Source organism: Bacillus sp. FSL R5-0434 (assembly GCF_038004745.1).
GTDB classification, from domain to species: Bacteria; Bacillota; Bacilli; order Bacillales; family Bacillaceae; genus Bacillus; species Bacillus halotolerans.
On sequence record NZ_JBBORV010000001.1, the window covers coordinates 2,536,480 to 2,593,501 of the forward strand.

Genomic DNA, 57,022 nt, shown 5'->3' on the forward strand with positions numbered 1-57,022 from the left:
GGGGTATATAAACATACAAAAAAATAATATCTAAGGTTTTATGGCCATGTGTTCATACCACCTTTAATATTTGTGATATTTTTAAATCCTTGTTTTTTCAATACCTTGCTCGCCTTTAGACTTCTCATTCCACTTTGACAAATAACAAAAACTTCTTGGTCTTTCGAAAGTTGACTTGTTTGATGAGCCAATTTTGACAAGGGAATATTTTTGAACTCTTTAATATGCCTTGTACGAAATTCATGAGGTGTTCGTACATCGATAAACTGTTTTCCTTTATTTTTCAGCTCTGACTTTAAATCAGTAGTTGTTATCTGTTTAACACCTTCCACTGGTAAAAATCGTCGAAATACAATCCAAAGTAAAAATAAAATTAGTAAGGTATTGATGATTATCCCACTATCCATTGTGTTTCACCTCCTTTATTTAATTTGCAATTGGTAACATTAAATAAATAAGTTGACACTGCCTTCTTCAGCATCTGCTAAATAAGCGGCTACACCAGCATAGTCGATTTCATCTAATAGTTCTTTTTCCTGTAAACCAAGAAGATCCATTGTCATCGTACAAGCTACAAGCTTTACACCCTGTTCTTGAGCCATCTCAATCAACTGAGGCAACGTAAGTGCATTATGCTTTTTCATCACATTTTTAATCATTTTAGGGCCCATACCTGCAAAGTTCATTCTAGATAAACCCATCTTATCAGCACCACGAGGCATCATCTTTCCAAACATTTTTTCAAGAAACCCTTTTTTTACTGGAATCAGTTCTTCTTTACGTAAAGCGTTTAAACCCCAAAAAGTATGGAAGATCGTCACTTCGTGATCGTAGGCAGCAGCACCATTTGCAATAATATAAGCTGCCATTGCTTTATCATAATCTCCACTAAATAAAACAATTGTTGTGCGTTTTGTTTGTTCTGTCATGTTTCTCCTCCTAAACTAAATTACCCCCATGGGTATTTCGAATTCTAAAAATTTTTGAATGAAAGATATACAATTACGCAATCCGTTAAAACTATATACCCGTAGGGGTATATTATTACACAAATAAAAATTCGTCAACCTTAAAGATTATAGGTTGATGAATTTTTTATCGACTCTTTACTAATAAGTCTACTGCCTCTTTTACTAAGTTTGCTGTGTCTTCTCCCTGTTCTATGCTTTCGCGAACACAATGTTCAAGATTTGTACTAACTATAACACCTAATGCTCGGTCGATAGCATTGCGTGATGCTGCCAATTGAGTCACAACTTCTCTACAGTCTTTTCCTTGCTCCATCATAGTCAATACACCTTTAATTTGTCCTTCTATCCGACGTAAGCGGTTTTTAATCTTTTGATCATACTCCATTCGCTGAAATCCTTTCTATAATTTATTTTTACATTTACATGTTGCCAATTCATAACTATTTACATGGATACCTTTGCTCTTCAGAAAACGCACTCCTAAATTTAATTCCACCCTATCATAAGCTATTATGTGTATTTTATCACGTGGAATCTCTAAATAAAAACGTTTTAGATACGCATATGGGATGTTTAAAACAATACCATCTGAAAAATTGGGTACATCGTTATAATGGCGAATATCTAATATTGTTATGTCCATGGTCTCTAATTTATCCTTATGAATACAAAAAATTCCGGTTATAGGATAATAACGTCTATACGTTGCATGGATAATAACAAAAATAAGCAGAAATGCAACAACTAAATAATTGATACTAACCACACCACCTTATTAACCCCTTCTTATTCAGAACGCAATAATATACCCCTATAGGTATATAGTCAAGTGTGAAAGCTAATTTCTTTGAGCTATTAATTAATTTTAACCTCTAACGACTGAAAAACACTCACATTTCGCTAATGCCAATTCGACTAAAAGTAACTCGAATAAAGAAACAATCCGATTTTCATTTAAATCGACTTGTTTAATCAATTACTTTTAAAATTAGCACAAGACAGTTCATCTGCTCAGCAACTATTTCTAATACGCTACACAGCATGCAATCCTCCGCTGCTTGGATATTAAATTGAGTTTCATTTGCATAAGAACAATTTGTAGGTACTGGTTCCCTATGTTTCATGCCGGATGTGACTCGAATTACTCAGAATTCTGCAAAATATCTATGCTAATCTTCCGCAGCGGCTGCATCTGCTTTGGTTGCATGAACTGTACCAAATGGATGGTTTGGAGGAGCATAAATTGAGTATAGTTTTAACGGCGTATTACCTGTATTAATCACATTGTGCCAACTGCCAGCAGGTATAACAATGGCAGAATCATCATAGACATTTCTTTGGAAATTTAAATTATCTTTGCTCTTTCCCATTTTAACGATCCCTCGCCCCTGCTCAATCCGTAAGAACTGATCGACGTTTGAATGCATTTCCAAACCAATATCTTCTCCAATACCGATACTCATCAAAGTTACTTGAAAATGTTTTCCTGTCCATAAGGCAGTACGGAACGTATTGTTTTGTTTTGTGGCTCTATTGATATTTACAACAAATGGTTTTGGTCCATCATTTCATTTGGAATAGTCCAATAAACAGATCTTCCATCGTTATACATCGGTACAGTGACATAATAATAACATTGAGGCGAAAAAGGTATATAGTACATTTTTTGATCCCCACAATTATAAATTTTTGTGATAGTTTCCTATGCATTTATTAAGGGAGTGTTACTAAATCAAGAAAATTCATATTTAACACAAAATGGACGTTCTTAATTAATGTAAAATATATTATTTAAAAAGACCTGCTTTGTATGTCCCTTTACAATTCTCATAAAACCATATTCATAAACCCTGATTTATTTGCACTAGATGCTTCTATAATATCTACTTCTAAGTAACGTTTTGTTCGATCACCGTTTACACGGATGAATAATTTATCACCGACTCTATAATTGTAAAACTAGATGATAGCAGAAAACCGTTTACAGGTAAGGAAATAAATCTTCCTTGGTTAAATAAAGAAAAGTATAGTGCTGTTGAAATAGACGGCAAAGTAAAAGTTAAAAGACAACCTAGAGATGTAAGCCGTAGAGTATACACAATGAAAGACATTGATATTAACAGAGTAGACCCAGATACAGGGAAAACGAATCTTCAGATAATGAAAAAAGGAGATGCTCCTTACGCTAATGATGGAACCAAAGTTAATTTGCATCACCTTATCCAAGAAGAGGGTGGTACAATGCTTGAAATACCCGAAAGCTGGCACAACAAATATAGTAAAGTGCTGCATGGCTTGAAGGGAAGTGGACAGAGCTTTAGAAATGATCCAATACTTGAAAAACAGTACAATAATTTTAGAAAGAGATATTGGAAATGGAGAGCTAAACAATTCGAGAATCAAGAGTAAGAGGTGACTTTAATGAACTATTCACAAGTTGAGCAATTTATTAGAGAGAATGCAGAAGATGACGATTTTACGGGTGGAATTAGCATTGATAAAATTAATGCTATAGAGGAAAAACTAAACGTTAAATTACCCAACAGTTATAAATGGTTTCTTAAGAAATATGGTTCTGGTGGAGTTTATGGAGTGAATATACTAGGTCATGGTAAAGCTACGGCGAGAGTGGTTACAGTGACTGAAGAATACAAGAAATACTATGATTTAATTGATGGAATTGTGGTTATCGAATATATAGATGAATTTTCTTATTGTCTTGATACAAACAGAATGGATGATGATGGAGAATGTCCGGTTATCCTTTGGGACAATCAAGAGGGTTACGGTCGAACTGTGGCCCGTAACTTTTTAGAGTTTTTAATGGAGGATCTTGAGGAATCTAAAGAAAACTGGGAAGAAGATGAAGACTGGGACGATTAAGTCAGAAGGATTGCAATATAGAACCCTCATTATATGAGAGGCTCTTTTGCACTTCAATAAATGCTTCTAGTTTCGCTTTCGTATCAATTTCAGAACAATCTTGAGTGCCACATGATAGCTTCTGGATGATCCATAACCACCTACTAAGAATTGAAATTTTTGATTCCAGTCAAAGAGAAATTCTTTAAAATGGGGATTTACTTGTTTAATCACTGTTATCACCTTTGTTCACAATGGTGATCTCAAAAGGATTATCTTCTTCTGTAAGTTCTTCAATCTCTAATTTTTTCTTATTGATATTTAAACGCATATGCTCCAATTTAAGGCGTCGTTCGTCTTCGAATGAGCTAACTCATCAAACTGTTTTATTAGGTTCCTGAGCTCTGCCATTGCCCTAGATTGAGCATTCAAGAACGTAGCATGACGATCCCAAGAAAATTGGAATTCGTATTCTTCCTCTTCGACTTCGTTTGTCTCAGATATGACAGACTTTTTCTTTTTCAGTTCCTTAATCATTTCTTCCTTATCAGAAACAACATGATTTTTTGCGCCCTTAATATTGAGCATATTGGATCTGTATCTGATCCCATATCATATCGACAGGTGAGCGCTCCTGAATCTCATCCATGATGGATAGCGTTTCTTCTGGCAAGAACTTTGAGAAGAATCCATGAGTCACAGCATTTTGTTTGATTTCTCAGTGGAGCGGCACCACCTTTATTTCCTAACGCATTTTTATTACCAAACGGTGCTCTTCCTCCCTTGTTTCCTTTTGCATTTTTGTTCCCTTTAGGTGCGCCTCGACGCAAAAGAGCGCTCCCTTTCGGTTTAGGAGCGCTCCCTTTTATTTTTTCTTCCCATTTATCGTTTGCTTTCCATTTGCGAATAGTGCTGCTTGTAATGCCTAATTCCTCAGCAATGTCTTTTAACTTCTTGCTCCCGCCGCTCTCTTCCCACAAACGAAAAGCTTCATCTCTGCGTGGATCACGTGGTCTTGGCATTACATCTCACCCACCTCCGGATCTCATGTTTGAGTTTGTGTTTGTTTTAATAGCTTTTGCTGATGTGTCCGCTATTGCACCTTTAGACAAAATATTCATTTCTTCTTTTTTAGACTTAAATCTATGTCGAAAGTTATTGTTTATCATACCTTATACTATCTCCCCTAAAGGAGGTGGAAATATGGGATTCTTCGGTGGATACTCTAACGGAAATACTGGTTATTCAAATGGATATGGTAACTCCTTCGCTTTGATCGTGGTGCTATTCATTTTGTTAATCATTGTTGGTGCTGCATTCCTTTATTAGTCTTGAGGCACTTCAATCCAAAGCGGCCTTTTTGAATTCACCTCCCTGTACGGCAAAACGCCATAAGAAGTTTTTATGGCGTTTTGCCATTTGATTGCCGAATCATGCTGACAAGGTTTCTATATGGTGAATATTCTCTCTAAACCGCCACCGCACTCAAGCCGTTAACCGCCAATTGTCTATCCTGAGATTTACCGGAAGCAGTTTACAGAGAATATAAAAAGCACCCCGTAGGATGCTAAATCTTATTTTTTAACATTTTGTCTAAAAAACTTCCTTGAAAATAATTTAAGTTTGCAGAGTAGTATCTGAAACTTGATACCGCAATAAACAATATTACAAGTTGTATAATTAACATAGCAATTACCATCGGCGGGTAAGAAAAACAGCCATACTTATACAGTGTTGCTATCACTGTAAACAAAACGGCTAAAAAATGACTTACGAATACAGTACCCAAGGCATGAATTGTTGATAGCAGGTACCTATACCTTTCAACGATATAGTTTCTTTTATCTTCTTTAATCTTTAATAAATTTTCATGCCATAAAACCTCAAAATAAAAATAATCGTTCTTATTGTTATCTTTCCAATTGTCAGGTTTGGGAAAATTCTCAACCTGCTTAATTGCATTATCAAAAATCCGATTTTTATTAAATATCCAATTCGCTACAAAGTATAAATGATGAATTATATAACCCACTACCACGCCAAATATACTCAGAGAAATGAAAACCCCTATTAATTTTCCAAGCTCAGAAAACTTTAAATGAGCTGATATATAGTCAGCTTCAGTAAGTGCAAAATAGGCTCCTATCCAGAAAATTAACATCCATCCTGGTATGCCCCACCTTATTAAATACTTTGTTTCAAAACTCATATAATCTCCTCCCACCTTATTATCGGTGAAAGAAAAGGACAAAGGAATAATTTGCAGAATTTGTCGAAATTTTTGCTACGAATCTTAATTTCCTTGATCACAGAACTGCTTTCTCTTTTGAACATTTTGTTCATAGTTTTATTAGTGATAAAAAGCGACCCCTACATTTGGGTCGCTCTTCTCGTTTTATTACCTATTACCGACATACGGAATACAAAATGGCGTGCCATTATCATGCCATAATTGCGCATAATTATTTTAATTAGAGAGTTTTATAAAATCGTTTATTAATTGATCAGTTGTTAATATTGTGGCAAACTCATCGTGCAATGTAGCTATAGATACATTATGAATAGTATTCGCATCATAATATGTACCATTTTGGTCTTTAATACCGAAGGCTGCTGTTGCATCTGAAATTAGGTATGTATCAAATCCTAAATTACCACTCATCCTTGTGGTTGTTGATACACAATGAGGCGTAGTTAAACCAGTTATTACTACAGTTGTTATTTCATTTAATTTTAAGAACTCTTCTAAATTAGTACCAATAAAGATACTATTTACTTTCTTGGTTATTATTACTTCTTCATCCATAGGTTTAACTATTTCCTTTATAGCAAACCCTTCATTCTTTGGATGAAATAAAGAATGAGGTTTATCAGAAGTGTGTTGTATGTATATTACTGTCCATCCTTTTTCTCTCCACAATTTTAGTATTTCACTAATGTTTTCTTCCGCCTTTAAGTTATTTCGTTCACCCCATTTTTTATCATCGAAGGCTTTTTGTACATCCACAATTATTAAAGCTTTTTTCTTTTCTTCCATAAGTTAACCTCCTAAAGAATCACTTATTTTTATTACTACATTTTAAATACAAATTTTACTTTTGTACAATGGCTTAACGATGAATTCCAAATAAGCGCCCCCCTAAAACATTTGAATATATTTTCTACAGCGAATAATAAAAGCACTCTAATAAGGAGTGCTGAAATTAAAGACTATTGATTTAGAAGCCATTTGATACGCTCAACTGAAAATATATAGTGGAGTATTATAAGACATAAAAAGATGATACTAACAGTTTTTAAATTACTAAAATAAAGCGCTGCAACAGCCATTATAAAGATCATAAATTCAATAACTAATCTTGTTACCCCGTTTACAGCTATTACAGTTTGTCCATTTCGACTAGGATCATTAGACACTGCAAACACTGACCAGATAATCATAACTACAATCGGTAAAACCAAAGTTACAACATACTTAAGATAACCATTAAAGTTAAAATGGGTCCATGCAAACACACCTATGGAGATTAGTGCAACGATTTCAAGAGCGAATCTTAAAAGTAAGTTAGTTTGATTCAAATTATACAGCTCCTATTCCTTTACAACGCTAAACCGGCTCAAGAATTAAGAGTATTAATCATAGTCAAAATAGCAGAACCAACACTATAAAGTGATTTAATAGTATCGGTATCTCCTTTGAATTTACTTATCTTATCCATGATCTTTCTATATTTGCTTACAGCTTCTTCCTGATTGGCACTTTTCAATACCTCTAACATTTCTACAATTAGAGTGAAAATTTCATCTTGTTTCTCATTGCTAGTTCTCATAAGCAACGATATTTCATGCAGTATAGCTGTATTCCTTTCGATACCAGATAGTAGTTGAAGAGTTTGTTCACGGTACTCTTTCTCATCTTTCTCTCTTTATTTAATGGCTTGCTCTTTTTGTTGCCGCTCTGAAGCTATCTGCTCATTAATTTTCTTAATATGACTCAAGTCAGTTGGAGGATAATTCAATTTAGGTAATTCTAAATTGATCTTAGGTATCTTTAAGTCTCCTACCAAGTTTTTGCTCCATCCATTTTCATTTCCCATTTAATCACCTCTTTTTAATTATCGGTTAAAGCAAGTAACTAAGGAACTATTTGCAAAATTTGTCGACAAAAAAACACCCTACAGGATGCTTTATTATTTTCTGCTCTTTATGTAATCTTCTTTACTGACACCTAAAAGCTCCGCAGAATGCTCATCTGCAGATTGTTCTAAATGATGCATTTGGTATTTAACGAATTCTTCTTCAGTAAATACCTTTTTATCGATGAGAATATCAATTAGAGCTTCTATTGTGCATTGACGGTTTACCGATCTACCTGCCAATTGTTCTAACAAATGTTGCTGATTAACATTAATTATTCTAGTCATGTTTTCACCTCCTACCTTAATATCGGCCATAGATTATGACAAAGAACATTTTACAAAATTTGTCGAACGATTGAACATAAAAAAGACACCTAATAAGGTGCCCCATGAAAAAATTATTGATTTATACTATCTCCAATCATACTTTCCAATTCTTTTTCAATCTCTTCTTGAGTCATGTCTTCAACTGGTTTATATTCTCCGTTGGCATTATAATCAGCTGGGTTATCAGAAACCCCATTCTCTGGTACATACTCTGCATCATCATTGTAATCATTTGGATTTGAAGAAGGTGTTTTTGGATCACTCTCTAATTCTTCTTCAGTATAAATTGAGCTATCAGATTCACCACTATCTGTATCTAATTCATCAGATGTATCGTCCGTTAAATCATCTGTTGATGAATCGACAGAGTTTACCGATGTATCGTCAGTCGAATCTTCTGAAGAACATGCACCAATTACCGCCACAATGCCAACTAATATAAATAACAAACAAATCTTTTTCATTTGTCTCCTCCCCCACCTTTATTATCGGTGAACAAAGGGACGCTTTGCAGAATTTGTCGAATGATTTATTATCCTTTTACTATATGGTTTAGGTGGCACAATAATAATTCTGCTGCGCCGACCTGCCTCCCATTTTAAACCACAGATTTTTTCAGATTCAACAAACGCTCAAAGTGGCAATCTTGGCATAATTGGCTGATCAATTCGTCTTTCATTTTGCGTACAGTTTCCCTTGAAATGCCAAGGTGAAGACCTATTGCGCGGTTGCTCATACCCTCCATCATGCAATCATAAATGACTTTATGTTGCTCTCATTTGATCTTTTCTGCCCCCAACTCAACTGCATATACTCGTTTCTCATAGTACTTAAGACGTTTGAAAAGACGTTCCTCTCGCATATCCATTTGCCTCAATTCAGCCTGACTCTTCCCAGGACTCCCTTTTGGCATAGCAGCTTCTAATCCATATTGAGCAACACCCCAATTTTTCATTGGAATTACCGAACCATAGAGTACCTTCTGCAAACGATGAACCTCTTTCACCATCCAGTGATAGCTATTGATTAGATTTTCAATTTCTTTTCGATTCATGAAACGTCCTCCTTTTTAAACAAATAAAACGGACACCAAACCAACAGCGTAAATAATACTGTAAGTTCAGTGTCCGCAGGCTTTCCTTCTTGGACAATATTACCTCTCAACGCTCATGCTGTGCCCTCATTTCGGGGTGCAGGCATTCGGGAGGATTCTATATTTTAATCTAAGTTCACAAAATATTAACAAAAAATACCTTGGATATTTTTGTATCTCATGTAATAATACACTTGTATTAAAAACAAAGGGAGTGTTTAAAATGAAATTGAAAAAAGTTTTAACTGGTACTGCATTGTCACTTACTTTGCTTGTTTCTGCCGCTCCTGCCTTTGCCGCAAGTCCTACTGATACTCATTCTGAAGAAAGTCAATCAAAAGAAGTTTCTGCATTAGGTACCCTAGTTGTTCGTGGACTTCCTTCTGATCCAGACCCAGGACAAACAATCACTATAAACGGAACAACATATTATTTAGACAGTGTTACTTTTTATCCTGATGGATCTTATATCGCCTACTATTCAAGTTAACTATGAGGAGGTTTATAGCCTCCTCTTTCTTATAGTTCTACTGCTTGTTTGTCAGTTATTATTTCATCTGGCATGACTTGACGTACATTTGAAGTTCAACTTGTTAATGGTATCCATTATGAAACTTCCTTTCAATTGCTTACCTGACTTTGTAACCTATCTCATGATCAACCCTTGCAAAGCTGCCCTTTACAATTTGGATCACCGTTTTACCGTGCTCCGGAGCATCTAAGACATGGGCAGTACCTTGATTCCCATCTAAAACAATGATCTGAACTTTCCCTGGGTCAATCTTCTGTTGAATAGTAAAGTCTTTTTTGATGTTTATTTCTCTTGGATTGCACACTCAAAGCGCCCCCTGTGTTATGATAGAAGTACCAGTTCATATCAAGAACACTGAGGCTAAGCGCTTCAGTGTTTTTTATTTTTAGGCAGAAACCTCTCTTATCATGACTTCCACCCTCGGCTCTCCACTATAAAACTTGCTAACTTTCAGGTCCACTACTTGGCTATCATCTTTATATATCAAATGGTTCAGAGCGTCTTTTACACCCTTTACATAGTTATCAACGTCGGGCTTTGTCGTCGGCCTCAGAAGACCTTTTTCGGCTTTTTCTTTCTTCTTTCATGAGTTTGAAACTGATTTGGGCATAGGTCTATACACTTTGACATCCATTGAGACAGGACCAGTAATAATTGTTTCTGGTCGATGCTGAGACGCAACCAATGCTACATACTGCTTAAAGTACTTTGATTTCGCTGGATCTCGCATATGCACCTTCCCATTTCGTATTGATCCAAGCGGCCGCCCCTGTGCGACTGGCTCATCATAAACAGTGAACTTAATGTAATCCAACTGCTCTTTCCATAGCTGAATTTCTTTTTCTATTCTCGGTGCGGAGAGTAAAATTGCCAGCAGAGACACGACTGCTTTAAGCACTCAGCATCCGCTCCATTTGCTTTATTTGTTCCTCAAGTAAACGGATAGTTGGCGTAAGATCTTTACCTTCTGTAGGACTTAGAGGGTCCGAATATATAAAGTCCATCAGCTGCTTTTACATTCGTTTTCTCTTTCATTCCCAATCACCTAACCTATGATTTAATTGCATTCGATCACCTTTAATAATCACTATGTAATCACGACACATCTGGTGAATTCGTGAACCAAGAGCCTCGTCTATATCTAAAATCTCATCGACTGTTAACTCCGAAGAAATCAGCAAAGGCTTATGATTCAAGTATCAATAATTAATGACCGACTGGATTTGTTCAACCTGCCAATCGGTTGCCCTTGGATGACCGTTTATTGGTTTGAATAAGTCATCAATGAATAGTAATTCGACCTTTCTCATGACATCGAGTTTCGCTTCTAAGTTATCAAAGTTAGCTTTCAAATCACCCATGCCCTCTACGTAAGGGAAATACATGCAGTGTACTGATTTTTTCTTGATCAGATTATTCATAATCGCCGTGAGCAAATGAGTTTTGCCGCTGCCAGGCTGTCCAAGTAATGCAATACTGTTTTGCCTTTCTCCTTTGATCTTTTGGAAATCTTTATAGTATTCCACTGCACACTCATAAGCGTCCTTGATCATGTCTGGCTTACGGCCCGTGATGAAGTTACCAAATAGAAGCTTTTCAAACTCTTCTGTAATGCCACTAGCTGCCATGAGTCTGGCAATTTCCTTTCGTCTTACACATTCACACTGTTTTGAATAAGTATCTTTCCATTCACTAGCTTTGTCCGGCGTGCAAACCTTCCCCAAAAGAAAATCATCTTCCGATACCATATCTTCTGGAACCATAAGATCTAACTGATCATCTAAATGCCAAGGAGTATCTTTATGGACCCGATAAACGACAATTCCACGATCCTTACAATAAGGACAATCAAAATCAGCCTTTTCTTCGGATGCGGCCTGTCTGTTCCCAAAAAGCGGGCTGACTTTTCCCGAAGTTCCTGCATAATCGTTTGAAATGCGGTGTCTATACTGACTGCTTTGTTTATAGCCATATTGTTTCTCCTTTCTCTTTTGAGTGAATGGATTTGATAAGATGGCTTGAACATATGACAAACTTGCTGATTTCCCCTTTAGCTGAAACGCTGTCTTGATAGCCTCCATCACTTTCTCTTCACCATAATCGTCGACCATGTAGCCGATTCGCTGTGCCTCAATCGGCCCGACTGACCGAGCAACTTTGTTTTCATATAGCTCAAAGGCATTTTTCATTTTGTCATCGATCTCCTGTGTTCAATCTCAGCTGCAATATAATCACTGACGATGCAAAAAAAGTATTAAACGATCCTGAAACATTCCTTGCAGCTAAGACGGTGAAGTAACTGATGAAATTTCACAGGCTGCTTTGGAGATTATAACGGAGCAATTAAAGGAAAGACGGAAATCAGATAAATAAACGCAGTTAGTTTATTATTATTTATTTCTGTTTATTATGTTTAATTCTGTTTACTAATAAGATTTAGATTCTCATTTATATCTCAATCATATCCTCATTTATAAAGTGACTTTTGAATCCCATAAAAACCCTTACGTGACAAGGGTTTTTGTTGTTTTCTCATTTATATTTTCATTTATGTTTCTTTTATATTTTATATATAAAAATCATTACATAAGGAGCGTCTATTGGTGCAGAGAATTGTTGAGTTTGTTTTAAGTTTAATTGGAAGCTACTAGGTATAGTAGTCGCCATCATAGCCTTAATTATCGCCTATTCAGATGCACTTTTAAATGCGTTTATTCATTTAGATTTATCAAGTGAACTTATAGATGTTTCATGGGGGATCTGTTTTCTTTTCAAGTGTTGCTTTTCTTGCTTCATTTGCTGTTGGAGTAAAACCTAAGCTAAGCGGTACATTACTCATTATATCTGGTTTAGGTGGATTATTTTGTATTTCGTTACTCTACTTAATACCAGCAATACTTATGATCATTCCTGGAATCATGGTGTTTGTAAGGAAAGAAAAAACTGCTACTAAAGCAATTTAGAGCAGAGTATAACACAAAAGAACCGCGACTGGCGGTTCTTTTAGTGTATATTCCTATTTTAAATAAACTGCTTCATTATTATTGGACAGCACCATAATCAAAATCAATATCTTTCTTGTCTAAATCCCCCTTAAAATTTTTAGCATAGGTCATGGTTAAATGTACGCTTTTATCTATCCACCAAGTTCCATCATCTGTATTCGTATCCCAAGTAACATCTATATCTCTGTCAAAATTCTCAAAAAACACCAAATCCCCAACAGCTACTGTTTTTCCGTTGATCTTGTAATATATTAAAACAATTTTCTTATCGAATATACCTGTCCCGTGCTTTACGATTGTTAAACTGTAAGGCTTATTAGGACATTGCTGTTCAAGTATAACTTTAGGATTTAAAAATAAAACATAACAAATGAATAGAATTGGTACAATCATTAACCTTTTTAAGAATTTTTTATTGATATTTACCCCCTCCAACAGCATACTGATAGCGGTATAAAAAAACGTGATCCGTAAAATGCATTACTGGAACTTTCTTTGATTTTTAAATTTATTTTCTTATGCAGCTATCGCTATCCGTTAGTTTAATTAGAATTCAGATAATCCAAGACACGGTCAACTCTTTCATTGACTGAGTGATCGCCTTCAATCTTTAGCACTGGACAAGATAAATCTTCCATCCAATGTTCATGCAAAGCTTTACTTCTAACTTCCATTCCAGCATTATCATATAAAGAAGCCCACTCTAAAAATGCTTTTGATTGTTCATATTTACTGCCACCGGCTAACACTTCATTTCCATAACGCTGAAATTCCCTATGCCTTAATCTCTCAAGCCGTATTTCTTGTGGAATCCATAAGAAGACGACAAGGTCAAAATAACTTTTTAGATTATCGCCCCAGCCACACACTGCACCAGAAAGAATCCATTTCTCATTTATTGTTAAGTCTTTTTCAAGCAACTTTCTTCTTTCAGGAATTTCTCTTTTTTTAGTGAATTTATCTAACCAATAGTAATTATCAGTATCAAGATGCGTATGAGGCAAACGCTTTGATAATGCAACACCCAATGTTGAAGTCCCAACACCAGAAGCTCCCAATATGTGAATATTTTTTTTCATACTTCCCCCTCCTTATTAATCAACCAAACTCCCTGTTTGTTGCATAAGGTACTTACTATTATTTTGACATAAATCCCTAAAGACCTTTACTTTTCGAGGGAAATCCAGATGCGTGTTAAAATCATCATACTTACGAAAACAGCCATTATTAAACGGATTCATATTCCATCTCCTTAGACGCATTTTCCTATGAAAAAAGTCTTGCTTTCCCTATAATATTTAAACGAATCCAATTTTTAGATTGTCGTCTTTAAGGAGGTTTTTTATCTTGAGGTATACAAACAGTCCTTTAGAGGATTGGATTGAAAACTTATACAGAAAGATTGATATTACAGAACCTGAACAAATTAATTTTGAACGGATTGCCGAGTCATTAGATATCAGGCTTTCATTTAAACCTGTTACAAGCTTCGCACTTAAACACAGCGCAATTTATACCATATGCTTGGACAGCCGAAAAAGCCGAGTTGAACAATGGTATGATTTTGCTCATGAATTTTGCCATATATATAGACATGAAGGTGATAAAAAAACAAGCCTGCAACTTGGACTGATTATTTGGAGTGGCAGTCGAATTATTTTACATATCACTTTTGCATTCCAACTTTCATGTTGCGTAATATTAATCTTTCGTACATACAATCACATGCAATTGAAAATGTAGCTTGGCTATTTAAGGTATCCCCTTCATTTGCGAAGAAACGTTTGAACATTTATTATAGGAAGCGGACTCAACATTTATTTAGTCAAACTGTTACGGGAAATTTATGCACCCCCCCTTTGTAATTAATAATGAGATCCTCATGCATTTGCGCGCACTAAAAAAAACAAAAAAAGACGTCTCCCTTCATGATCCGATCGGGCAGGATAAAGAAGGGAATGAAATAAGCCTGATCGATGTCCTGAAATCAGAAAATAAAGACGTGATTGATACGATCCAGCTCAATATGGAGCTTGAAAAAGTGAAGCAATACATTGACATTTTAGATGACCGTGAGAAAGAAGTGATTGTCGGGCGGTTTGGGCTTGATTTAAAGAAGGAAAAAACGCAGCGTGAGATTGCCAAAGAACTCGGTATTTCGCGCAGCTATGTATCACGGATTGAGAAACGGGCGCTGATGAAGATGTTCCATGAGTTCTACCGGGCGGAAAAGGAAAAGCGGAAGAAAGCGAAGGGGAAATAATGCAGAAGAAGCCGGATCTAATATTCCGGCTTTCTCTCATTCATTTACATGCTTCTTTTAAAACTTTCGAAACTAACGGAGACAGAATATACGATAGAGGCATGAAAATATTTCCAGTCAACCGCTTGTCTCACTATCTTAACTCGTCAGCACTGATAAGCTCAATTATCATTTCCGAGAAAGACGGTCAGCATCTTAGCAGATGACTTGACTTATAAGTCCTTTACTTTCATCCAAACTCGCCAGAAAATCCCTCAACGCATTCTTCAGCACATCCTTAGAGACCTCGAGCTGGCTGTCGATGCTCGATCCCTTGATCGCTTGTTCCTCGGTCGATACCTTTTCACATACAAATTTCCATCACCCTGGATCGTATTCCTACAAATTTTAATGATAGCAATCGTTAATGCATTTTGTCAGCTTGCTGTCCCTCGATGATTATTACCTTCATAAATGCATCACCCCTTGGGTAATGCTATGTAATAACTGTTTGTCCTAATGAAGTGATTTTCAACAAGTGTAAAAAAAGGAAAAACTAGTTACTGATCAGTAACTAGTTTTCATCTTAAAGATTTAAATGTTTGGTTTCACCATATTTTCCGGTTTAACCATCTCATCAAATTGTTCTTCCGTTAGCAATTTAAGTTTCACAGCAGCCTCTTTTAACGTTAAGCCTTCTTTATGAGCAAACTTAGCAATTTTCGCAGCTTTTTCATATCCGATATAAGGATTCAATGCTGTGACAAGCATCAAAGATCCGGAAAGATTTTCTTTAATGGTTTTCGTATTAGGTTCAATACCAACCGCACAATGATCATGGAAAGATTTTATTCCATCACTCAGTAACTGCACGGATTGAAGGAAGTTATAGATAATAACCGGTTTAAATACATTTAGTTCAAAGTTGCCCTGACTTGAAGCAAAACCAATAGTTGCATCATTCCCCATAATTTGAGCCGCAATCATGGTTAGGGCTTCACATTGAGTAGGGTTGACTTTACCGGGCATAATGGAGCTGCCAGGTTCATTTTCCGGGATTGAAATTTCCCCGATACCACAGCGAGGACCGCTTGCAAGCCATCTAACATCGTTCGCAATTTTCATTAAGTCAGCAGCTAATGCCTTCATAGCACCATGTACATACGTTATTTCATCATGACTAGTTAAGGCATGGAACTTATTCGGTGAACTTTTAAACTGTTGGCCTGTAAAATTCGAGATTTCCTCTGAGACAACTTCTCCAAACTGTGGATGTGCATTAATGCCTGTCCCTACTGCCGTACCCCCGATAGCAAGTTCACGCATTTTTTCAGTTGCTTCCAATATCATTTCTTTCGAACGATCAACCATATACACCCAACCGCTAATTTCTTGTCCAAGGGTTAAAGGTGTAGCATCTTGAAGATGTGTACGACCTATTTTTACAATGTCATTGAATTTTTTTGCTTTTTCATCTAATGTGTTCCGAAGTTGATCAAGTGCAGGAACTAATTGTTCATAGATGGCTAATACACCTGCAACATGCATCGCTGTTGGGAAAGTGTCATTCGAACTTTGACTGCGATTGACATCATCATTTGGATGTATGGTTTGTATAGAGCCTTTTTCTTTTAATAAAGCTGTTGCAAGGTTCGCTATAACTTCATTAACATTCATATTGCTTTGTGTACCGCTTCCCGTCTGCCAAACAACGAGTGGAAAATTGTCATCATATTTGCCTTCAAGAATTTCATCACAAACTGCTGTAATAACCTCTGTTTTTTCGTTATCCAAATTACCTAGACGATTATTAGCAATAGCTGTACTGCGCTTCAATATAGCAAAAGCTTTAACAATACGGATAGGCATTTTTTCAGAACCTATCTTGAAGTTCTCTTTACTACGTTGTGTTTGCGCTCCCCAAAACTTATCAGCAGGCACCTTTATTTCTCCAAAAGTATCTTTTTCAATTCGATAGTTCATTAAAATAGTCCTCCTTCTGAACACATAATTAGTTTAAAATTCATATAAAAATTCATATATTTTTTCGATAAATTTATCATAACACTAATAAATTATGATGTATAATGCATAATAAATATGATTTTAATTCATTTATGTAATGATTTATAAAAAAGGTGGATTTCTAATGGAATGGGAACAATTAGAATACTTTCAAACACTTGCTCGTATACAGCATGTAACTAAAGCTGCTGAAACATTATCAATAACACAGCCAGCACTTTCTCGGTCTATTGTTAGATTAGAAAATTACTTAGGGGTTCCGCTTTTTGATAGACAAGGCCGGTCCATTACATTAAATAAATATGGGGAAAGATTCCTCAAGAGGGTCGATTCCATCATTAAAGAATTTACTGAAGGAAAGGAAGAAATTCAATCCCTTTTACAACCAGATCAAGGTGAAGTGTCTTTAGGCTTTTTACACACTCTGGGTACAACGATCGTTCCAAATTTAATTGGAGCATTTAAAGATCAATACCCAAATGTTCATTTCCAATTAAACCAGTCTCACTCTAATCAGCTTTTAGATAAACTAAAATCAGGTGAACTAGATCTCTGCCTGCTTGCTTCTTTTCCAGTCGAATCAAATATAATGTGGAAGCCCTTATGGAAGGAGGAGCTCTTTTTATTTTTGCCCAAAAAACATGTGTTAGCTACTCGTAAGGATATTACCTTAAACGAAATTGCTAATGAGCCTTTTGTTTTAATGAAAGAAGGTTTTGCTCTTCGAGTAACAATAGATCATATATTTGAACAGGTTAATATTACCCCAAACATTGTATTTGAAGGCGAAGAAGCTACTACAATCGCAGGTTTTGTTGCAGCGGGTCTTGGCGTTTCAATTCTTCCTGATTTTAAAGGCTTAGACCAAACAAATATCGCAAAGGTCCGTATTAGTTGGCCAAGGTTTGAGCGTGTAGTCGGTATTTCTTGGATTGAAGGGAAGTATCTATCACCTGTCACTGAAAACTTCAAGCAATATATCATCAATCAGTTTCCTCAAATAGATTCGATATAGTATTAAGTTACTGTCGTTGAGTTCAAGTCATGGCACTCCTAGATGGATTTAATAGCTCTAAAGCAAAAACAAAGAAGATACCAATATGGCTTTGGTATCTCTTTATTAGTTCGAGGCCCTCAATAAAGTGGAAGTATATTGTCAGTTACAGAAGCTTTCAAGCATCTGAAGTTATCCAATACACTCATTGCATCATTTTATATCTATTTTGGGCACAAAATGGGCACAGTTTTTTTCCTTCCAAGTAAAAAAGAAAGGTTCTTTCCTTCCTTTAGTCCCTAACTTCATCTCCAACTATTATGAAACCAACATTTGAATCTGTCTGTATCTACAAAGTGAGTAAATATTAAAATGCTTTACCATTACTGTCAAATGGAATTAGACTAATCATCATCAATGATAGCTGAGTCATTGAGGATAACTTGCTTATGAGTCCTTTACTTGCGTCCTCCCTTAAGCGGTTAAAAGCTGGACGTTCAAACAACTCACCAGAATACCCTTCATCAGCATACTTCAGCACATCTTAGTCCCTGCTTTCTTTATACAGGCTTCGATCTGGCTGTCAATGCTCGATCCCTTGATCGCTTGTTCCTCGGTCGATACCCTTACATATATTGCTATCACCCTGGATCTCCTTCCTATAACGTTTTATTAAATAATGATAGTAAGCGTTAATGCATTTGTCAGCTTGCGGTCACTCGATGATTATCAACTTCATAAAATGCATCATCCCTTGGGTAATGCTATGTAACAACTGTTTGTTCTAATAATGAGGTGATTTTCAATGAGTATATAAAAGCAGTAAAAAAAACCGATAGTATTAAACCACCGGTTTTTACTACACTCATTAGGCCTTCAACATTATAAAACCATCTTGCACGTTATGAATGTTTATTTTTATTATACTCTTTACTTTCATTTTCTATAATTTTTAATTTCTTCCTTATGATAGCTTGTTTTTATGAATTGTATATTTCTCTGTTTAGATTCACAACATCCTCGTGTGAAAATTTAACATCCTTTTTCTCTGCAAATATTTCCATCACTTTGTCGCGTAGTAACGGTGCTTTTTCTTTATTCGCCTTTTTCAACGCTTTCGTAAGTTCATCTTTTGTTAGCTCTGTGCAGTAAGCAGGAGTTCCTGGTTGCTGTCTCCAAGAATCACTTAAAGAACCACTGTCTATTGCATCGAAGCCTAACTCGGATACTACGTCTATGACTACTTGTTTTTGTGATGTGTCATCACCAGAAACTGCTATCGCGATTCGTTCACTAGAATCTACGGTTGTTCCTTCATTTTCTAAAGTATAGGCTAATAAATTGTTGAATGCTTTAATGACAGGTCTGCCTAATTGATTTGATACCCAAACACTTTCAACCATCCCGTTCTCGATTTCTTCAATTTTGTCGTCTCTAAAAGGATAATAATTTGAAGTATCTACAATGATTACATCCTCTCCGACTTGATCGATCATATTTCGAATGCTTGACATTGCTTTTGTAGGAAGAGATATGATCAGAACATCAATGTTTTTAATTGCATCCTCTACGCGCACAGGGGTTCCAGCAAGCTTTTTTCCTTCTAAATATTCAATTGCCCTTGCATCTGCAATTTTGACATCATGCCCATTCTCAACTAATTTTTTAGAAATAATTGACCCAATTGTTCCTGCACCTATAATTCCGAATTTCACTATTTTCCCTCCTAAAAGAATTTGTATATAAAAGAATATTTCTGCTTAAAGTTACACCATTATATGTTCACCAAATCGTAAACATATATTAAGAAAAGCGTAATGAGTATTGAGTATTTCTTTTACATATACTAGAATAAAACCGTTTCTCATCTATTTAAAGTAGGTAATTTAAATTGCCGTAGTACATTTTTCTGTACTTAACAGCAGAAAGCAGGTGAAAAGGTGTCTAAAATATGTAAGGATGGATTTGACAAAGAGTATATAAAGGAACAAAGAGAAGTATATGGAATTGCATATGCTCAAAATATGCTTTCGGGACGCTGGAAATATATTATTCTCTGGTTTTTAAAAACAAAAAAACGTCGTTATAGCGAAATTAAAGCTTTTTTATGGGACATTTCACAAGGTTCTCTTACAAAGCAGCTGAGAGAATTAGAAACAGATGGATTAATTAAGAGAGAGGTGTTTCCTGAGGTTCCTCCTCGTGTAGAGTATTCACTAACCTCAAAAGGGAAAGAATTCATTCCTATAATTGATTTGATGGAAGAGTTCGGAAAGAAGTTTGGGGAGCAGATAGAGTAATTTTACGATAAGAGTTTATGAAGAAATGTATTAAAGTATCGGGGCAAGAGTTAAAAGATCAGAAGCTGTCGAATGTGACAGCTTTTTTTTACTAACTAAGCAGGTTGACACAAGCTTCCTTTTTCGGGACATTTGCCGGATCTTTTGTTTATTCCATTTAAATTCTTTTTCAAATTCGTTTTAACAAAATCTAGCCACCTTTTTATCTAGTTTTTGGTACTAAGTACAAAAAAATGCACTACGGCAATTTAAATTGCCCTCTTCATAAATTAGAGTGCTGATTTTATCATATTGTATACAAGTTACACTTTTTTCAAAAGTAACTCTAGCCCAACTTAATCAGCTTGAATCTAATATGTAAGAAAGGAAGAGTGTCAATATGAACAATACAATTGAATTACTTTGTAATCATACTTCCATTCGGTCTTTTACAGATCAACCTCTCACAAAGGAGCAACGAGAAGCAATCTTTAAGGCAGCTAATCAGACTTCATCTTTCAGCCTTCTTCAGGCCGTTTCTATCATTAGAATTACAGATCCAGATCTTCGAAAACAAGTAATGGAGCTTTCTGCGAACCAGCCTTATATTGAAGAGGCAGCAGAGTTTTGGATTTTTTGTGCAGATTTTAACCGAAATCATCAAATCGCTCCCGATGTAGATCTTGAGTATATTGAATACCTTTTAATAGGTACATTTGATGCTGGGCTAATGGCTCAAAATGCTTTGACTGCAGCCGAATCAATGGGACTCGGCGGCGTATATATCGGTGGAATTAGACTACATATTACAGACTTAACTGAGATATTACATTTACCAAAACATGTGGTTCCTTTAGTAGGGCTATGCATAGGCCACCCTGCTGAAGAGAAACCTGGATTAAAACCACGTTTGCCTCAATCGATGGTCATGTTTGATAATCAGTATCAATCGCTAGATGATGAAAAATTAGCAACCTATGATCAACAGATGCGTGAGTATTACCAGAATCGTCCTGTTAAAGCGCCTTTCACAGTGAAAAAAGTAAAGGGATGGAAAGATCATATTGAGGACCATCTCGAAAGAAGCAAACTCCCCTTCATGCTTGAGTATTTAAATAAACAGGGATTTGCTAAAAAATAAATTTTCCCAAGAGAAATTTTCGGTATTCTATCCAAATAAAAGAGGAAGAGTTTTGACGCTCTTCCTCTTTATGCTTAAAAATTTTTTATTGATATTTAACCCTTTCAACATAGCCCTCCCTTTTTAACAATCCATTTCATTTGGGATACACCCCCATCATTGAACGTATTTCCTATGAAAAATGATTTTGAACCTCATAGGAACCCTTACATGACAGGGTTTTTGTTATTTTTTCATCAAGACCTAAATCAAAAAAAGCCATAAAAAATAAGGAGTGATACATATTATACATGACTAATATGTATCACTCCTTTAGTTCTTGTTCATTAATCGCGCCCGATTGTGGAAGATCGTTATTGAGTTAAAGCCCCCGATAGTTAGATAAGAAAAAGCAAAGGAACTTGCTATTTCTCAAATACATCACCCAAATTTTCAATGTTAGTTTGTTTTTCATACATACTAATAATAAAAGTAAAACCTTATTAAGACTTTACAAGACAAACTGAATTGACTATAGTCTAATTAGACTAAAATATTGATGTAAAGAAGTGAAAAATGAGATGATAAAGTCTTTTTTAATGTTGGGGCAGTCGAATATGGCGGGCCGTGGATTTTTGAATGAAGTAGACCCTATCTATAATGAAAAAATAAAAATGCTGCGCAATGGACAGTGGCAGATGATGACAGAGCCGATTAATTATGACCGTCCGGTTTCCGGCGTTGGCCTAGCGGCATCTTTTGCAGATGCATGGTCGAAAGCTCATCCCGATGAAGAAATTGGCTTGATCCCTTGTGCGGAAGGTGGCAGTTCATTGAATGACTGGCATCCGGAAGGCATCCTTTTTCAGCATGCTTTGTCCGAAGCCCGCTTCGCCCTCCGGTCCAGTCAAATTTGCGGAATCCTTTGGCACCAGGGTGAGAGTGACAGTTATCAGTCGCTACATGAAACTTATTACGAGAAATTAACTCTTATCATCGAAACGCTAAGAAACGAGTTGAAACTTGATGAGGTACCGTTGATTATTGGAGGGCTTGGTGACTTTCTTGGGAAGACCGGTTTTGGACAGCACGCGACCGAATTTCGACAGGTTAATGAACAATTGCTGCGTTTTGCTAATGAACAACAGAATTGTTATTTTGTTACTGCATCAGGTTTGACTGCGAATCCTGATGGCATTCATTTAGACGCAGCTTCACAACGCAAATTCGGTTACCGCTATTTCGAGGCTTTTTCGAAAAAGTACCATATCCTGAAACCCATTTCGGGAGAGGAGCAATCACTGAAAGTGAATGGTGACTATTCTAAAACAGAACAGATTTACCTTCATAGTATGGATTTGGCTTCGGGTAAAATCACGTACGCGGAATTTGAAGCGCGGATGGCGAAGGTGATGAAACCATAATTCCCTTACTTATCCTTGGCTTGCTAATCCAAAATCCCGGAGCTCACGGCTATGAACTTCTGGCCTTAATGGAAAAACGCCATTACAAATACATTGTTAACTTCACGAAAGGTTCATTTTATTACAATCTGCAGCAACTTGAAGAAAAGTGTTTTATTGAACAGATTCAGCAGAAACCCTCAACCAGCGGGCGTGAAATCCGTAACTTTAAAGTCACAGAATCGGGAAGGGCAGAATTCGAGAAATTAATGATCAAACACGGCACCAAATCGGAATATGTGAACCTGCAATTTTATGGGGCGTTACTCTTTGCCGATGAATTTGACAAAAATAAATTACTGGGTCTGATCCAATCACAAATCGACCAGACTAAAACTCGAATCGAGCTCCTTGATGAATACCTGTCCATCACTCAAGAAATTCCCGGCGCAATCAATTACTTTCGCCGTATGAACGAAAATTCCCGTTCACATCACTTGGTTAATTTAGAGTGGTTCGAAAAATTGAAAGCAGAAATAGAGTGAACTATTGCATAATAAAAAAATGCAATGTTAAATTTAGTTACCTAAATATAAAACCTGTGTCGTAGATATCTAGTAACATCATTGATACAGGTTTTATACTCCTTCTTTAATTAAGCCAGCTAATAGAGTTGTCAACACTTGCCCCCCAACAAGAGCAAATGAATCTGCTGCGTGTCCTTCTTTTTCAATCCTTCGTATGAATAACCACTATTTACACCGTTGTCTTTCTCATTTATATTTTCATTTATGTTGCTTTTATATTCTAATATATGAAAATGAAGTTGCTGATTACATAAGGAGCGTTTATTGTGAAGAGAACCATTGAGTTTTTTTAAAGTTTGATAGGGAGCCTATTGGGTGTTGTAGCATCTATTCTAGCTTTAGGTATCGCCTACCTTGATTTATTTTTTCATTTGATCAGATACTTTGAAATGACAAGCGACCTCCTTGTAGGGGCATGGGGATCTTTGATCTTTTCATGCGTTGGATTTACCGCTTCAATTGTTGTCTTATTCAAACCAAGGTTGAGCAGTGTTTTACTTTTTATCTCAGGGATTGGAGGACTTATCTGTATTGATTGGTTCTACTTAATACCAGCAGTACTTATGATCATTCCTGGAATCATGGTATCTGTAAGGAAAGGAAAAATGAAGACTGAAACAATTTAGAGAAGAGTATTATGATAGACTCTTCTTTTTTCATTAGTTTAATTTCTTCTTTGTACACAAGAAAACCTCCCGCTAAGGAGGCGGGTTTATGCATTCATTTTAATGAGTTATAAATACTTTCCGTATACTTTGTGATGACTTTGTCATAATATGGATACTTATATCTAAGACTTTCTGATACAACTTTTGAATATTTCCTAAATAATTCATAGCAAGTAAATAACGACTTACACATTTCTTGATACCCATTCATAGAATATGTAGACATTAGCTCTTCCCATTCTTTATTTGAAAGGTAACGTTTAATAAATTTATAGTTCTTGCCCATACTGAATGAATACCCTTGCTGGGATGCAATATGCCACGCCATCATTCTCAATAAATTAGGACGTACATTCTCATTTAAATGGTCGATTGCAAAAAGTATTTCTTTTCTTGCTAATCCTTTTACTACGTATGTCGAAACCATCCAGAACTCATTACAGCAATCATCAAATTCCCTTGCAGAAGGCTCTTTAATCCAATATTGACGATCATTTGGGATTACTTTATTATTGATGAAATTATCCTTATCAAGCAAGACCTCAACCAAACCATCGTTCTTAGCAAAATAATCTTCTACTTCACTGATTGGAATAAGGGTTAGATCTAATTTGTTACCATCCTCAAAAAGAATGATGTATGAAAACCAGTTACCTAATTCAGGAGGAAAAAGCTCCATATCTTCGGGTTTTTGCATCATAATGCGAGTACCAAAGAATTCAAGCCACCGATCATTATCTTTAAAAGATTCCATATCAGTTACAAAATAAGAAATGTCATAGTCTCGGAAGTTGTCGGGGAGAATATTTCTGTTTGTACGTGATCCTTCCAAAGTAACCAATCGGATTCTTTCATCATTCAAAGCAAAGTCTAAAAAAATGTCCATCATTACCTGTTCACTTCGCATTGCATGTATTCCTCCGTTTCAACTTTTTCTTTTTGCAGCCTAAATACCTCTAACTCTAAACGAATATGGCTCTAATTATGAAACAAACACTTTTCATTATCGATTATTGTCATTAATTACTTAGCAGCTCTTCAAGAAACACCACCCTTATCTTAGATGCATTTTCCCGTGAAAAAAGTCTTAGTTTTCCCTATAATATTTCACGAATCCAATTTTTATATTGTCGTCTTTAAGGAGGTTTTTCATCTTGAGGTATACAAACAGTCATTTAGAGGATTGGATTGAAAACTTATACAGGAAGATTGATATTAAAGAACCAGAACAAATTAATTTTGAACGGATTGCCAAGGCTTTAGATATCAGGCTTTCGTTTAAACCTGTAACAAGCTTCGCACTTAAACACAGCGGAATTTATAATATATGCTTGGACAGCCGAAAAAGCCGAACTGAACAATGGTATGATTTCGCTCATGAATTTTGCCATATATATAGACATGAAGGTGATAAAAAAACAATGCCTGTAACTTTTTTCAAATTCACAAAACCAAAAAAGAAAGTCTACTCTATTATTATTTTAAACTCATCCTCTAATTCCTCTTGAGCCTCTTGTAAAACTTCTAATGCATCATCAGCGTATGAACCTAAAAACTTTTTACTACACTCAAAATTTCTCCAGATTAAAGTTAACGGCAACTCTATCCACCCTGTAAGGCAATCCCATAAAGCGTCTAAATTTCCCCCATAGTAGTCTGGGAAGTCTAATTTATCTTTTAATGCATTATGTAACCCTTCTTTATTTTGAAAATCTTTTCCATATACAACTATTTTTTTCATTAAAAACTATGTCCTCCATTATTTAACTTAACAAACGTTTTATAATAAATCTGTTGTTTTATACCCTCATTCGAATAAAGTAATCTGTCATTCCCTCTGTAACCTGTGATATAGTTTATATCATCTTCGCACCACACTCTATTTTTAGCTTCAGAAAGATTTTTCTCTGTTTTTGTATATATCTCCCCCGATACTTTTACCCGGTGCTACTTACCTTTTATGCTTTCCCATCCTACTTGCTTCTTCTTTATTTATGTAATTATCCGGCACCGGCCATTGATCGCCATCTCATCCATACTGAGCAACACTCCAATTTCACATTAGAGTTGCTGAACCAAAGAGTACTCTCTGCAACTGTTGAACCTCTTTCACCATCCAGTGATAGCTGTTGATTAGATTTTCCGTTATCCTTTAAGAACTAATACATATTAGCAGGGAGCTAGCCATGATTCAAAAATACACAACTGAAGTTTCTTTAGACTTTTTTAATGGTGATGAAACAGATTTAAAGGATACAATTGAGGAGATTAAACTTTTTGCAAAGACATATGAGAACGATAAAGTAACCGTCCTAAGTGTTACTGAAAACGAATCTTCAAAGGGAAAAAACTATAAAGTTCTTTTACAGCACGAAAGAGATACAGATAATCTAGGACGTAAATATGAATATGATGAAGAAAAACTATTCGGTTTCTTTGAAGATGAAGAATAGTTATTACCCCGTTAGCGCATACAAAGAACCCACATTTTAGTGGGTTTTTTCAATTATTCATTTACATACCCTTAAAATCTATCTCATGATTAAACCTGCGCAAGGCTGTCCTTATTTAAATCACTGTTCTGCCATGCTCAGAAGCTTCTAAGACATGCGTAGTAACCCGTTTGAAGATGTATTACAGGAAGCGACCCAACATTTATTTAATCAATCAGTGATGGGAAACTATGCTCCCCCTTTTGTAATTAATAAAGAAATCCTCATCATGCATTTACGCGAAATGAAAAAACAAAAAAGACGTGTCCCTTCATGATCCGATCGGGCAGGATATTGATTACGAAGATAAAAATGAATAGCTGCATTCGAAAAAGCTATGTATCACTCAGAAACTCATGTTAAATAAGTGGATAGCCCTTCTCATAAAGGAGATAGGCTCTTTTTACTTCAATATTGTTTTCGATTTCGCGTTTTTGGACCGTAAATTCTATCCCAGGTAATCCGTTGTATGAGTAACATCTAACTTCAAAATACATCACAAACATTGATTTAAGATACCGTTCCTTTTGCAACATATGAGAATAGGGATGATTAAACCACTCAGTAAAAATCTCTTTCTGTAGAATTTCTACACCTTTCCTTTAAAATGCTTTATTTCTATAAATACGAATCGACAGAAGCCAAGAACAAACATATAGAATAATAACCGAAAATAGAATTAATAAATAAACATTAAGATTTTGTAATGATAATAATATTCGAACATTTTCTCTGATTATATCGTTCACATTTCGGAACAAGGTATTAATCAACACCATATAAATACCGAATAAAACAAGTGAGCCTTTGAACAAATATCGGCTGTTAAACTGATAACTAAATGGAAAGATAAATGAAGCAGATACCATCACAAGGCATACTATATACATAAGATCGATCCATATTGTTAGTTCTCTATGAATGATCAAATTTCCAATAACAATTGTAAGCACTACAATAAAAGTAAAAATAAGTACTCCAATGTACTTTGAACTAACGATTTCCCTGCGTGTATATGGCAGTGAATTCAGCAGGATATTTATTCGGGCTTTTTCATCCATTGAAAACGCGTTCATTATTATGACAATACTAAATACAAAACCTGACCAGATATATGATATATTTAACGTTAAATAAACAAATAAAGCAGGCAATAATATCATAAGAGATTTCTTTTGTAAAATGATATCTTTTCTTATTAAGTGAAACACCCTATTTAGCCCCTTTCTTTGTATAGAACATCAGCTCTTCAATCGTTGGTTTTTCGATCAAAACTAAGTCACCAAACACATCTTCTATACGTGCTTTATTGGCTGTTAATGCCTCAAAACCAGCATTAGATTTCCGGATGGAAATAAACTCCTGTTCTGTATCTCGATCTAATAACTCCGCGCCTCCTTTTACAATGGCATACTCTTCTTGAATTTGATACGATTTCTTTGTGAAAATATGCTCACCATTATGAATAAAAGTAATATAATCTGCAATACGGTCTAAATCTGTTGTAATATGAGTAGAAAAGAAGATCGTTTTCTTTCCATCTTGCATTATATTATGTAGTATATCTAGAAACTCCCTGCGAAATATTGGATCTAATCCCGATGTGGGTTCATCCATAATAATTAACTCTGCATGGTGTGATAAGGCTATTGATAAAGAAGCTTTCATCATCATTCCTTTAGAAAATGATTTGATTTTTTTATTTAACGGCAGTTCAAATTTTTCAACATAGAAATTAAATAGGCGATCATCCCATTTCATATAGCAGGGCCTTATAATCTCCTTCATTTCTGCTAATGTTAAATGTGCGTAGAAAATATTTTCATCAAATACAAAACCAATCCGTTGCTTTATTTCTTTTTCATGTGCTTTATGATCTAACCCAAATATTGAAATCGATCCGCTATCTGGTTGCAATAAGTTCATCATAAGTTTAATCGTTGTAGATTTTCCAACACCATTACCACCGATAAAACCCGTTATAAATCCTTTTTTAACTGTCATTGAAATATCTTTTAGCTGAAAATCACCAAATGATTTATAAACATGTTTGAATTCAATAACATTTTCCACTATTCTTCCTCCCTATATAACAGTGTAAGTATGTCCTTTAATTCTGTAAGTGAGATGCCCATTTCTTTACTGTTTTGAATTGCCGTCAACAATTGCTCTTCAATTACCTTCATTTTTCTTTCTTTCATCATCTCACTGTCCTGCTCCGATACAAAAGAACCTTTCCCAACAACCGAATATATGAATCCGTTCTTCTCAAGTTCCTCATAGGCACGTTTCGTTGTAATAACACTTATATCCAAATCCTTCGCTAACTGTCGCATTGAAGGTAAGGATTGCCCTGCATGTAATTCATTGGTCAAAATATGTTTTTTAATTTGAGCATAAATTTGCACATAAATAGGTTCTTTTGAATGATTTGAAATGATAATTTGCATATAAAACCCCACTATCATATTGTATATATACTTTATATACAATATATCCAAATTAATATCAGAATACAACTCTTTTTTAATCCAATCCTTCGAGTTTATCGTTTGGTTAAGTATAGGGCTATAATGCTTCATTCACTTGTAAGGTGCATGAAGCATTGCCAAGACAACAGAGGGATAGTTGAGAAGGTTTATTTCTTCACTCAATTTATATTTAAATTGCTAATTATGTATAGAAAGTTAATTATGTTTACACTCCAAATCAGAAAGAAACACAAATTACATAAGAATGAGGATAAAATTTTTAATAATGTACACATTCATTTATAGAGATAATAGAAGTTCGGTAATGTAGTGCTCATGATCAAAAGTTTCCTTTACGGAGTGTAACAGTCGGGAAATACAAACGAAAATAAGCACCTCCTGCTCAGAACATAATATCCAAGCAGAGGTGCATATAAAAATGAGCAGGTATATAATGGTGTGTTGACGTATTTTCTCCTGATTATTTCAAGAGAGACTCAATTTCCGATTTCGTTTTCGTTCCATAAATCCGTCTATATTGGTATTGTTGCCCTTTCAATGCTCTCAATTTCAACTTAGACTAAAAAATCATTTTAAAATTCATTTCAACTAGCATCCCTTTCGAAGTAACTCGCCCCCGCATATCATGTACTATCCTCTTTTAAAGGAGGTGGACATATGGGATACTCAAATGGTTGTGGTAGCTCCTTCGCATTAATCGTGGTGCTATTCATCTTACTAATCATTGTTGGAGCAGCTTTCTTCGGAGGCTATCCAGAAGGCGTTCCTATTTAACCCTATATGCAGGAGTACCTCCCTGTTCTGTTTGACGCCATAAGAAACTTTTATGGCGTTTTAATTTGTTTTTTAGACAAAAAATTCATTTTTTCTTATTTAGACGTAAATCTATGTCGAAAACGATCGTTTGGCATATCTTATACTACCCTCACTAAAGGAGGTGGCAATATGTCTAATGGTTACGGTAGTTCCTTCGCGTTAATCGTGGTGCTATTCATCTTGTTAATCATTGTCGGAGCAGCTTTCTTTAGATATTAAGTTAAATCTAGACTAACTCCTCCGTAGCAGCACCTCCCTGTTCGGCTAAACGCCATAAGAAACCTTTATGGCGTTTTGTAATGTGATTACTCATTATCCTGACAAAGTTTCTGTACCAGGGAAATATAAATTACAAATCTTCATCTTTCTGAAACTCTATGAGCTTTTTTAAAACGTCCACAGTTTTACCTTACATCATTCATATTGATCCAGAGCCATTTTATACGCTCAGCTGAAGTTATATAGTGTAGCAATATAAAACAAAAAAAGTTACAAAGATCAATAATTCAATAAATAATCTTGTTCACGGCTATTACAGTTAGACCGCTTCGACTAGGATCATTGCCTGCAAATATGGACCAGATAATAAATCACTACAATTGGTAAAGCTAAAGTTAAAGCATATTCTAAGCACACACACCCTATGAAAATGACTGCAGCACTTCAAGTGAAAATCTTAGAAGTAGATTAATTTGACTCAGTTTTTCCAACTCCTCAGTTTTCGGAGAGATCTTCTCCACCATTAAAAGATAGTAAAATATGACAACTTTTCCCGTTCTGGTTATGATAAGTCGGTTGCATCTTAATTATTCGAAGGATTACTTGTTACCCTTTTCGAAATCAATTACTTGTTTTTGTTGCGAATACCGCCCACTGCCGTTGGCAGAACATCGGGTTCCAAAACAATACCTATATTCTTACATTGACAAGGGTATGCTGCCTCCTTAAAATGAAAATGATTATCAACATCAATTAGGGGGAAATACAGATGCTTAGTGGGAAGATTCGTTTGAAAATTAAATTTACTTTCGTATCGATACTCATCTTTTCTATTTTATTAGCAGGATGTACAAATGCAGGACAAACAGAGAAGAAAGATCCTCACAGTATGGTCACAATTGCTTGGCCTAGAGATATAGGAGAAATAAACCCACATGTCTATAATCCTTCCCAATTGTTTACGCAGTCAATGGTGTACGAGCCTTTGGTCTCTTATGAAGCGGGCGGAAAGCTTAAACCGCATTTGGCTGAGTCTTGGGATATATCTCATGACGGCAAAGTGTATACGTTTCATTTGCGTAAGAATGTAACATTTTCTGACGGGACAACATTTAATGCAAAAATCGTGAAAAAGAATTTTGACTCCATTTTAAAACATCCTGAGTTACATAGCTGGTTAGGATTTATTACAAAAATAGCTCAAACAAAAGTGATCGATAATCATACATTTCAATTGACACTGACTGAATCATATTATCCAACCATTCAGGAGCTTGCAGTTGTACGGCCTGTTCGGATTTTAGGAGAGGCTGGGTTCCCTAAGGATGGCGATACATCAAAAGGTGTAGCAAAACCGGTCGGGACGGGTCCATGGGTATTGGAAGAGCATAAAACCGATGAATATGCGATTTTTAAACGCAATGAAAATTATTGGGGTGAAAAGCCTAAAGTCGAGAAAATCAAGGTGAAAGTCATCCCAGACGCAGAAACAAGAGTACTTGCATTTGAAAAAGGTGAACTGGACTTAATTTACGGTGAAGGCGTCATCAGTTTGGATGCATATAAGCAGCTGCAATCGACAGGTCAATATGAAACAAGCCTTTCCGAACCGGTGGCGACGAGACAGCTTGTCATGAATACAAAAAAAGAACAGCTTTCTGATGAACGTGTTCGCCAAGCCCTGCACTATGGCTTTAATAAAGACGCCATGGTGGAAGGCATTACCTCCGGATTAGAAGAAAAAGCAGATCATATTTTGCCGACAACCTTCCCATACACGTCTGATATTGATGTAAAGCCAGTGAAATATGATGCGGAAAAAGCGGGAGCGTTATTAGATGCAGCAGGTTGGAAGCTTCCGAATGGCAAGACGGTGCGTGAGAAAGACGGAAAGCCTCTTGAATTTAGTTTAATGTATGATTCAGCGGAATCCATTCAAAAAGCAATGGCAGAAACGCTGCAAGCAGAGTGGGCAGCGATTGGGGTGAAGTTGAATCTTGAAGGAGTAGAATTGGCGACTCAGGTTAAACGGTTCAAAGCGAATGAATTTGATATGAACTTCTTTAGCAACTATGGCGCACCTTATGATCCGCATACATTTGTAAACATTGTCGCGTCAAAAGGATTTGGATTTAATGAAGCGATTTCGGCATATCCAAACAAGGATGAGCTATTGAAGCAGATGGCAAAAGTTCCCAAAACAACTGATAAAAAAGAGCGTCAACTTCTTTACTCATCTATTTTAACATCCCTTCAAGATCAGGGAGCTATCGTTCCTATCTCTTATATAAAAAAGACAGCGATCTACCAAAAGAATATTACAGACTTTACTTTCCCTGCCAACCGTGATGAACATCCATTTACAGGTATTCGCATTAAGCAGTAGGAGGCTTTTATGGGCATCTATATATTGAAACGAATCATGTCCATCATACCAGTGTTTCTTTTAGCTACACTTCTGACAACTGGAATGATTCAACTCTCACCGGTTGACCCGGCTGAAGCGTATGTAGCCGCAGCGCATATCCAGCCAACCGATGACATTTTAGAGCAAAAAAGACATGAGTTTGGCTTAGATCAACCTTTCTATATCCAATATGTAAACTCTATTTTGAAGAAATGCCAATTCGATTTCGGCATTTCTTATGTTTCGAATAAGCCGGTTTGGGACGAGGTTACACTCCGAATGCCAGCAACGATCGAACTTGCGCTTGGTAGTTTATTGATCGCGGTGGTTGTCAGTGTGCCTCTCGGCTTCCTTGCGGGAATGAAAAGAAATCGCGCAATTGATCATATCAGTCGCTTCATTTCCTTTTTCGGGGCATCCATTCCGACTTTTTGGTTAGGGTATATGTTGATTTTTTTCTTTTCTGTTCAATTAGATCTTTTTCCAGTAGAAGGAATTGGGACATGGCAGCACCTCGTACTGCCGTCAATGACGCTGGCGCTTCCTTTAATTGCTATGTATACAAGACTTTTGCGCGCCAGTGTTATAGAAAACCTGCAAGAACCATATGTACAATACGCAAAAATCAGAGGCTTGAAGAATAAAAGCATTATGGCTAAGCATGTATTGAAAATGGCCATTTCTCCGATGATTACAGGCCTAGGAATGAATCTTGGCAAACTTCTCACCGGAACCATTATTGTTGAAGTGGTTTTTTCTTGGCCTGGCTTTGGCCGTTATTTTATTGAGGCCATTTTCAATCGTGACATCCCTGTCATTCAATGCTATGTGTTCATAGCCGCCACATTTTTTATATTGAGTAGCTTAATCGTTGATCTCATTCAAATGTTTATTGATCCGCGCATTTCCAGGAAAGAAGGGCAGTTTCGATGATCACAAGCATACGCATGATATGTAAAAGTCAAAAAGTGATAACAGCATGTATCATCATATTATCAATTCTATTTCTCATTGCTGTATTTGCCCCTTGGATTGCGCCGAATAACCCTGTTGCTGTTCATTTGGCATATAAGCTGCACCCTCCATCCTTGGAGTTCCCTTTAGGAACTGATCATTTAGGAAGATGCAACTTATCCCGCCTTTTGTACGGAACACGAATTTCTTTGGGATTTGCAGTGCTCATTTTTATTTCCTCACTTGTGATCGGTCTCATCGTCGGTACGATTTCGGGATATAAAGGCGGATGGATTGATCATCTGTTAATGAGATGTTGTGATGGTGTGATGGCCTTTCCGAACTTAATTTTAGTTCTTGGTCTAGTGGGCATATTCGGACCTGGACTTCCTCAAGTCATTCTTGCCCTCATGCTTGTGCAATGGGTCTATTATGCGAGAATCTTTAGAGGAATGGTGCTTAGTCTCAAAGAGGAGAACTTTATGAAAGCCGCACAAATCAATGGATCATCACAATGGAAGATTCTGAAAAAACATATCATACCTAATGTGCTCCCTCCCCTCGTTGTCATGGGTACATTGGAAATGGGCTGGGCCATTATGGACATATCCGCTATGTCGTTTCTTGGATTAGGCGTCCAGCCACCGGCTGCGGAATGGGGAGCGATAATTCATGAAGGTAAATCGTATATCCGGACGAACCCTGAGTTGATGATTTATCCAGGGATGATGATCATGATTGTGGTTGTAACGTTCAATTTATTAGGCGAGAGCTTATCAGAAAAATACGGAGTCAAACGTCGATGATAAAAAGGAATGAGGAAGTTGGGAACAGAACAATCACCGGTGCTGCAAGTTAGAGATTTGCATGTACAGGCCAAAACGCACAAAGGAGTTTCTACTCTAGTGCAAGACGTCAATTTCGAACTGAAGCGCGGTCAAGTCCTTGGCCTGATTGGTGAGAGCGGATGTGGAAAAACAGTAACAGGCATGTCCATTCTTCAGATGCTTGATCAGAAAACAACCAAGGTGAAAGGAAGCATTTCACTACTAGGCCGAGAATTAAACGGATTGGCAGATAAAGAAATGCGCAAAATACGAGGCAAAGAAATTTCCTATATTATGCAAAATCCGATGAACGCTTTTACCCCCGTTTTTACGATTGGTCATCAAATGATTGAAACGATTCGCACTCATACGTCTTTTAACAAAAAGCAGGCAAAGGAGCTTGCAATCGAAGCGTTGCATAATGTGAGCTTATCCAATCCTATTAAACTTTTAAAATCTTACCCTTTTCAATTAAGCGGCGGAATGCTTCAACGGGTGATGATTGCAACCGCGGTATGCTTACATCCAAGCATTCTCATTGCGGATGAGCCCACAACCGCACTAGACGTAAATAATCAGAAAACCGTGCTGAAACATTTAGACGCCATGCGCTCTGAATGTGGAACGGCGATTTTGCTTATATCTCATGATCTGGGCGTCATTGCTGAAATGGCGGATGAAGTCGCTGTGATGCAGAAAGGAAGAATCACAGAAAAAGCAGATGTGCTTCAGCTGTTTGATGCACCAAAGCATGAATATACAAAGAAGCTATTAGGTGCACGTTTGACATTGCCAATTGATGAACGTGCCATTGGGTCAATTTGACGAAAGAGCGCATTTTAATGAGGTGAACAAGTGAGTTTATTACAAGTGAAAGAAGTCTCTCATCGTTATGCGGAGCGTTCATTATTCAAATGGAAATTTCAATCTAAACAAGTCCTATCCGATGTCAGCTTTTCGATTGAGAAGGGTACATGCTTAGGCTTGATTGGGCCAAGTGGAGCCGGTAAGAGTACATTGGGAAAAGTGTTGCTTGGTTTAGAACGGCCGCAATCAGGTCAAATCCTTTTTCAAGGGCATGATATGTATAGCGTAGATAAATCGATCCGGCGAAAAATCCGTCGTGACCTTCAAGCTGTCTTTCAAGATTCATACTCGTCCGTCAACCCGCGAATGACGGCGGAACAGATTATTGCAGAACCATTAGAAAACTATGAAACCCTCACTGCGGCGGAACAAAGACGAACCATTATTGAGTTGTTGGAAAGAGTAGGCCTAAGTGAAAATGATTTAACAAAATATCCGCACCAATTCAGCGGCGGGCAATTGCAGCGAATCAATATCGCCAGAGCAATCTCGCTCAAACCGAAACTGATCGTTTTAGACGAATCAGTCAGCAGTCTGGACATGGTTACCCAAACGCTTATACTCGATTTGTTAAAAGAGCTCAAAGACGAGTTTGGGTTATCGTATTTTTTTATTACGCATGATTTGAAAGCCGCTTATCAATTGAGTGACACATTAGGTGTACTAGATAACGGAAAATTAGTTGAGCTATACGAGTCCAAACTTCAGTTCTTTGCATCAGACCATCCAGCAGTAAAAGAAATGAGAAGCTCCATACTTGCAGAACACCCGCGCTTTCGTTCGATAGGAAGAGGAATGACGCTACAATAAGAAAATCGCGTGTAGATATATAGCATTCCCGGTTACATCGTTTTTTCATAATATTTGCTTTAACAAGTACGGCATGTCTCTTGTTGTTCAAAGCATGGAGTGCTGATTTCAATAGAACGGTTGCACCGTTAACTGCTTTCAACTCACGGCTACACATGCCACATTTTAACCAATGTTCCTGCTTTAAATATGACATTGAAAAAGAACCGTTGGCTTTAAATCATTGGTTCTTTTTCTAACTGTTTTTGCTTTCGTTGTTGTGTTCGCATAACATACATTCACAGAACTTTGAAATAATACCAGAGCTTCTTCATCTTTAGTCATTTCATTTTTTCCTCATACTCTCCCTTACTCTTCACCCTATCTTCAAAATGCTTTTTCCCAACCGTCAAGTTAATATTGATCGTATCTTAACTTTGTTAATGAGCCGTCAATCCCCGTTGCGAAGAGAAAGAAACGGATAAAAACGAAAGAGGGCAAAAAAGCTGCTGACGAGGAGTCAGCAGCTAAAAGTATTTAAACATTCAAACTCCATAAGGGACTAGACTAAGCTTGTTTTTCCCCATTCTATCAATTTTCCATAGTGAAAAAAACCGTTTGTGTAGAAGAAATGCCATAATTCACGGTATGTTCCTCTTCATTTAATGCGCCATCATATCATGGGCAATATCGTGTCCGTCCATTTCTGACGGGTAGTAGGTAGGCCAGTTTTTCACTTCATCAAGTAAAGCTTCACGGTCCTCACCCCAATACAGATGGTAATGGCTAGCTTTAGTCGGGTAGATACTGTGATCGCTAAACTGAATATACTGAGGAAGTCCTTCAGCTTTTTTAGCTCGTTTGAATATGTATCTTACCCCTCTATTGCCCCCATCATATGTTAGAATTTCGTACCCGTCATACGTATACTTACCAGAATATTCTTTTCCGTTTTTGAAGAACGTTACAGCATCTTTTTGAATTAAGATACGGTCAACATCTGTTTTATACCCTTTTTTATAATACTCTTTATATTCTTCAGCTGTCTTGTCACCTTCATGTTCTGATTTATATGAGAATACTTCGTCAAGAGTACCATCTTGCAGGTATGGATATACCGATTGCCAGTCTCCTTCCCAATCAGAAAGTGAACGATCCTTTACTTGGCTGTTTTTAAAATCGCCTTCATGAATTTTTTCTGTCTCTTCACCATGTGCATGACTATGACTATGATCGTGATCGTGATCATGAGATTCTGATGTTTGCTCTTGCGTGTTAGAAGAGTTTTCTTCACCTGCTGAGGATGATGTTGCTGTTTTATTAGACTCACCTTTAGATGAACCTGAAGTCTGACATCCTGCCAATATTAGTAATAAACCAATCATAAATATCCCTAATCTCTTTGCAAATAAAATTTTCATTACAACACTCCTTTTCCCAAACCGAAATAATTACGATTTGTATTATACAATTATCTTGTTCAAAAATCAAAGGGAAAATGCTCCTAATCTCGCTTGAATGTTGCTGGGAGCAGATGGCGATTTCATTAGAATCCTACTTTGTTAATCAGAAATTCTTTTAAAATGCGAAAATCTACGATATTCCATGAGGAGAGATTTGTTGTGAAGTACACCTTTTTAGGAAGAACAGGATTGCGGGTCAGCCGTTTATGTTTAGGTGGCTCGATACAGATGAAAAGACCGCGTTCCATATTATAGATGAAGCGCTCGATAGCGGCATTCCCACAAATGCAGGTGCGGAAGACATAATAATAGCAAAAACCATACCAACATTGTTGGTATGGTTTCTCTCAGATAGGCCCAAAGAAGAGACTCTATTGTACGAATTATATAGCTAGTTGCATTTGTAACCGACAGGGCCGTCTGAACCTGTGTAGACATATGTGTCAGAAACATATCCAATGTTCACGACACCACGTGAATCTTTCCACTGGATTTGATCCCAAATATTACTCGTTCCATACTTTCCAGTAACAGTCGTCCCATAAGCGTAACAATAGTAAGGAACACGTGAACCGCTAGGAATGGAAAGCATAATAGGATAGTTTGTACCTGGACCGCTGCGCATATTTACAGGCGCACCGCTGCTTGTTGAGACAGTAAAGTACTGAACGGCAAGTGCCTGACTGGAAAAAATGAATAATGATGCGATCATCACGGTTAACATACTCAGCATTTTCAGTTTAGTCAATGTCATCCCTCTTTCTTCAATTTCTTCATTTTAAGAACGATACATATGCTACCAGCTGCATTTAGGAACTACCGGGCCGTCTGATCCTGTATACATATATGTATCAGAGACAAATCCAGGAACGATCTCCCCGCTGGCAAGCGTCCGTTCTGTGTAGTTCCAAATATTACTCGTTCCATACTTTCCAGTTACAGTTGTACCGGTTTTGTAGCAGTAGATCGGGATGCGGGTTCCGCTCGGAATAGTCGTTACAATCCCCCAACTTGTACCTGGGCCGCTGCGCATATTTACGGGAGCACCGCTGCTTGTTGAGACAGTGTAATACTGAACTGCTTGTGCATGACTAGAAAAAATGAAGAATGACGCCATCATAACGGTTAATAAACTTGCCATTTTTAACTTTCTCAACTTATATCCTCCTCACAATAAATGTCCTGCGTCTGGTTTTCTTACATTCAGTTCAGGAATGATTCGGCAGACCATCTTCGCTCCTTTCGTTTACATATATTGATCATATTACCATCACACAGGTATATGAGAAGTGCCATTATTACTGAATTTTCCGACAGAAGAGAGGATAAAATTTGGGAATATAGGGATGACAATGCAAGCAAAAATAATGCATGAAAGATATGTCACACACCAATTAAAAGCTTGACTACTCATCAAAATTTTTGATGATCCCTCGGTCAGTTTCAATCATAAGTGGTGCATCTATACTGTATTTATCCGAGAATATCCACCTTCTTCCGACAGGACCTAATAAAATATAGACTCCTTCTTTATACTCCCCCATGAAATGTAAATGGTTTTTTGAGAAAGGTTCATCATTTCTTTGCCGGATTCCCAACTTTAAAAGGTAGTCAAAACATTCTTTAACATGATTCGTAGATAAACCAATCTCACTTATCCCTATTACATTGTCGGGCGTGAATTCTTTTGACCTCGTTTCCGGAGAGGTTTCTAATCGAGAAATAAACTCAACAATATTACCTGCTGGATCTTCAAAATATATCGATCTTGCCTTTGCATTTGCAAAATATACTTCATCATCACCATTTTCTTCAAGTAAATTAACCTTCTTTTTCAGCCATTCTTTTGCTTCTGCGAAAATATTCGAATGGATATTAAACGCAAAATGATAGTAATATTGATTCACTTCGTCTTGATGCAAGGTTAAAATGCTTTCTCCCACTTGAAATGTGGCTAATGTATCAGTTAACGCCAGCCTTTTAAATTGAAGGATATCTTTATAAAAGCTTACAGTTTGATTAAAATGAGAAACAAATATTTCAAGATTTTTTATTTTCATTATTCACACCCCCTCTCTTAATATATCTAAAATGAGAAACAAATTCTTTCTACATTTAGCTTATTTAATCTACATCATTAGACTGAAAAATAAAAAACTACATAAATTTGTTTTTCATTATTATTCATTAGCTTTAAGGATGGATGAAATGAATCACCTTGGTTTTTCATTTCAAAAATCTGTACAGCTGAAGTAAGGTCATCATCAATCTATACCTAGGCATAGGCTTCAGGATTGTCATCTGATTCCTGAACTCGTCACCCGTGTCATGTCTAAAACTGGATAGGTATACCGTTTAGTATATAAGAACAGATATACTCACCTCACTACGCAATTGTTTTCAAAGTCTATCTATTGTGTTAGTGAGACCTTGCTGCCGTCTTCAATATCTTCAAACACAATTTTCAGTGGAAAGGATCATAATATTATCACCCCTATAAAGAGCCTCCTATTTTATGACTTGTATAAACATAATAAAAAAACCGCTCTTAAAAAACGGTTTTAGAGTATAGGAAGGAACTGATTCTAAGATGAAATCGAAAGAGATTTATTCACTGCTTCTCGAGCATGGATTAAGGTTGTATCAAATATTGGCACTTTGAAATCTTCAGCTTTTACTAGTAATCCAATTTCAGTACATCCGAGAATTATTCCCTCCGCTCCTCTATTCATCAAATTATTTATGATTGTGTGATAAATGTTTTTCGATGACTGTTTAATTTCACCCAAACATAGTTCTTGATAGATAATATTATTTATTAATTCTCTTTCATTATCATTAGGCACAATAATATTAATGCCATGAGTCTCAATACGAGTTTTATAAAAATTTTGCTCCATTGTATATTTGGTACCAAGTAATCCTGCTGAACGAATATCTTGTCTGTTCATTTGATCAGCAGTTGCATCGGCAATATGTAAAATAGGTATTGTGATCATTGCTTGGATATCACTAATTACTTTGTGCATAGTGTTTGTGCATATTACAATAAAATCTGCTCCGGCTTTTTCTAATGATCTTGCTGCTTCCCCCAAGGTTTTACCAGCTTTATTCCAAGCTCCTTCTGATTGAAAGTGTTCAATCTCTTTAAAATTAACACTGTACAAAAGACACTTTGCAGAATGTAACCCCCCTAACTTCTTTTTTATTTCCTCATTGATAATTCGATAGTACTCAGCCGACGACTCCCAACTCATTCCGCCAATAAGACCAATCGTTTTCATAGCCCACCTCGATTTAAAATTCGAAATATTATTAGTATTTTAATATATAAGTCATTTTAATACCAGGACTGCTATTATCAAGTATAAAATGATTGATTGGTCTTCCAGGCCCGTAGCTACGGTGGAAATATAATCAAAATGACAGAAAACTTTGCCCCCTTACTTGTCATGTGTATCGATAATATGAGTTTCTTGTCTAGGACAACCTTTTTTCTTCATCATAACTTATATTGTAAGACAAGATTTTTTGAGAGGGTGATTTTGATGAGCTGCAGCAACGGTGGGTTAAGAAGTGTGGACGAATTCATGTTCGGCTCTCGTCGCGGGAACAACGGTACCAATAGCTTCAATGGCTTCAATGGTTTTAATGGGGGTAATGGAGGTAACGGAGGCAACAATGTAGAAACAATTGTTTCTCCCACAAGAAATGTTGTAAATACGACTACCAATGAACGTACTGTTAGACGTGTTCAGCCGACTCATATTGTTAATGTTAATAGAAATGTTACAAGAGTAGAAAATTACTATCCAGTGACACAATCTGCAGAGAATGAAAATATCGTTGAGGAATATGATTGTGGAAGTGACTTAAGAAATCCATGCTGTAAACCAGTAAAAAGATGGAATAGGTAATCATTCAGTAAAGATTCATTTTAGGCATCCTTATGGATGCCTTTTTCATTACCCTATCCTTTCCAATTATAAGATTTTCGGCATTAATATGAAGAGAAATGAGTTGGTTTCTTTAAAGATAAGCATTTAACAAAACGCTCGTATAAAAAAGGGGGACTTGGAGCGAGTCCCTGAAAATGATAAAAAAAGAGAGGTTTTCTTCCTCATTTCTTTGTGAACTTGTTTTTTTGCAAATGATCTTCTATCGCTTGTAAAGCCTGATTCTCGTCAACGCCATTAGCTCTTATCCTTATGTGGGTATTAGGTTTAATTCCTAGTGACATCACATCAATGAGGGACTTGGGTGTATTTTTCAGATCGACAGCTTCCCCTTGATATTCAAGATATATACTAGAGCTGAATTTACAAGCCGCACGTACTAACAAGACTGCTGCACGTGCGAAGCCTGTACTCGCGATAATTGTATACTGTTTTTCTATCATTCTCCCCTGCTCCTTAGGCCTTAGAATTCCTTAAAGAATTGGAATAGGCCAGTTTTTATTCATAAGCCCTCTATTCTTTCTCTCAATCCGAAACATAGTATTTTGTTGATTTCCAGCAATATCGTTTTCGAGCATAATTCATGATGACCAACTATTCGGTGAGGTACATATGGTTCTTCTAGAAACTTAACTTCTGCAGGCATCAATTTAACTGCAAGAGCACCTACGGCATCTTGAAGGTGTGACATTTTCGTAGCACCGATAATAGGAGCTGTTACAGGCTCTTTCTGCAGCAACCAGGCAAGCGCGATATGAATACGGGAGACACCGCGTTTTTCCGCGATTTCCCCTGCTCTTTTATGATAAATGTTAACAAAGAAGGAATTGTTTAATTCATTCTAGCCTTACTGGTACTTATCCATGAAAACTTTCCGTTTTAGGTCTGCTTTTGAGTTTGTCCTCATTTTCGCGCAATTTCCCATCATAATCCTCAATTTTTTTATTTAATCTTTTTATTGTTTCATCAATTTCTTTCCGCTTTTCTATCAATCGCTGTCTTTCGTCAGCCAGGATATTTTTGCGGGCTTCTACTGTTCGGTCTCCTTCAGTAAATAACGTTGTATATTCAATTAACGCTTCTATCGTTAGTCCAGCATTTCGCATGCATTTGATGAATTCAACCCATTTGATATCTTCTTCATCATAATCGCGGATTCCGCTTTCTTTTCGTTTTACCGGCGGGATCAATCCAACACGTTCATAATATCTGAGCGTTGCGGCTGTTAGGCCAAACTGTTTTGCCACTTGCGTAATATTCATATTTTTCACCTCTTTATCCTGCTGTTTTTGAAGATAACACTTAAAGTTCACTTTAAGTCAAGAAGAAACCAAGTTTAAACTCTGACGTATTCCTCAATCTCATTCTTCAGGAGATGTCGTGAATATTCCGCCGCACGTAAAACATTGGCATGGCGCAACAAAAGACAGTTGATTTGTGCATTTAGCCATTACTCCTGGAGAGACGGACTGGTTAGAGCCTGCTTATGATGAATGGTATGATGCATTATAAAATGAACGCATTGAGTCAAACTTAAGTGTTAAAAAAGCATTATTTCTTCAATAATTGTGTTTACTCTTAATCTTTTATAAAAATATGTTTCTAAAAAAAACTCTTGCCTTAAAGTGGACTTTAAGGTTTAAAGTGATGTTGAACACACATGACAAACACCAAGTGACATGTTCTTATCTGGAAACTGACTATATGAAAGGAAGGTCTGTATGTGTAATCATTATAAAACTCGTGTATTAAGCGTACCAAATGCTAAAGCGAAATTTGAACAGACGACAATTGAAAGAAGAGAATTACGGCCGCACGACGTCTTAATCGACATTAAGTTCAGCGGTATTTGCCATTCCGATATCCACAGTGCGTTCAATGAATGGGGCGGAGGAATTTTTCCGATGGTTCCCGGTCACGAAATCGCCGGAGTTGTGGAGGCTGTGGGAGCAGAAGTCACAAAATTTGCTGTCGGAGATCGCGTTGGCGTCGGCTGTTTTGTTGACTCCTGCGGAGAATGCGAATACTGCCTCAGCGGTGAGGAACAGTTCTGCACTAAAGGTGTTGTCCAAACTTATAATTCACTGGACTATGATGGAAATCCGACGTATGGCGGGTACAGCCAAAAAATCGTTGTCACTGACAGGTTCGTTGTTCGGATACCGGACAGTTTGGAGATGGATGTTGCCAGCCCTCTACTGTGTGCAGGGATTACAACCTATTCCCCTCTAAAACACTGGAACGTCGGCCCAGGCAAAAAGGTTGCGATTGTAGGGGTCGGCGGGCTTGGTCATTTAACGATTCAATTTGCGCATGCTTTGGGTGCAGAGGTAACCGTCCTGAGCCGCTCTATGAATAAGAAAGAGGAAGCCCTTGAACTAGGGGCTGACCATTACTATGCAACCAGTAATCAAGCTACATTTACTGAATTGGCCGGGCGTTTTGACGTAATCTTAAATACAGTATCCGCGAACCTTGATGTAGATGCCTATTTATCAATGCTTCGGATAGACGGAACCCTTGTGAATGTAGGGGCACCGGCCGAGCCGGACAAATATAGTGTATTCTCCTTAATCATGGGCCGCCGCAGCCTAGCGGGTTCTCTTGTCGGCGGAATTCCAGAAACACAAGAGATGCTTGATTTCGCTGCTCAGCATGGCATTGCACCTAAAATTGAGGTGATTCGTGCCGATCAAGTGGATGAAGCATATGAGCGTGTTCTTCGCAGTGATGTACGCTACCGATTCGTTATTGATATCTCTACATTATGAGTCGGAATAGTTGTAAAAGGTGAGGTAGCCATACTATTGGCTACCTCGCCTTTTGTTTACTGCACTCCGCTCCACAGTGAAAATCATTTAAAAAGTCTTTTTTTAAAAAAGAAATAAGTTAAGAAGAGCGCTAATCCTTCTGCCTCGTTTTGGCTGCGCTTTTACCCTATGAAAACCATAAAACCTATAAACAATCCTTTCGCAGGACTCTTGCGAAAACCATCTCAAGCAAATATTTTGAAGGAAAATGAACGTGCCTGTTATTCTATGGTATATAGGAATTCATAGGAGGTATAAATATGAGCAAAAAAATCGCTGTTCTCGTTACAGACCAATTCGAAGATATCGAATATACAAGTCCGGTAAAGGCATACGAAGAAGCTGGCCATAGCGTCGTTGCCATTGATTTGGAAGCAGGCAAGGAAGTTACCGGTAAACATGGCGAGAAAGTGAAGATCGACAAAGCAATCTCCGACGTAGATGCAAGTGAATTCGATGCCCTATTGATTCCTGGAGGATTTTCCCCAGATTTGCTTCGCGGAGATGATCGGCCGGGTGAATTTGCGAAAGCATTTGTAGAAAATGAGAAACCTGTTTTCGCTATTTGCCACGGCCCGCAGGTACTCATTGATACGGATCTTCTGAAAGGCAAAGACATCACTGGCTACCGCAGCATTCGCAAAGACTTGATCAACGCTGGTGCAAATTACAAAGACGAAGAAGTAGTCGTCAGCCACAACATTGTAACAAGCAGAACACCTGATGATTTGGAAGCATTTAACCGCGAATCATTGAACCTGTTGAAATAAGAAAAAGGCACAGACAGTTTGAGTCTGTGCCCTTTTTTATAGAGAAAGTGTAAGAATCTCTATTCTCCCTTCATTTAAAATGCCTCTTTTGTCTTTTCTAATCAGCCTTTGCGTTGACATTCTGAAAGGCTGCTGTAGCATCCCAAACGTTCAAGCCAAATTGACCTTCTGAGAATGCAGAATCTTCAGCATCTATGACTAGACGGTCATCCAAATATATTTTAAAGTGAGCGCCATGAGCCACAGTTTTCAGATGATATTTTTTATTTATATCTATTGGTGTTTGGTGTTCGGCAATAACAGAGGCAATCCCGTCCTCAAATTTAAAAAATTTCACAAGATTATGTTTCGCATCCACATTGGCTACATAACCGTTTTGTGCGTCTTTATCAGAACGAAACACAAGAGCCCCTGCCCCTTTTCCGTTCCCATCCTTAATGATTATATCGGATTCATAAGTGAAGTCAGCTCCTGATGCTGAAGACATCATGAAGGAATCGCCGTCTGATCGTCCTTGTTTTCCATCAATTGTGTCGGCCCACGTACCGTTTACAGTTGTCCAGCCAGTCAAATTGGATATAAACGGTGACGCTCCCCATGCTTTATTTAAAGGATGAATCGTTAGGGAGTTTACCTTAACACGGCCATTAACAGCATATAATTCAAGACCTTTGCTTGATCTATCCGGAAGAATGATGTCAGTCAACACCTGTTGCCCGTCATTGCCAAATACTTCGACTGAAGAGCGGTCAACAAAAATACGCATTTTTATCTTTCCATTTACCGGCTTCAGCGGAGCTGCTTGCTTCCCAGTGTTAAAGGTTGGATTAAAGGTGACATTTCCGGATTGGCTTCGGTCAACGAACAGTTTGCCGCTCTTTTGATGATAACCGACTTTTGTATATTGATTTCTCCCTGTTCGAACCTTAAAACCGAATTCAGAAGCCGAACCTGGATTCACTTGAAACTCTGCATTCATTTCATAAGCATCTCCAGATATACCCGCCAATACATTACTGCTCTCTGGCGATATAATCTTATTTTTCCACTTCTGCGCGGCTCCCCTGATAGATTGCAGCTCTGTTACTGGTGTTTGAATAACTCTGATCCCTTTAGAAAACGCTTTCAATTTTACTTCTCTTGGAATAGTCATTGCACTTCTCCATGGAGATGTAGGAACATCGTTGGCATATTGCCAATTGCTCATCCACCCTAGCCAAAGCCGCCGTCCATCTGAAGAAGGAACATCGGACCAAGAAACAGCCGCATAAAAGTCTTTACCGTAGTCGGTCCATAATACTTTGTCTGACGGGTTTTCGTTCTTGAAAGTTGTTCCATCAAAACTTCCTACAAAATATTGCATGCCTGATCCTCCTGAAACCGCACCGTTTCCGACACTGACTTGCATCACCCATTTCTTTTGTTTCGGATTGCCGTCTACAGGAAGCTCAAATAAATCCGGACATTCCCATACGCCTCCATGACTTCCTTGTCCTTGTCCAAACTCACTTGCATATGTCCACTGTTTCAGATTTTTTGATGTATAAATGAGTATTCGGTCACCAGCTGCCAGGACCATCACCCACTTTTTATCTTTTTCATACCAAAACACTTTCGGATCGCGAAAATCTTTTTTTCCCGGGTTTGGAATGACCGGATTACCTGAGTATTTCGTCCACGTTCTGCCTTTATCATTACTATAGGCGACGCTTTGCACTTGGCCGTCTTCATGATCCTGCGTATATATAGAGACAAGCGGCTTCTCCTTTCCGGTTTGAAAACCGCTTGTATTATTCCAATCGACCACTGCGCTCCCGGAAAAAATTGTGCCTTTTTCATCAGGTGACAGCGCTATGGGAAGGTGCTTCCAGTGAACTAAATCCTTGCTTACTGCATGGCCCCAATGCATCGGCCCCCATTGCAGACCGTATGGATGATGCTGATAAAACAAATGATACTCCCCTGCATAATAAACCATTCCATTTGGATCATTCATCCAGTTTGCCTCTGGTGTGAAATGATATTGGGGACGGTAATCCTCATCATAGTAGCTTGAATCGGCTGCACTTACTGGCAGTGCCATAGTAAACAGCATGGTGAATAGGATCACGACTTGAATTAGCTTCTTTTTCATTCTGATTCTCTCCTCTCTAACATTTAAAAACATTCAAGAGAGACATCTGCACGAGTGATCCGTGATAAAAGCTGTATCGAATGATGATGAGGTTATGAGAAAGACTTCTGCAGGTTCTCCCCTTTTTACCCGTTAAGCGCTTATGCCAGAAATCCAGCCCAATAGCCAAGAATACCGATCACAAATATGCCAACTATAATAAGGAGCGGATTTACTCCTTTTCGCAGCATCCATGCCACTAATAAAGTCAATCCTAAAGGCAGCACCCCCGGCATAATGCTGTCTAAAATATTTTGCACAGTTTGAACGTCAACTTTTCCGTTATCATCTTTAATTCTTGAAACAACGATCGGGATGTTGATGGTGGTCCACTTGGAGACCAAAGCCCCCATCACAAATAACCCGAGGATGGAAGCACCTTCTGTCAGTTTTTGAATACGATTCCCTGCTAGATCCTGCAGAATCTCCATCCCTTTTACATAGCCATACTTTAAACCGTAATATTTTGTGGTTAATCTGATGGCATTCAGCAGGAAAAAGAACAGCAGAGGACCGGCAATGTTTCCGCCTAAAGCAAGAGAAGCCCCTAAAGCAGCCAATACGGGGCGTACGGTTCCCCAGAAAATAGGATCGCCCACACCCGCTATCGGACCCATTAAACCGATTTTCATCCCGCTTATTGCTTTCCCGTCTATTCCTTTATTGTTCGCCATTTCTTCTTCCATGGCAGCTGTCACCCCAAATATGGGTGCGGACAGCCACGGATGTGTATTAAACCATTCCAAATGGCGCTGCAAAGCTGCGTTTCTTTTCGCTCCCGGACCGTACAATTTTTTTATCGCCGGTATCATCACATAGCAATATCCCATTGCCTGCACACGTTCAAAGTTAAATGAGCCGAGCAAGAAATTCGAACGGATAAACATACTGAAAATGTCTTTCTTTGTTAATCTTTTTTCTTTCTCCAATTTTCATCCCCCCCTCATTCTTATGCATCAAGATCGTCATCATCATCATAGACAGCTGCATTGCTGCCGTCTGCGGCTGCGGCGACTGCCCCGTGGGCGCTATTTTTTTGCATAACCTGCTGGTATAAAAGCGCCAGACAGAGACCAAGAGCGCCAAATCCTACTAAATTGAAATCGGTAAACGCTGCCAACAAAAAACCAATATAGAAAAATGGCTTAAGATAAGGGATATTCATCATATTGATCACCATTGCATACCCCACAACAACAATGATGCCTCCTCCTATTTGCAAACCTTTGGTAATGACTTCCGGAATATTTCCCAAGAACACCTGAACAGCGCTCACACTGATTAAGGCCACAATCAAAGTCGGTATCATGACACGCAGCGCTTGAAACACCATGGCGGTAACATGCATAATTTCAATTCCTTTGATATTCCCCTCCCTGGCATATTTATCAGCACGGTGAATGAAAAAGACAGTAATCGTTCGGACAAAAATAGTAAGCGCTTGACCTGCAGCTGCCAAAGCAACAGCGACGGCAATGCCTTCACCAATGCCTTGATCAGCGGTAATCACTAAAATGGTTGAAATCACAGAGGCAATGGCTGTATCAGGCGCCATGGCGAGGCCGACATTCATCCAGCCCAGCGCCATCAGCTCCAGCGTTCCTCCTAAAATGATTCCTGTTTTTAGATCACCAAGCACAAGGCCAACCAAAGTGCAGGCAATCAGCGGACGGTGTGTTTGTCCTTCATCCAATACACTTGCAATACCTGTAATGGCTGCAATGATTAACAACAAAATAATTTGTATTGAAGTCATCATCTCATCCCCTTGATGATTTTGTTACATTTCTCAAAATCTCCATAAAGTCTTCACTGGTATCAGAAGGCAGCTGCCTCAATTCCAGTGTGACGCCTAATTCATTTAATGATTCAAAGGCCTCTATATCCTCTTCAGTTACGCTGACTGATTTGGTGATTTGCCGGCGATTATTCTCAAAACGCATCCCTCCGACATTTACGGTTTTGATAGGGACGCCTGCTTCTATGAGAGATACAATATCGGATGGGTTTTCAAACAGCAGCATCGCCGTTACCCCTTCGTAGCGCGGACTATGAAACGCCTTTGCCATTTTAGAAATTGATACGGCACTCGCCTTTACATTGGAAGGAGCAACAGATAGGATCAGGGTTTTTCTCATTTCATCCTGCGCAACGTCATCTGACACAACGATGATTCGGTCTGCTGCATGGACTTTAATCCATCTTGTCAGGATTTGGCCGTGAATAAAGCGGTCATCAATTCTTGCCAATGTAATGTTCATCATAGTTCATCCTCTCTTTTTTCTTCACAAACTGTTTTTGCTTTTTCTAAATGTTCACTGCAAACTTGAAAGCTTTGCTGGCTCATTTTTTTTAAGTGATTCAGCATTTCTTTGAGTTTCATGTGTTCTCTCAGGCTTAAAACCTCCAGTAGTATCGGCAGGTTTATGCCGGCAGCCATATCCATTCTTTGATCCTTAGCGATGAAGGAAGCCGCTGCGTTATACGGTGTGCCTCCAAAAATATCAACTAAAAAAAGCACCTCATTTTCTTTCGGAATATCCTGAAGCGTCTGATGATATTTTTCTTGCAGCGTTTGGATGCCCTCTCCTTTAAAAAACGGCACCGCTATCAGATGATTTTCTTCACCGAATATCATGCCTGAAGATTCTTTTAATGCTATGGGAAAGTCCCCATGTCCGCTAATAATGACTGAAATCATAACACGATTGCTCCTTTCCTTTTTCGTACACCCATTTATAATGCAAGTATCGTGCCAAAGAAGCTGTGTTAAGCGTTCTCATTTGTTTTACAGCACATGAAGAAAGCTGATTGAAACACATGTGAATACAAAAATAAACCTGTATTAAAATGGCGTTCCATTTAATACAGGTTTACGTAAAAAAATCGTTTTTAACACATGTGGCCATGTACTTCGTCAGCAAAAATGGCGGCTATAAATAATTTTTCATCATCGCTTATGTTCAGCCCCAATTTTTGTTCGTAAGGGATTAATGTTCGCTCTGTCACCTCAAAGATCTCTTTCAGCTGATCGGTTATTTCGTCTTCTTCGGAAAAAGCAATCGGATTCTGTTTAATCACCCTTTCAAAGGCAAAAGCTGTATGCATAATCACTTTGATCATCACTGTGTTATTGAAAATGATGCCTAGTTCATCTTGAATGGTTTGAAGCCACTCTAATAAGATTTCTATAATGTGATGAGGGTTCAAAAAAACCAGATACTTTTTCAAACTATCCTCGCAAAGCTCCCGTACAATGATGTTTGTGCCCGATAATCCATTACTCATCGGGATGCTGCCTTTTGTGATCGCCTGTTGGATCATCTTCTCTCCTTCTCCTCCAATTAATACCTCCAAAGATACATGCGGAGCATTGATTTTAGGATCTTTTGTTCCTACTGTCGCAAGAATCTCATACTCTTTTTCGATTTCTTTGATGCTGTTTGCCAATTTAATCGATGATACGGTCAATATGTGGATGGGAACATCAGAGGCCTTGTTTACGATCGTTGTTAAGATGTCTTCCAGCTTTTTTGCCGTTCCGCGGCCTGTTGTGCAGATCGAAACCAACGCCCTCTTTTTGCCTGGTGAGGCGGCAGGCTGCCGATCCCATAACTCAATAAAATCCTTTGTGACCGAATCATATATGGCATGTAAATGTAAATTCAGATAGTTCACCTTTCTGACGGCGTCCAGCACCATTGAGGTCGTGACATTGCTGATTGTTTTGATTTTGATGCCTGTTTTTTCTTCAAGCTTGCTTTCCAGCATTGCAAGTGACCCCATGTCAACAAGCATTAAAACACCTTCACCTTCATCTACCTGCTGTATTTTTCCCGCTAAGCACTCCATAATTTCCGCAGGTGAAACAGAAAGGGGCATATCAACGGCCGCAATTGGGGTGCTTCCTAAAAGCTCCGTCGCTACTTCTACCATGGAACTCGCCATGCTATTTCCATGTGCGGCAACCACAATCCCTACTCTTTTGTTTTCTTTTAACGTTTTGATGGAATGAATCAGCATCGTTAAGTAGATGACTTCTATTTCCGGGACGGTTACTCTGAAGTGTTCCTGAATTTTGTCTTTAAATATGAGCGCCACCTGATACTCTTTCACATGGGTATCACGGATTTCATCTGTTTCCTGCGCATTTAAAATATCAATTTGCTTACCGCGTTTTAAAAATGAATCGATATGCATACTTAAAAAATAGATAAATTTACGGTCAAATGTGCAATTCAGTTCATGTTCAGCAACTTCTTTTAATTGCTTCGTCATTTGAATCACGCCGTCCTCAACAAATGTCAGCAGGTTGTCATTTCGGAACGCGCTTTGATTAAAAAAGCTTCTGACATGCAAATGAATATCCGTTAAAATATATTGGTTTATTTCCTTTTTGGACAAACCTTCTTTGTTTAGCACTTCGACCTTTTCTTCTATCAAATGATACAAATTAAATGATAGATCATCATCAATTTTTGTTGTTTCATCTTCTACTATCGGGGATATGATGGTTGTGATATTGACATATTCAGAAATCGTTTTGCTTCTTTTCATGTTTTTGCTGCTTGACATCCAATCTTGCTTGATTTCATCCGGGAGATCCCGAACGGTCAGTTCAACAACTTCATCTCTGTCAAGATTATGTAAGAATCCATGTGCACAAACTAACTGCACATTTGATTTCAGCTGTCCCACATTCCCAAACTTCGCAGAATGAATCAATGCATTATATACATCGATATGCACACTTAGATTCTTCTTAATACGCTCTGCTTCTTTCCCTAATAAAAACGTTGTGAGATCAACTCTCTCTTTAAGAGATCGTTCTTCCAGCGATGGAATATGAATCGTCATTGGAATTCTCCGCAAAAATGTTTTTAATAGAGCAGAATTAGGGTTTTCGGTAGTTGCGCAAATAAATAATACTTTCGATGTTCTTTTATGTTCAGTTTCTCCAAGACGGTTATAAGATCCGCTGTCGATAAAATAAAACAGCATTTCTTGTCCCTCAGGCGGAAGACGATGAATTTCATCCATAAACAGAATGCCCCCGTCGGCCTGCTCAACTAAACCGGCTTTATCTTCGCTGGCACCGGTAAATGCTCCTTTCTTATGACCAAATAATTGAGAGAGCAATAATTGAGGATTGTTATAGTAATCTGCACAGTTAAATGTGATGAACGGAGAACCAGCCTTCAAAATGTCAGAGTAAATCGCAAACTGGTAAATCCGGTTCGCAAAAAGGGATTTACCGGAGCCTGTTGGTCCTAAGAGAAGCATGTGCAGACCGTGCGGAGGATAAAAAACAGCTGCTTTTGCTTGAGAAATTGCTTTCTTCAAACTGCCTTTTGCTCCAATCATAAGTTCAAGAGGATTCGTAGAAATATTTTGATCGTTCTTTTTTTGATTTTCAGAAAGCCCCTTCAGTTCTTTCACTTCCATTATCTCTGTATTCCATTTTTTGTTGAATGCCCTTTCCACTACTTCCACTGGAATGTAGCGCACGGGAAACGTTTTAATTTTTATTACCTTTTTGGACCGCACGAGATTGTTTAATTCAAAACTGACATTGGACCGCTCTATCTTCAATTGCTGAGCAATTTCCTTTGCTGAATTTCCCTGTACCTTTAAAAGATGATCTAAGCTGGAGTCATGAAAATTATGCATGAGCTGATGGTATATTTTATCAATTCTTTTCATCTATATCATCCTTTGTCCTTATTAGTCAAAATTGAAAAAACGGACATCAGTTTTATGCCTTGTACTGAGGATCTCATCTCATTCTATGGCCTTGCGTCCGCACTCGGATTTTCTTTTTCAATATTCTGTTAAATGTTTTTGTATGCAGGAACAATAGCACGTATCTCAACACAAAAGCTTGCACCGATTAAAAAATAATTTCGTTATTTGTCTAAACAAACACCCTTTTTGGTGTTTTTGATCTATGATTCACTCAGGTTGTCCCCCTTCAAAAGTAATAATTCGTAAACAGTTTACCACTCTCCGTGAACATATTGGTGACAAAGTTCTGATACTTCAGAAAATACATCTTAAAGATCAGGGCAAATAACCCAAAACTTAATCTCTTGTCATTATAAACATGACTGAATGTAAACTCTCTATTCTTCCTATAACATTATTATTTTAATAAAAAATAGTGGGATATATTATTAGAGCGGCAGAAAAGAAATCCTTTACTCATCCTGATGGATATTACACCTTATAAAAATAGAAAAGAAAGATAGATACATTAGTTACATTTAATTAAAAAAATCAATAAAATTTAAAATAATATAAGTTTCCTGTTATAATGATAGATAAAAAATTTAGGAAGCTATGATTCCTAAACAACCAAGATAACTATATTTTTTATTGGAGGAAAACATAAAGTGACGGACGATTCCACTATGGACAATTCTCTGCACAAACGGAAATTGTCCAGAGGCCTTAAAAACAGGCACATACAACTCATAGCGATTGGGGGGGCAATCGGAACTGGTTTATTCCTAGGATCAGGGAAATCAATACATTTTTCAGGACCCTCTATTTTATTTGCTTACATGATCACGGGCGTATTTCTCTTTTTTATTATGCGTTCACTGGGAGAGCTGCTCTTATCAAACGCGGGATATCACTCTTTTGTTGATTTTGTAAGTGATTATTTAGGAAATATGGCAGCATTTATTACCGGCTGGACGTACTGGTTTTGCTGGATCTCACTTGCTATGGCTGATTTAACAGCTGTCGGTCTTTATACCCAATATTGGTTTCCTGGTGTACCCCAATGGATGCCAGGGTTTATTGCGCTTATGATGTTGCTCATCATGAATCTAGCGACTGTAAAACTTTTTGGTGAATTGGAGTTCTGGTTCGCATTAATCAAAATCATCGCAATACTGGCACTGATTGTTATCGGTATTGTCTTGATCATAAAAGGATTTTCCACACAGTCAAGCATAGCCTCCTTCACGAATCTTTGGAGTCACGGCGGCATGTTTCCAAATGGTTTACATGGATTTATCCTCTCATTCCAGATGGTCGTGTTTGCATTTACGGGCATTGAACTTGTGGGGCTTACTGCAGGCGAAGCAGAAAACCCAGAAAAAGTAATCCCTAAAGCAATTAACAATATCCCTATTCGAATTTTGCTTTTTTATATTGGCGCTCTTCTTGTGATTATGAGTATTTATCCATGGAATATCATTAATCCTGCTGAAAGCCCATTTGTTCAAGTATTCTCAGCGGTCGGTATCACAGCAGCCGCCAGCATCATTAATTTTGTTGTACTGACATCTGCTGCTTCAGCTGGCAATAGTGCTTTATTTAGTACAAGCCGGATGGTATACTCGCTTGCCAAGGATCATCATGCACCTGACCCATTGCAAAAGCTGACTGCCTCAAATGTACCAAGCAATGCATTGTTCTTTTCAGCCATTGCCATTCTTATTGGTGTTATTCTGAACTATGTAATGCCAGAGCAAGTCTTTACGCTGATCACAAGTGTTTCTACTATATGCTTCATCTTTATTTGGGGCATTATTGTGATTTGCCATTTGAAATACCGGAAAACAAGACCGGATGCAGCAAAGGTGAATACATTTAAAATGCCGCTTTTTCCATTATCCAATTACGTAACACTGGCTTTCCTGGTGTTCATACTGGTTGTGCTGGCACTCGCGAAAGATACGCGTGTTTCCCTATTTGTCACTCCAGTTTGGTTTCTCTTATTGATGATTGCTTATAAAGTTCGTCATACTAAGTGAAATCATAAAAAAGACAAGGGAGTTGTTTATCCCTTGTCTTTTTTGTGTGCTGCGAGGCACTGGATATTCCATGTTTTACGATCCCGCTCATTTAGTGTCATGATCTTTTCCCGTACAAATGTCTCCAAATAAACGTATGCTGAAGATAAAAACATACCTGCCTCCGTGATTTAATCTCCATATTTATCAAAAGACTCCGTTCAAAATATGAACGGAGTCTTTTGATAAGTGGCCGTGACATCAATTTAAACCAGTTTTAATACCAAACCCAACTAATATGATTCCCGTTATTTTTTGAAAAGCTTTCTGGAACTTGGGATTTTTCATCCATTTTTTTGCGTAATCAATGATATAAACGAGAAAGAGGAACCATAACACCGCTAATAGGGTGAGAATTGAAGCTAAAATAATGAGCTGCTGGTTTACATTTCCCTTCAAATTAATGAATTGGGGCATGATCGTGACATAGACCAAAACCGTTTTGGGATTGAGAATGTTACTGAGTGACCCTTGCATAAAGGAAGATTTATAGTGTCGTTTCGGAGAAATTGCTGCGGTTTTTGCTTGAGCTTGCATGTCGTCTAAAGAAAACATATTTTTTGCAAAAAAACTTTTTATCCCTAAATAAATTAAGTATGCTGCTCCCAAATATTTGATTGTTGTAAAAAGAATCACCGACTTGGCAATGACCATTGATAAACCTAGAATGGCAATAACCGTCCAAAAAGAAAGTCCCGTTGCCAATCCGAGAATATTATATCGGCCAGCCTTTGCGCCATACCTAAGGGTATTTTTCATAACAAGCATCGTATCTGCTCCTGGAATGATAACCATCATGGCAGCGATCGGTATGTATGCGAGTAAGCTGTGCATGTTCTTTCCCCCTTTAAATGAATCCCCTTAACATATAGTGACTACTAAAGTAACTCCCTATAAAAAGTGTATCAATACGTTTGGAAAAAATCAATATGGTTTGTTAAAATAGCGATTACAAAGGCAGCGACTGCTCTTTATATTGGAGGATGTATGAAGGAAAATATGTTAGACATTTTAAAAAACCTCAATTTTACCGAATATGAATCAAAAGCTTATCTGGCATTATTGCAAGAATCGCCTTTAACCGGTTATGCGGTAGCCAAAAATTCCGGCGTGCCTCGTTCAAAAATATATGAAGTCTTGGAAAGCTTAGTCTTAAGAGGAGATGTTTTTGTAAGCCACGGAAACACGCCTCAGTATGTCCCTGTACCCGCTAAAGAACTGATTAAAAACCGACGGCTCAAAGCGGAAGAGAATTTTGACCAGGCTGAAAAATACTTTGAAAAATTCGAACAGACCGCAAATGACCGGGAAAATATCTGGAATATCACCGGACGCAGTGAAATTCTTGAAAAGGTGAAGGCTTGTATATTATCAGCAAAAAAAAGAATCCTCTTGGAGATCTGGAAAGAGGATTTCAAAGAGGTGGAATCAGAGCTGAGACAGGCGGCAAATAAAGGTGTCATTGTCACCATTATTGCCTACGGAGATATCGCATCTGATTTTGCTAATGTGTACCTTCATGATATGAGCAGTGAAATTACAGAAGAGTATGACGGACGGTGGCTTGTATATAGCGGAGATGATTCAGAAGTAGTAGCAGGTATTGTCTCTCTTGGCAACGATAGCCGTGCTGCATGGACGATGCATGTAGGTTTAGTCATGCCTATTACAGAAGTGATCATTCATGATCTGTATCTCATGGAAATTATGAAGAAGCATAGAGGGCTTTTAGAAGAAAGTTTTGGAAAAAACCTCATCCAGTTACGACGCAAATTTTCAATCCACTCAGATTTTAAAAAACATTACTTGGAATAGAACACATGATATTTCCTGTATACCATGTAACCAAAAAACATGGCTTGTATCAACAAGTCATGTTTTTTTATGAACTCCCCATTAATAGGGTCTTTTCCGTTTATTTTTAAGCAATTGATC

General features: G+C 37.5%; 57 protein-coding genes and 18 pseudogenes. 29 read left to right on the forward strand and 46 right to left on the reverse strand.

The genetic code is table 11. From position 1 onward, the window contains the following. Window positions 1-38: 38 nt before the first annotated feature. From NYE43_RS13045 to NYE43_RS13065, 5 genes and pseudogenes are all read right to left on the reverse strand, one after another. A complete protein-coding gene (locus NYE43_RS13045; RefSeq protein ID WP_185848797.1) occupies window positions 39-407 on the reverse strand; it encodes a rhodanese-like domain-containing protein in 369 nt (122 codons plus the stop codon). 39 nt (window positions 408-446) lie between these two features. Further along, complete coding sequence (locus tag NYE43_RS13050; protein ID WP_185848796.1) at window positions 447-929, reverse strand: DsrE/DsrF/DrsH-like family protein; 483 nt, start codon at window positions 927-929, stop codon at window positions 447-449. Between the two features lie 166 nt (window positions 930-1,095). Continuing rightward, a complete protein-coding gene (locus NYE43_RS13055; RefSeq protein WP_024122213.1) occupies window positions 1,096-1,356 on the reverse strand; it encodes a metal-sensitive transcriptional regulator in 261 nt (86 codons plus the stop codon). Between the two features lie 15 nt (window positions 1,357-1,371). Then, window positions 1,372-1,737: a sulfurtransferase gene (locus tag NYE43_RS13060; protein ID WP_326374633.1), complete on the reverse strand. Its 366-nt coding sequence runs from the start codon at window positions 1,735-1,737 to the stop codon at window positions 1,372-1,374. Window positions 1,738-2,140: 403 nt separating this feature from the next. Next, window positions 2,141-2,634 (reverse strand): annotated as a pseudogene (locus NYE43_RS13065) (cupin domain-containing protein). 299 nt (window positions 2,635-2,933) lie between these two features. Here NYE43_RS13065 and NYE43_RS13070 point away from each other — a divergent pair. Together NYE43_RS13070 and NYE43_RS13075 are read left to right on the forward strand one after the other, a co-directional pair. After that, window positions 2,934-3,380: pseudogene (locus NYE43_RS13070) on the forward strand (HNH/ENDO VII family nuclease); the annotation flags it as partial. Window positions 3,381-3,392: 12 nt separating this feature from the next. Next, the gene (locus tag NYE43_RS13075; RefSeq protein ID WP_024122217.1) at window positions 3,393-3,854 is read left to right on the forward strand and encodes an SMI1/KNR4 family protein; all 462 of its coding nucleotides are present in this window, start codon (window positions 3,393-3,395) and stop codon (window positions 3,852-3,854) included. A 72-nt stretch (window positions 3,855-3,926) separates the two neighbouring features. Here the strand turns inward: NYE43_RS13075 and NYE43_RS13080 are convergent. After that, window positions 3,927-4,067, reverse strand: a pseudogene (locus NYE43_RS13080) (phage terminase large subunit); the annotation flags it as partial. Next, window positions 4,060-4,855: pseudogene (gene terS, locus NYE43_RS13085) on the reverse strand (phage terminase small subunit). The pseudogenes terS and NYE43_RS13080, both read right to left, overlap by 8 nt. Before the next feature lie 181 nt (window positions 4,856-5,036). Here terS and NYE43_RS13090 point away from each other — a divergent pair. After that, a complete protein-coding gene (locus NYE43_RS13090; RefSeq protein ID WP_024122219.1) occupies window positions 5,037-5,162 on the forward strand; it encodes a YjcZ family sporulation protein in 126 nt (41 codons plus the stop codon). A gap of 238 nt (window positions 5,163-5,400) precedes the next feature. On the opposite strand, the gene NYE43_RS13095 is transcribed toward NYE43_RS13090, so the two are convergent. From NYE43_RS13095 to NYE43_RS13125, 7 genes and pseudogenes are all read right to left on the reverse strand, one after another. Continuing rightward, window positions 5,401-6,042: a hypothetical protein gene (locus tag NYE43_RS13095; protein ID WP_024122220.1), complete on the reverse strand. Its 642-nt coding sequence runs from the start codon at window positions 6,040-6,042 to the stop codon at window positions 5,401-5,403. Between the two features lie 258 nt (window positions 6,043-6,300). Continuing rightward, entirely contained in the window at window positions 6,301-6,870 is a 570-nt protein-coding gene (locus tag NYE43_RS13100) for a cysteine hydrolase family protein (protein WP_326365761.1), read from the reverse strand. 173 nt (window positions 6,871-7,043) lie between these two features. Further along, window positions 7,044-7,421 (reverse strand): YrdB family protein, encoded by a 378-nt coding sequence (locus NYE43_RS13105; protein WP_038954242.1) that lies wholly within the window; start codon window positions 7,419-7,421, stop codon window positions 7,044-7,046. Between the two features lie 338 nt (window positions 7,422-7,759). Then, on the reverse strand, window positions 7,760-7,930 hold the full coding sequence (locus NYE43_RS13110) for a hypothetical protein (RefSeq protein ID WP_181000342.1): 171 nt from the start codon (window positions 7,928-7,930) through the stop codon (window positions 7,760-7,762). A gap of 93 nt (window positions 7,931-8,023) precedes the next feature. Continuing rightward, window positions 8,024-8,257 carry a hypothetical protein gene (locus tag NYE43_RS13115; protein ID WP_341062111.1) on the reverse strand — a complete coding sequence of 78 codons (234 nt, stop codon included), beginning with the start codon at window positions 8,255-8,257 and terminating at the stop codon, window positions 8,024-8,026. Window positions 8,258-8,370: 113 nt separating this feature from the next. Beyond that, complete coding sequence (locus NYE43_RS13120; protein ID WP_103672590.1) at window positions 8,371-8,763, reverse strand: hypothetical protein; 393 nt, start codon at window positions 8,761-8,763, stop codon at window positions 8,371-8,373. A gap of 134 nt (window positions 8,764-8,897) precedes the next feature. Further along, a pseudogene (locus tag NYE43_RS13125) lies at window positions 8,898-9,353 on the reverse strand (sigma-70 family RNA polymerase sigma factor). A 262-nt stretch (window positions 9,354-9,615) separates the two neighbouring features. Between NYE43_RS13125 and NYE43_RS13130 the strand changes: the two are divergent. After that, on the forward strand, window positions 9,616-9,882 hold the full coding sequence (locus NYE43_RS13130) for a hypothetical protein (RefSeq protein WP_024122226.1): 267 nt from the start codon (window positions 9,616-9,618) through the stop codon (window positions 9,880-9,882). A 139-nt stretch (window positions 9,883-10,021) separates the two neighbouring features. On the opposite strand, the gene NYE43_RS13135 is transcribed toward NYE43_RS13130, so the two are convergent. From NYE43_RS13135 to NYE43_RS13155, 5 genes and pseudogenes are all read right to left on the reverse strand, one after another. Continuing rightward, window positions 10,022-10,228, reverse strand: a complete 207-nt coding sequence (locus tag NYE43_RS13135; RefSeq protein ID WP_103672589.1) for an XtrA/YqaO family protein — start codon at window positions 10,226-10,228, stop codon at window positions 10,022-10,024. Window positions 10,229-10,309: 81 nt separating this feature from the next. Beyond that, window positions 10,310-10,738, reverse strand: a pseudogene (locus tag NYE43_RS13140) (RusA family crossover junction endodeoxyribonuclease). A 76-nt stretch (window positions 10,739-10,814) separates the two neighbouring features. Beyond that, window positions 10,815-10,965: pseudogene (locus tag NYE43_RS13145) on the reverse strand (hypothetical protein). Then, window positions 10,956-11,747, reverse strand: a pseudogene (locus NYE43_RS13150) (ATP-binding protein). The pseudogenes NYE43_RS13145 and NYE43_RS13150 overlap by 10 nt, the downstream one beginning before the upstream one ends. Window positions 11,748-11,778: 31 nt before the next feature. Beyond that, window positions 11,779-12,131, reverse strand: a pseudogene (locus NYE43_RS13155) (DnaD domain-containing protein); the annotation flags it as partial. A 20-nt stretch (window positions 12,132-12,151) separates the two neighbouring features. Here NYE43_RS13155 and NYE43_RS13160 point away from each other — a divergent pair. Together NYE43_RS13160 and NYE43_RS13165 are read left to right on the forward strand one after the other, a co-directional pair. After that, window positions 12,152-12,297, forward strand: a pseudogene (locus tag NYE43_RS13160) (transcriptional regulator); the annotation flags it as partial. Window positions 12,298-12,668: 371 nt separating this feature from the next. Further along, window positions 12,669-12,887, forward strand: coding sequence for a hypothetical protein (locus tag NYE43_RS13165; protein ID WP_260627350.1), 219 nt, complete (start codon window positions 12,669-12,671; stop codon window positions 12,885-12,887). Window positions 12,888-12,965: 78 nt separating this feature from the next. On the opposite strand, the gene NYE43_RS13170 is transcribed toward NYE43_RS13165, so the two are convergent. Next, window positions 12,966-13,364 (reverse strand): hypothetical protein, encoded by a 399-nt coding sequence (locus tag NYE43_RS13170; protein WP_341062112.1) that lies wholly within the window; start codon window positions 13,362-13,364, stop codon window positions 12,966-12,968. 107 nt (window positions 13,365-13,471) lie between these two features. Continuing rightward, window positions 13,472-14,008, reverse strand: coding sequence for an ATP-binding protein (locus NYE43_RS13175; RefSeq protein WP_106020147.1), 537 nt, complete (start codon window positions 14,006-14,008; stop codon window positions 13,472-13,474). A 268-nt stretch (window positions 14,009-14,276) separates the two neighbouring features. Here NYE43_RS13175 and NYE43_RS13180 point away from each other — a divergent pair. Together NYE43_RS13180 and NYE43_RS13185 are read left to right on the forward strand one after the other, a co-directional pair. Further along, window positions 14,277-14,794 (forward strand): annotated as a pseudogene (locus NYE43_RS13180) (ImmA/IrrE family metallo-endopeptidase). Then, window positions 14,794-15,192: pseudogene (locus NYE43_RS13185) on the forward strand (sigma-70 family RNA polymerase sigma factor); the annotation flags it as partial. The pseudogenes NYE43_RS13180 and NYE43_RS13185, both read left to right, overlap by 1 nt. A 573-nt stretch (window positions 15,193-15,765) precedes the next feature. On the opposite strand, the gene fumC reads toward NYE43_RS13185, so the two are convergent. Continuing rightward, window positions 15,766-17,154 (reverse strand): class II fumarate hydratase, encoded by a 1,389-nt coding sequence (gene fumC, locus NYE43_RS13190; RefSeq protein ID WP_185848789.1) that lies wholly within the window; start codon window positions 17,152-17,154, stop codon window positions 15,766-15,768. A gap of 166 nt (window positions 17,155-17,320) precedes the next feature. Here fumC and NYE43_RS13195 point away from each other — a divergent pair, with 166 nt between their 5' ends. Next, window positions 17,321-18,211 carry a LysR family transcriptional regulator gene (locus NYE43_RS13195; RefSeq protein ID WP_185848788.1) on the forward strand — a complete coding sequence of 297 codons (891 nt, stop codon included), beginning with the start codon at window positions 17,321-17,323 and terminating at the stop codon, window positions 18,209-18,211. A gap of 418 nt (window positions 18,212-18,629) precedes the next feature. On the opposite strand, the pseudogene NYE43_RS13200 reads toward NYE43_RS13195, so the two are convergent. From NYE43_RS13200 to NYE43_RS13210, 3 genes and pseudogenes are all read right to left on the reverse strand, one after another. Then, window positions 18,630-18,793 (reverse strand): annotated as a pseudogene (locus tag NYE43_RS13200) (recombinase family protein); the annotation flags it as partial. Then, window positions 18,751-18,887: pseudogene (locus NYE43_RS13205) on the reverse strand (hypothetical protein). The pseudogenes NYE43_RS13205 and NYE43_RS13200, both read right to left, overlap by 43 nt. A 283-nt stretch (window positions 18,888-19,170) precedes the next feature. After that, complete coding sequence (locus NYE43_RS13210) at window positions 19,171-19,905, reverse strand: NADPH-dependent F420 reductase (RefSeq protein ID WP_185848787.1); 735 nt, start codon at window positions 19,903-19,905, stop codon at window positions 19,171-19,173. A 225-nt stretch (window positions 19,906-20,130) separates the two neighbouring features. Here NYE43_RS13210 and NYE43_RS13215 point away from each other — a divergent pair, with 225 nt between their 5' ends. From NYE43_RS13215 to NYE43_RS13230, 4 genes are all read left to right on the forward strand, one after another. After that, window positions 20,131-20,490, forward strand: coding sequence for a winged helix-turn-helix transcriptional regulator (locus NYE43_RS13215; protein WP_024122237.1), 360 nt, complete (start codon window positions 20,131-20,133; stop codon window positions 20,488-20,490). Between the two features lie 379 nt (window positions 20,491-20,869). Further along, window positions 20,870-21,610, forward strand: a complete 741-nt coding sequence (nfsA, locus tag NYE43_RS13220; protein WP_185848786.1) for an oxygen-insensitive NADPH nitroreductase — start codon at window positions 20,870-20,872, stop codon at window positions 21,608-21,610. A 560-nt stretch (window positions 21,611-22,170) separates the two neighbouring features. Next, window positions 22,171-23,013, forward strand: coding sequence for a sialate O-acetylesterase (locus NYE43_RS13225; protein ID WP_185848933.1), 843 nt, complete (start codon window positions 22,171-22,173; stop codon window positions 23,011-23,013). After that, complete coding sequence (locus NYE43_RS13230; RefSeq protein WP_185848932.1) at window positions 23,010-23,537, forward strand: PadR family transcriptional regulator; 528 nt, start codon at window positions 23,010-23,012, stop codon at window positions 23,535-23,537. The genes NYE43_RS13225 and NYE43_RS13230 overlap by 4 nt, the downstream gene beginning before the upstream one ends. 762 nt (window positions 23,538-24,299) lie before the next feature. Here the strand turns inward: NYE43_RS13230 and ant(6) are convergent. Further along, complete coding sequence (ant(6), locus tag NYE43_RS13235) at window positions 24,300-25,154, reverse strand: aminoglycoside 6-adenylyltransferase (protein ID WP_341062113.1); 855 nt, start codon at window positions 25,152-25,154, stop codon at window positions 24,300-24,302. 247 nt (window positions 25,155-25,401) lie between these two features. On the opposite strand from ant(6), the pseudogene NYE43_RS13240 reads away from it, so the two are divergent. Continuing rightward, a pseudogene (locus NYE43_RS13240) lies at window positions 25,402-25,683 on the forward strand (ImmA/IrrE family metallo-endopeptidase); the annotation flags it as partial. 29 nt (window positions 25,684-25,712) lie between these two features. On the opposite strand, the gene NYE43_RS13245 reads toward NYE43_RS13240, so the two are convergent. After that, on the reverse strand, window positions 25,713-25,988 hold the full coding sequence (locus tag NYE43_RS13245; RefSeq protein WP_106020152.1) for a barstar family protein: 276 nt from the start codon (window positions 25,986-25,988) through the stop codon (window positions 25,713-25,715). 445 nt (window positions 25,989-26,433) lie between these two features. Here NYE43_RS13245 and NYE43_RS13250 point away from each other — a divergent pair, with 445 nt between their 5' ends. Next, a complete protein-coding gene (locus NYE43_RS13250) occupies window positions 26,434-26,700 on the forward strand; it encodes a hypothetical protein (protein WP_185848784.1) in 267 nt (88 codons plus the stop codon). Window positions 26,701-27,341: 641 nt separating this feature from the next. Here the strand turns inward: NYE43_RS13250 and NYE43_RS13255 are convergent. The 3 genes from NYE43_RS13255 to NYE43_RS13265 are packed head-to-tail and all read right to left on the reverse strand — an operon-like array spanning window position 27,342 to window position 29,189. After that, window positions 27,342-27,950: an ABC-2 transporter permease gene (locus NYE43_RS13255; RefSeq protein WP_185848783.1), complete on the reverse strand. Its 609-nt coding sequence runs from the start codon at window positions 27,948-27,950 to the stop codon at window positions 27,342-27,344. 1 nt (window position 27,951) lies between these two features. Next, window positions 27,952-28,812, reverse strand: a complete 861-nt coding sequence (locus NYE43_RS13260; RefSeq protein WP_185848782.1) for an ABC transporter ATP-binding protein — start codon at window positions 28,810-28,812, stop codon at window positions 27,952-27,954. Then, window positions 28,812-29,189, reverse strand: a complete 378-nt coding sequence (locus tag NYE43_RS13265; RefSeq protein ID WP_185848781.1) for a GntR family transcriptional regulator — start codon at window positions 29,187-29,189, stop codon at window positions 28,812-28,814. Before NYE43_RS13265 ends, NYE43_RS13260 begins: the two co-directional genes overlap by 1 nt. Window positions 29,190-29,888: 699 nt before the next feature. Between NYE43_RS13265 and NYE43_RS13270 the strand changes: the two genes are divergently transcribed. The 7 genes from NYE43_RS13270 to nikE all read left to right on the forward strand — a co-directional run bounded on the left by NYE43_RS13270 (window position 29,889) and on the right by nikE (window position 36,131). Continuing rightward, entirely contained in the window at window positions 29,889-30,005 is a 117-nt protein-coding gene (locus NYE43_RS13270; RefSeq protein WP_010335054.1) for a YjcZ family sporulation protein, read from the forward strand. A gap of 171 nt (window positions 30,006-30,176) precedes the next feature. Further along, entirely contained in the window at window positions 30,177-30,266 is a 90-nt protein-coding gene (locus tag NYE43_RS13275) for a YjcZ family sporulation protein (protein WP_024122253.1), read from the forward strand. Between the two features lie 769 nt (window positions 30,267-31,035). Continuing rightward, window positions 31,036-32,652, forward strand: coding sequence for a nickel ABC transporter substrate-binding protein (nikA, locus tag NYE43_RS13280; RefSeq protein WP_185848780.1), 1,617 nt, complete (start codon window positions 31,036-31,038; stop codon window positions 32,650-32,652). A 9-nt stretch (window positions 32,653-32,661) separates the two neighbouring features. Further along, complete coding sequence (gene nikB / locus NYE43_RS13285) at window positions 32,662-33,606, forward strand: nickel ABC transporter permease subunit NikB (RefSeq protein ID WP_106022546.1); 945 nt, start codon at window positions 32,662-32,664, stop codon at window positions 33,604-33,606. Beyond that, entirely contained in the window at window positions 33,603-34,433 is an 831-nt protein-coding gene (gene nikC, locus NYE43_RS13290) for a nickel ABC transporter permease subunit NikC (RefSeq protein ID WP_185848779.1), read from the forward strand. The genes nikB and nikC overlap by 4 nt, the downstream gene beginning before the upstream one ends. A gap of 18 nt (window positions 34,434-34,451) precedes the next feature. Then, window positions 34,452-35,279 (forward strand): nickel import ATP-binding protein NikD, encoded by an 828-nt coding sequence (gene nikD / locus NYE43_RS13295; protein WP_024122257.1) that lies wholly within the window; start codon window positions 34,452-34,454, stop codon window positions 35,277-35,279. A 30-nt stretch (window positions 35,280-35,309) separates the two neighbouring features. Next, the gene (gene nikE, locus NYE43_RS13300) at window positions 35,310-36,131 is read left to right on the forward strand and encodes a nickel import ATP-binding protein NikE (protein ID WP_101861132.1); all 822 of its coding nucleotides are present in this window, start codon (window positions 35,310-35,312) and stop codon (window positions 36,129-36,131) included. Between the two features lie 183 nt (window positions 36,132-36,314). Here nikE and NYE43_RS13305 read toward each other — a convergent pair whose 3' ends face one another. Together NYE43_RS13305 and NYE43_RS13310 are read right to left on the reverse strand one after the other, a co-directional pair. Continuing rightward, the gene (locus NYE43_RS13305; protein WP_185848778.1) at window positions 36,315-36,455 is read right to left on the reverse strand and encodes a hypothetical protein; all 141 of its coding nucleotides are present in this window, start codon (window positions 36,453-36,455) and stop codon (window positions 36,315-36,317) included. A 317-nt stretch (window positions 36,456-36,772) separates the two neighbouring features. Continuing rightward, on the reverse strand, window positions 36,773-37,531 hold the full coding sequence (locus NYE43_RS13310) for a metal-binding protein ZinT (RefSeq protein WP_103672571.1): 759 nt from the start codon (window positions 37,529-37,531) through the stop codon (window positions 36,773-36,775). Window positions 37,532-37,732: 201 nt separating this feature from the next. Between NYE43_RS13310 and NYE43_RS21745 the strand changes: the two are divergent. Continuing rightward, window positions 37,733-37,950, forward strand: a pseudogene (locus tag NYE43_RS21745) (aldo/keto reductase); the annotation flags it as partial. A gap of 14 nt (window positions 37,951-37,964) precedes the next feature. On the opposite strand, the gene NYE43_RS13320 reads toward NYE43_RS21745, so the two are convergent. The 4 genes from NYE43_RS13320 to NYE43_RS13335 form a co-directional block, all read right to left on the reverse strand. Further along, a complete protein-coding gene (locus NYE43_RS13320; protein ID WP_004398671.1) occupies window positions 37,965-38,321 on the reverse strand; it encodes an SH3 domain-containing protein in 357 nt (118 codons plus the stop codon). A gap of 48 nt (window positions 38,322-38,369) precedes the next feature. Further along, on the reverse strand, window positions 38,370-38,729 hold the full coding sequence (locus tag NYE43_RS13325) for an SH3 domain-containing protein (protein ID WP_010335061.1): 360 nt from the start codon (window positions 38,727-38,729) through the stop codon (window positions 38,370-38,372). Between the two features lie 250 nt (window positions 38,730-38,979). After that, complete coding sequence (locus NYE43_RS13330) at window positions 38,980-39,633, reverse strand: VOC family protein (protein ID WP_095713404.1); 654 nt, start codon at window positions 39,631-39,633, stop codon at window positions 38,980-38,982. A gap of 525 nt (window positions 39,634-40,158) precedes the next feature. Further along, window positions 40,159-40,857: an aspartate/glutamate racemase family protein gene (locus tag NYE43_RS13335; RefSeq protein WP_095713405.1), complete on the reverse strand. Its 699-nt coding sequence runs from the start codon at window positions 40,855-40,857 to the stop codon at window positions 40,159-40,161. Window positions 40,858-41,121: 264 nt separating this feature from the next. Here NYE43_RS13335 and NYE43_RS13340 point away from each other — a divergent pair, with 264 nt between their 5' ends. Then, the gene (locus NYE43_RS13340) at window positions 41,122-41,490 is read left to right on the forward strand and encodes a CotD family spore coat protein (RefSeq protein WP_095713406.1); all 369 of its coding nucleotides are present in this window, start codon (window positions 41,122-41,124) and stop codon (window positions 41,488-41,490) included. Between the two features lie 203 nt (window positions 41,491-41,693). Here NYE43_RS13340 and NYE43_RS13345 read toward each other — a convergent pair whose 3' ends face one another. The 3 genes and pseudogenes from NYE43_RS13345 to NYE43_RS13355 all read right to left on the reverse strand — a co-directional run bounded on the left by NYE43_RS13345 (window position 41,694) and on the right by NYE43_RS13355 (window position 42,791). Beyond that, on the reverse strand, window positions 41,694-41,972 hold the full coding sequence (locus NYE43_RS13345) for an HPr family phosphocarrier protein (RefSeq protein WP_095713407.1): 279 nt from the start codon (window positions 41,970-41,972) through the stop codon (window positions 41,694-41,696). Window positions 41,973-42,115: 143 nt separating this feature from the next. Further along, a pseudogene (locus NYE43_RS13350) lies at window positions 42,116-42,331 on the reverse strand (aldo/keto reductase); the annotation flags it as partial. 55 nt (window positions 42,332-42,386) lie between these two features. Beyond that, window positions 42,387-42,791, reverse strand: coding sequence for a MerR family transcriptional regulator (locus NYE43_RS13355; protein WP_024122264.1), 405 nt, complete (start codon window positions 42,789-42,791; stop codon window positions 42,387-42,389). A gap of 109 nt (window positions 42,792-42,900) precedes the next feature. Here NYE43_RS13355 and NYE43_RS13360 point away from each other — a divergent pair. The 3 genes and pseudogenes from NYE43_RS13360 to yraA all read left to right on the forward strand — a co-directional run. After that, window positions 42,901-43,041 (forward strand): annotated as a pseudogene (locus NYE43_RS13360) (gamma-carboxymuconolactone decarboxylase); the annotation flags it as partial. 209 nt (window positions 43,042-43,250) lie between these two features. Next, on the forward strand, window positions 43,251-44,300 hold the full coding sequence (locus tag NYE43_RS13365) for an NAD(P)-dependent alcohol dehydrogenase (protein WP_341062114.1): 1,050 nt from the start codon (window positions 43,251-43,253) through the stop codon (window positions 44,298-44,300). Between the two features lie 299 nt (window positions 44,301-44,599). Then, the gene (yraA, locus tag NYE43_RS13370) at window positions 44,600-45,109 is read left to right on the forward strand and encodes a cysteine protease YraA (RefSeq protein ID WP_069487145.1); all 510 of its coding nucleotides are present in this window, start codon (window positions 44,600-44,602) and stop codon (window positions 45,107-45,109) included. A 97-nt stretch (window positions 45,110-45,206) separates the two neighbouring features. Here yraA and NYE43_RS13375 read toward each other — a convergent pair whose 3' ends face one another. The 6 genes from NYE43_RS13375 to NYE43_RS13400 form a co-directional block, all read right to left on the reverse strand. Next, the gene (locus NYE43_RS13375; RefSeq protein WP_341062115.1) at window positions 45,207-47,243 is read right to left on the reverse strand and encodes a GH32 C-terminal domain-containing protein; all 2,037 of its coding nucleotides are present in this window, start codon (window positions 47,241-47,243) and stop codon (window positions 45,207-45,209) included. A gap of 140 nt (window positions 47,244-47,383) precedes the next feature. Further along, window positions 47,384-48,211, reverse strand: coding sequence for a PTS fructose transporter subunit IID (levG, locus tag NYE43_RS13380; RefSeq protein ID WP_024122268.1), 828 nt, complete (start codon window positions 48,209-48,211; stop codon window positions 47,384-47,386). A gap of 20 nt (window positions 48,212-48,231) precedes the next feature. Beyond that, window positions 48,232-49,038 (reverse strand): PTS fructose transporter subunit IIC, encoded by an 807-nt coding sequence (levF, locus tag NYE43_RS13385; protein ID WP_101861138.1) that lies wholly within the window; start codon window positions 49,036-49,038, stop codon window positions 48,232-48,234. A gap of 4 nt (window positions 49,039-49,042) precedes the next feature. Next, entirely contained in the window at window positions 49,043-49,543 is a 501-nt protein-coding gene (locus NYE43_RS13390; RefSeq protein ID WP_185848775.1) for a mannose/fructose/sorbose PTS transporter subunit IIB, read from the reverse strand. Then, entirely contained in the window at window positions 49,543-49,983 is a 441-nt protein-coding gene (gene levD, locus NYE43_RS13395) for a PTS fructose transporter subunit IIA (protein ID WP_059335489.1), read from the reverse strand. The genes NYE43_RS13390 and levD overlap by 1 nt, the downstream gene beginning before the upstream one ends. A gap of 191 nt (window positions 49,984-50,174) precedes the next feature. Beyond that, window positions 50,175-52,985, reverse strand: coding sequence for a sigma 54-interacting transcriptional regulator (locus NYE43_RS13400; protein WP_185848774.1), 2,811 nt, complete (start codon window positions 52,983-52,985; stop codon window positions 50,175-50,177). 689 nt (window positions 52,986-53,674) lie between these two features. On the opposite strand from NYE43_RS13400, the gene NYE43_RS13405 reads away from it, so the two are divergent. Then, the gene (locus NYE43_RS13405) at window positions 53,675-55,048 is read left to right on the forward strand and encodes an amino acid permease (protein WP_024122274.1); all 1,374 of its coding nucleotides are present in this window, start codon (window positions 53,675-53,677) and stop codon (window positions 55,046-55,048) included. A 240-nt stretch (window positions 55,049-55,288) separates the two neighbouring features. Here NYE43_RS13405 and NYE43_RS13410 read toward each other — a convergent pair whose 3' ends face one another. Next, a complete protein-coding gene (locus tag NYE43_RS13410) occupies window positions 55,289-55,921 on the reverse strand; it encodes a LysE family transporter (RefSeq protein ID WP_024122275.1) in 633 nt (210 codons plus the stop codon). A gap of 153 nt (window positions 55,922-56,074) precedes the next feature. Between NYE43_RS13410 and NYE43_RS13415 the strand changes: the two genes are divergently transcribed. Then, window positions 56,075-56,902 (forward strand): TrmB family transcriptional regulator, encoded by an 828-nt coding sequence (locus NYE43_RS13415; RefSeq protein ID WP_095713413.1) that lies wholly within the window; start codon window positions 56,075-56,077, stop codon window positions 56,900-56,902. Window positions 56,903-57,022: the final 120 nt, after the last annotated feature.

Bases quoted from the DNA above. Each gene is read 5' to 3' on its own strand.
- NYE43_RS13365 (WP_341062114.1), top strand. From the start codon at position 43,251: ATGTGTAATCATTATAAAACTCGTGTATTAAGCGTACCAAATGCTAAA.
- NYE43_RS13115 (WP_341062111.1), bottom strand. From the start codon at position 8,257: ATGACTAGAATAATTAATGTTAATCAGCAACATTTGTTAGAACAATTG.
- NYE43_RS13165 (WP_260627350.1), top strand. From the start codon at position 12,669: ATGTTTCATGGGGGATCTGTTTTCTTTTCAAGTGTTGCTTTTCTTGCT.
- NYE43_RS13095 (WP_024122220.1), bottom strand. From the start codon at position 6,042: ATGAGTTTTGAAACAAAGTATTTAATAAGGTGGGGCATACCAGGATGG.
- levF (WP_101861138.1), bottom strand. From the start codon at position 49,038: ATGACTTCAATACAAATTATTTTGTTGTTAATCATTGCAGCCATTACA.
- NYE43_RS13330 (WP_095713404.1), bottom strand. From the start codon at position 39,633: ATGAAAATAAAAAATCTTGAAATATTTGTTTCTCATTTTAATCAAACT.
- NYE43_RS13045 (WP_185848797.1), bottom strand. From the start codon at position 407: ATGGATAGTGGGATAATCATCAATACCTTACTAATTTTATTTTTACTT.
- NYE43_RS13390 (WP_185848775.1), bottom strand. From the start codon at position 49,543: ATGAACATTACATTGGCAAGAATTGATGACCGCTTTATTCACGGCCAA.
- NYE43_RS13050 (WP_185848796.1), bottom strand. From the start codon at position 929: ATGACAGAACAAACAAAACGCACAACAATTGTTTTATTTAGTGGAGAT.
- NYE43_RS13355 (WP_024122264.1), bottom strand. From the start codon at position 42,791: ATGAATATTACGCAAGTGGCAAAACAGTTTGGCCTAACAGCCGCAACG.
- NYE43_RS13090 (WP_024122219.1), top strand. From the start codon at position 5,037: ATGGGATTCTTCGGTGGATACTCTAACGGAAATACTGGTTATTCAAAT.
- fumC (WP_185848789.1), bottom strand. From the start codon at position 17,154: ATGAACTATCGAATTGAAAAAGATACTTTTGGAGAAATAAAGGTGCCT.
- NYE43_RS13245 (WP_106020152.1), bottom strand. From the start codon at position 25,988: ATGAAAAAAATAGTTGTATATGGAAAAGATTTTCAAAATAAAGAAGGG.
- yraA (WP_069487145.1), top strand. From the start codon at position 44,600: ATGAGCAAAAAAATCGCTGTTCTCGTTACAGACCAATTCGAAGATATC.
- NYE43_RS13225 (WP_185848933.1), top strand. From the start codon at position 22,171: ATGATAAAGTCTTTTTTAATGTTGGGGCAGTCGAATATGGCGGGCCGT.
- nikA (WP_185848780.1), top strand. From the start codon at position 31,036: ATGCTTAGTGGGAAGATTCGTTTGAAAATTAAATTTACTTTCGTATCG.
- NYE43_RS13120 (WP_103672590.1), bottom strand. From the start codon at position 8,763: ATGAAAAAGATTTGTTTGTTATTTATATTAGTTGGCATTGTGGCGGTA.
- NYE43_RS13130 (WP_024122226.1), top strand. From the start codon at position 9,616: ATGAAATTGAAAAAAGTTTTAACTGGTACTGCATTGTCACTTACTTTG.
- NYE43_RS13375 (WP_341062115.1), bottom strand. From the start codon at position 47,243: ATGAAAAAGAAGCTAATTCAAGTCGTGATCCTATTCACCATGCTGTTT.
- NYE43_RS13410 (WP_024122275.1), bottom strand. From the start codon at position 55,921: ATGCACAGCTTACTCGCATACATACCGATCGCTGCCATGATGGTTATC.
- NYE43_RS13270 (WP_010335054.1), top strand. From the start codon at position 29,889: ATGGGATACTCAAATGGTTGTGGTAGCTCCTTCGCATTAATCGTGGTG.
- NYE43_RS13335 (WP_095713405.1), bottom strand. From the start codon at position 40,857: ATGAAAACGATTGGTCTTATTGGCGGAATGAGTTGGGAGTCGTCGGCT.
- NYE43_RS13310 (WP_103672571.1), bottom strand. From the start codon at position 37,531: ATGAAAATTTTATTTGCAAAGAGATTAGGGATATTTATGATTGGTTTA.
- nfsA (WP_185848786.1), top strand. From the start codon at position 20,870: ATGAACAATACAATTGAATTACTTTGTAATCATACTTCCATTCGGTCT.
- NYE43_RS13345 (WP_095713407.1), bottom strand. From the start codon at position 41,972: ATGATAGAAAAACAGTATACAATTATCGCGAGTACAGGCTTCGCACGT.
- NYE43_RS13175 (WP_106020147.1), bottom strand. From the start codon at position 14,008: ATGAAAAAAAATATTCACATATTGGGAGCTTCTGGTGTTGGGACTTCA.
- levD (WP_059335489.1), bottom strand. From the start codon at position 49,983: ATGATTTCAGTCATTATTAGCGGACATGGGGACTTTCCCATAGCATTA.
- NYE43_RS13415 (WP_095713413.1), top strand. From the start codon at position 56,075: ATGAAGGAAAATATGTTAGACATTTTAAAAAACCTCAATTTTACCGAA.
- NYE43_RS13400 (WP_185848774.1), bottom strand. From the start codon at position 52,985: ATGAAAAGAATTGATAAAATATACCATCAGCTCATGCATAATTTTCAT.
- NYE43_RS13265 (WP_185848781.1), bottom strand. From the start codon at position 29,189: ATGCAAATTATCATTTCAAATCATTCAAAAGAACCTATTTATGTGCAA.
- NYE43_RS13305 (WP_185848778.1), bottom strand. From the start codon at position 36,455: ATGACTAAAGATGAAGAAGCTCTGGTATTATTTCAAAGTTCTGTGAAT.
- NYE43_RS13250 (WP_185848784.1), top strand. From the start codon at position 26,434: ATGATTCAAAAATACACAACTGAAGTTTCTTTAGACTTTTTTAATGGT.
- NYE43_RS13275 (WP_024122253.1), top strand. From the start codon at position 30,177: ATGTCTAATGGTTACGGTAGTTCCTTCGCGTTAATCGTGGTGCTATTC.
- NYE43_RS13075 (WP_024122217.1), top strand. From the start codon at position 3,393: ATGAACTATTCACAAGTTGAGCAATTTATTAGAGAGAATGCAGAAGAT.
- NYE43_RS13340 (WP_095713406.1), top strand. From the start codon at position 41,122: ATGAGCTGCAGCAACGGTGGGTTAAGAAGTGTGGACGAATTCATGTTC.
- nikC (WP_185848779.1), top strand. From the start codon at position 33,603: ATGATCACAAGCATACGCATGATATGTAAAAGTCAAAAAGTGATAACA.
- NYE43_RS13055 (WP_024122213.1), bottom strand. From the start codon at position 1,356: ATGGAGTATGATCAAAAGATTAAAAACCGCTTACGTCGGATAGAAGGA.
- NYE43_RS13100 (WP_326365761.1), bottom strand. From the start codon at position 6,870: ATGGAAGAAAAGAAAAAAGCTTTAATAATTGTGGATGTACAAAAAGCC.
- nikB (WP_106022546.1), top strand. From the start codon at position 32,662: ATGGGCATCTATATATTGAAACGAATCATGTCCATCATACCAGTGTTT.
- NYE43_RS13110 (WP_181000342.1), bottom strand. From the start codon at position 7,930: ATGGGAAATGAAAATGGATGGAGCAAAAACTTGGTAGGAGACTTAAAG.
- NYE43_RS13195 (WP_185848788.1), top strand. From the start codon at position 17,321: ATGGAATGGGAACAATTAGAATACTTTCAAACACTTGCTCGTATACAG.